General features: G+C 65.8%; 33 protein-coding genes, 1 tRNA gene and 5 pseudogenes (2 of these 39 cut by a window edge). 14 read left to right on the top strand and 25 right to left on the bottom strand.

The annotated features are described in order from the left end of the window. Together ACZ1JS_RS01725 and ACZ1JS_RS01720 are read right to left on the bottom strand one after the other, a co-directional pair. A protein-coding gene (locus tag ACZ1JS_RS01725; protein ID WP_465167434.1) for a hypothetical protein crosses the window boundary here: on the bottom strand, nt 1–89 show its 5' portion. 136 nt of this gene lie to the left of the window's left edge; 89 of the gene's 225 nt are visible here — the first part of the coding sequence; it begins with the start codon at nt 87–89; its stop codon lies beyond the left edge, outside the window. Nucleotides 90–204: 115 nt separating this feature from the next. Beyond that, complete coding sequence (locus ACZ1JS_RS01720; protein WP_465168608.1) at nt 205–1,260, bottom strand: ornithine cyclodeaminase; 1,056 nt, start codon at nt 1,258–1,260, stop codon at nt 205–207. 165 nt (nt 1,261–1,425) lie between these two features. Here ACZ1JS_RS01720 and ACZ1JS_RS01715 point away from each other — a divergent pair, with 165 nt between their 5' ends. Both ACZ1JS_RS01715 and ACZ1JS_RS01710 read left to right on the top strand, forming a co-directional pair. Next, on the top strand, nt 1,426–1,866 hold the full coding sequence (locus tag ACZ1JS_RS01715; RefSeq protein WP_465167433.1) for an Lrp/AsnC family transcriptional regulator: 441 nt from the start codon (nt 1,426–1,428) through the stop codon (nt 1,864–1,866). An 80-nt stretch (nt 1,867–1,946) separates the two neighbouring features. Beyond that, a complete protein-coding gene (locus ACZ1JS_RS01710) occupies nt 1,947–3,332 on the top strand; it encodes a serine hydrolase domain-containing protein (RefSeq protein WP_465167432.1) in 1,386 nt (461 codons plus the stop codon). A gap of 123 nt (nt 3,333–3,455) precedes the next feature. Here the strand turns inward: ACZ1JS_RS01710 and ACZ1JS_RS01705 are convergent, their stop codons facing one another. Beyond that, nucleotides 3,456–4,067 carry an FMN-binding negative transcriptional regulator gene (locus tag ACZ1JS_RS01705; protein ID WP_465167431.1) on the bottom strand — a complete coding sequence of 204 codons (612 nt, stop codon included), beginning with the start codon at nt 4,065–4,067 and terminating at the stop codon, nt 3,456–3,458. 131 nt (nt 4,068–4,198) lie between these two features. Between ACZ1JS_RS01705 and ACZ1JS_RS01700 the strand changes: the two genes are divergently transcribed. The 4 genes from ACZ1JS_RS01700 to ACZ1JS_RS01685 are packed head-to-tail and all read left to right on the top strand — an operon-like array spanning nt 4,199 to nt 8,487. Next, nucleotides 4,199–5,590 carry an APC family permease gene (locus ACZ1JS_RS01700; protein WP_465167430.1) on the top strand — a complete coding sequence of 464 codons (1,392 nt, stop codon included), beginning with the start codon at nt 4,199–4,201 and terminating at the stop codon, nt 5,588–5,590. Continuing rightward, on the top strand, nt 5,583–6,863 hold the full coding sequence (locus tag ACZ1JS_RS01695; RefSeq protein ID WP_465167429.1) for a peptide MFS transporter: 1,281 nt from the start codon (nt 5,583–5,585) through the stop codon (nt 6,861–6,863). The genes ACZ1JS_RS01700 and ACZ1JS_RS01695 overlap by 8 nt, the downstream gene beginning before the upstream one ends. Nucleotides 6,864–6,865: 2 nt before the next feature. After that, complete coding sequence (locus ACZ1JS_RS01690; protein ID WP_465167428.1) at nt 6,866–7,459, top strand: MSMEG_1061 family FMN-dependent PPOX-type flavoprotein; 594 nt, start codon at nt 6,866–6,868, stop codon at nt 7,457–7,459. Beyond that, entirely contained in the window at nt 7,456–8,487 is a 1,032-nt protein-coding gene (locus ACZ1JS_RS01685; protein WP_465167427.1) for a histone deacetylase family protein, read from the top strand. Before ACZ1JS_RS01690 ends, ACZ1JS_RS01685 begins: the two co-directional genes overlap by 4 nt. Here ACZ1JS_RS01685 and ACZ1JS_RS01680 read toward each other — a convergent pair. Further along, entirely contained in the window at nt 8,484–9,863 is a 1,380-nt protein-coding gene (locus ACZ1JS_RS01680; protein WP_465167426.1) for an amidase family protein, read from the bottom strand. The genes ACZ1JS_RS01685 and ACZ1JS_RS01680 overlap by 4 nt on opposite strands. A 132-nt stretch (nt 9,864–9,995) precedes the next feature. On the opposite strand from ACZ1JS_RS01680, the gene ACZ1JS_RS01675 reads away from it, so the two are divergent. The 3 genes from ACZ1JS_RS01675 to ACZ1JS_RS01665 are packed head-to-tail and all read left to right on the top strand — an operon-like array spanning nt 9,996 to nt 14,006. Further along, a complete protein-coding gene (locus ACZ1JS_RS01675) occupies nt 9,996–12,095 on the top strand; it encodes a penicillin acylase family protein (RefSeq protein WP_465167425.1) in 2,100 nt (699 codons plus the stop codon). Continuing rightward, on the top strand, nt 12,092–13,084 hold the full coding sequence (dgcA, locus tag ACZ1JS_RS01670; protein WP_465167424.1) for an N-acetyl-D-Glu racemase DgcA: 993 nt from the start codon (nt 12,092–12,094) through the stop codon (nt 13,082–13,084). Before ACZ1JS_RS01675 ends, dgcA begins: the two co-directional genes overlap by 4 nt. Before the next feature lie 25 nt (nt 13,085–13,109). Continuing rightward, nucleotides 13,110–14,006, top strand: coding sequence for a beta-keto acid cleavage family enzyme (locus ACZ1JS_RS01665; protein ID WP_465167423.1), 897 nt, complete (start codon nt 13,110–13,112; stop codon nt 14,004–14,006). Nucleotides 14,007–14,013: 7 nt separating this feature from the next. Here ACZ1JS_RS01665 and ACZ1JS_RS01660 read toward each other — a convergent pair whose 3' ends face one another. Genes ACZ1JS_RS01660 through ACZ1JS_RS01640 form a run of 5 tightly spaced genes read right to left on the bottom strand, consistent with a single transcriptional unit; the run spans nt 14,014 to nt 21,540 of the window. Continuing rightward, entirely contained in the window at nt 14,014–14,673 is a 660-nt protein-coding gene (locus tag ACZ1JS_RS01660; RefSeq protein WP_465167422.1) for a TetR/AcrR family transcriptional regulator, read from the bottom strand. 19 nt (nt 14,674–14,692) lie between these two features. After that, nucleotides 14,693–16,006 carry an alpha/beta hydrolase gene (locus ACZ1JS_RS01655; protein WP_465167421.1) on the bottom strand — a complete coding sequence of 438 codons (1,314 nt, stop codon included), beginning with the start codon at nt 16,004–16,006 and terminating at the stop codon, nt 14,693–14,695. Then, nucleotides 16,003–17,136, bottom strand: coding sequence for a Gfo/Idh/MocA family protein (locus ACZ1JS_RS01650; protein WP_465167420.1), 1,134 nt, complete (start codon nt 17,134–17,136; stop codon nt 16,003–16,005). The genes ACZ1JS_RS01655 and ACZ1JS_RS01650 overlap by 4 nt, the downstream gene beginning before the upstream one ends. After that, nucleotides 17,133–19,421: a CocE/NonD family hydrolase gene (locus ACZ1JS_RS01645; RefSeq protein WP_465167419.1), complete on the bottom strand. Its 2,289-nt coding sequence runs from the start codon at nt 19,419–19,421 to the stop codon at nt 17,133–17,135. The genes ACZ1JS_RS01650 and ACZ1JS_RS01645 overlap by 4 nt, the downstream gene beginning before the upstream one ends. A 40-nt stretch (nt 19,422–19,461) precedes the next feature. Then, a complete protein-coding gene (locus ACZ1JS_RS01640) occupies nt 19,462–21,540 on the bottom strand; it encodes a TonB-dependent siderophore receptor (protein ID WP_465167418.1) in 2,079 nt (692 codons plus the stop codon). An 887-nt stretch (nt 21,541–22,427) separates the two neighbouring features. Here ACZ1JS_RS01640 and ACZ1JS_RS01635 point away from each other — a divergent pair. Further along, complete coding sequence (locus ACZ1JS_RS01635) at nt 22,428–22,745, top strand: 2Fe-2S iron-sulfur cluster-binding protein (protein ID WP_465168607.1); 318 nt, start codon at nt 22,428–22,430, stop codon at nt 22,743–22,745. A gap of 4 nt (nt 22,746–22,749) precedes the next feature. Further along, complete coding sequence (locus ACZ1JS_RS01630) at nt 22,750–23,988, top strand: NAD(P)/FAD-dependent oxidoreductase (protein ID WP_465168606.1); 1,239 nt, start codon at nt 22,750–22,752, stop codon at nt 23,986–23,988. Between the two features lie 192 nt (nt 23,989–24,180). Here the strand turns inward: ACZ1JS_RS01630 and ACZ1JS_RS01625 are convergent. From ACZ1JS_RS01625 to ACZ1JS_RS01600, 6 genes and pseudogenes are all read right to left on the bottom strand, one after another. Further along, nucleotides 24,181–24,390, bottom strand: a pseudogene (locus ACZ1JS_RS01625) (IS30 family transposase); the annotation flags it as partial. Nucleotides 24,391–24,466: 76 nt separating this feature from the next. Then, a complete protein-coding gene (locus ACZ1JS_RS01620) occupies nt 24,467–26,395 on the bottom strand; it encodes an AAA family ATPase (protein ID WP_465167417.1) in 1,929 nt (642 codons plus the stop codon). A gap of 283 nt (nt 26,396–26,678) precedes the next feature. Further along, complete coding sequence (rtcA, locus tag ACZ1JS_RS01615) at nt 26,679–27,692, bottom strand: RNA 3'-terminal phosphate cyclase (protein WP_465167416.1); 1,014 nt, start codon at nt 27,690–27,692, stop codon at nt 26,679–26,681. A 27-nt stretch (nt 27,693–27,719) separates the two neighbouring features. Beyond that, complete coding sequence (locus tag ACZ1JS_RS01610; protein ID WP_465167415.1) at nt 27,720–28,946, bottom strand: RtcB family protein; 1,227 nt, start codon at nt 28,944–28,946, stop codon at nt 27,720–27,722. Nucleotides 28,947–29,358: 412 nt separating this feature from the next. Continuing rightward, a complete protein-coding gene (locus tag ACZ1JS_RS01605; protein WP_465167414.1) occupies nt 29,359–30,894 on the bottom strand; it encodes a vWA domain-containing protein in 1,536 nt (511 codons plus the stop codon). Between the two features lie 21 nt (nt 30,895–30,915). Next, a tRNA-Pro gene (locus ACZ1JS_RS01600) sits at nt 30,916–30,993 on the bottom strand. Nucleotides 30,994–31,244: 251 nt separating this feature from the next. Here ACZ1JS_RS01600 and rtcR point away from each other — a divergent pair. After that, nucleotides 31,245–32,831, top strand: a complete 1,587-nt coding sequence (rtcR, locus tag ACZ1JS_RS01595; protein ID WP_465167413.1) for an RNA repair transcriptional activator RtcR — start codon at nt 31,245–31,247, stop codon at nt 32,829–32,831. Here rtcR and ACZ1JS_RS01590 read toward each other — a convergent pair. The 4 genes from ACZ1JS_RS01590 to ACZ1JS_RS01575 are packed head-to-tail and all read right to left on the bottom strand — an operon-like array spanning nt 32,828 to nt 34,659. Then, nucleotides 32,828–33,319 (bottom strand): hypothetical protein, encoded by a 492-nt coding sequence (locus ACZ1JS_RS01590; protein WP_465167412.1) that lies wholly within the window; start codon nt 33,317–33,319, stop codon nt 32,828–32,830. The two genes, rtcR and ACZ1JS_RS01590, sit on opposite strands and share 4 nt — an antisense overlap. Before the next feature lie 32 nt (nt 33,320–33,351). Further along, a complete protein-coding gene (locus ACZ1JS_RS01585; protein ID WP_465167411.1) occupies nt 33,352–33,753 on the bottom strand; it encodes a thiol-disulfide oxidoreductase DCC family protein in 402 nt (133 codons plus the stop codon). Then, a complete protein-coding gene (locus tag ACZ1JS_RS01580; protein ID WP_465167410.1) occupies nt 33,746–34,222 on the bottom strand; it encodes a DUF4166 domain-containing protein in 477 nt (158 codons plus the stop codon). Before ACZ1JS_RS01580 ends, ACZ1JS_RS01585 begins: the two co-directional genes overlap by 8 nt. A gap of 53 nt (nt 34,223–34,275) precedes the next feature. Continuing rightward, the gene (locus tag ACZ1JS_RS01575; protein ID WP_465167409.1) at nt 34,276–34,659 is read right to left on the bottom strand and encodes a DUF2269 family protein; all 384 of its coding nucleotides are present in this window, start codon (nt 34,657–34,659) and stop codon (nt 34,276–34,278) included. Nucleotides 34,660–35,236: 577 nt separating this feature from the next. Here ACZ1JS_RS01575 and ACZ1JS_RS01570 point away from each other — a divergent pair. Further along, nucleotides 35,237–35,393 (top strand): annotated as a pseudogene (locus ACZ1JS_RS01570) (transposase); the annotation flags it as partial. Between the two features lie 144 nt (nt 35,394–35,537). On the opposite strand, the gene ACZ1JS_RS01565 reads toward ACZ1JS_RS01570, so the two are convergent. Both ACZ1JS_RS01565 and ACZ1JS_RS01560 read right to left on the bottom strand, forming a co-directional pair. Then, nucleotides 35,538–51,695 carry a CARDB domain-containing protein gene (locus ACZ1JS_RS01565; protein ID WP_465167408.1) on the bottom strand — a complete coding sequence of 5,386 codons (16,158 nt, stop codon included), beginning with the start codon at nt 51,693–51,695 and terminating at the stop codon, nt 35,538–35,540. 149 nt (nt 51,696–51,844) lie between these two features. After that, nucleotides 51,845–52,213, bottom strand: a pseudogene (locus tag ACZ1JS_RS01560) (integrase core domain-containing protein); the annotation flags it as partial. Nucleotides 52,214–52,367: 154 nt separating this feature from the next. Here ACZ1JS_RS01560 and ACZ1JS_RS01555 point away from each other — a divergent pair. Continuing rightward, a pseudogene (locus ACZ1JS_RS01555) lies at nt 52,368–53,664 on the top strand (IS110 family RNA-guided transposase). A 214-nt stretch (nt 53,665–53,878) separates the two neighbouring features. Here the strand turns inward: ACZ1JS_RS01555 and ACZ1JS_RS01550 are convergent. From ACZ1JS_RS01550 to ACZ1JS_RS01535, 4 genes and pseudogenes are all read right to left on the bottom strand, one after another. Then, nucleotides 53,879–54,687, bottom strand: a pseudogene (locus tag ACZ1JS_RS01550) (IS3 family transposase); the annotation flags it as partial. A 62-nt stretch (nt 54,688–54,749) separates the two neighbouring features. Beyond that, the gene (locus ACZ1JS_RS01545; RefSeq protein ID WP_465167407.1) at nt 54,750–55,019 is read right to left on the bottom strand and encodes a hypothetical protein; all 270 of its coding nucleotides are present in this window, start codon (nt 55,017–55,019) and stop codon (nt 54,750–54,752) included. 242 nt (nt 55,020–55,261) lie between these two features. Continuing rightward, on the bottom strand, nt 55,262–56,359 hold the full coding sequence (locus ACZ1JS_RS01540) for a Ca2+-dependent phosphoinositide-specific phospholipase C (protein WP_465167406.1): 1,098 nt from the start codon (nt 56,357–56,359) through the stop codon (nt 55,262–55,264). Further along, nucleotides 56,359–57,671 carry the 3' portion of a TonB-dependent receptor gene (locus tag ACZ1JS_RS01535; protein WP_465167405.1) on the bottom strand. The gene runs 1,321 nt beyond the window's last position, so the window shows 1,313 of its 2,634 coding nt (coding positions 1,322–2,634); its start codon lies off the right edge, out of view; the stop codon is at nt 56,359–56,361. The genes ACZ1JS_RS01540 and ACZ1JS_RS01535 overlap by 1 nt, the downstream gene beginning before the upstream one ends.

Here is a 57,671-nt window from a genome sequence, read left to right as displayed (position 1 = left end):
GCGCGATCGCTGACCCCGCTTTCGGGGTGCTGCCTGCTGAGCGAGAGCGATGATAGGTCGTTCATCAGATGCTCGCCCGTGTCGGACATTGGCAATCCTCACGATGCGCGGTGCATCGAGAGCGATTTACCAGCCCCTGATGCCACGACATTAGCAGGACGAAGGAAGTGGGATCGCGGCATTACTGAGCGCATGGCGCTGCAGCTAGGTCGCTACTGCGGTTTCTGACATGGTGGCCAGCGGACGTTTGGCGCGCAGCAACATGCCGAAAAGGTCGCGGGGGTCGTCAGGGTCGGCGATCAGATCGAGCAGCGTCTTGAAATCGGTGCCGACGACGCGCTCATGCACATAGGCAAGAGCCGAGAAGTCCTCGATCGCGAAGCCCACGCTGTCGAACAACGTAATCTGGCGATCATCACGCCGGCCAGGAGCATCACCCACGATCACCTGCCACAATTCGGTCACCGGGTAATCGGGCTCCATCTGCTGTATCTCACCCTCGATCCGTGTCTGAGGCGTAAACTCCACGAAGGTATCGGCGCGGCGCAGGATGTCGCGGTGCAACTCGGTCTTGCCGGGACAATCGCCACCGATCGCATTCACATGCACCCCCGCGCCGACCATGTTGTCGGTCAGGATCGTCGCGAGTTGCTTGTCCGCGGTCGCGGTCGTGACGATCTGCGCGCCCTCGATCGCGATCTCGGCAGAGCTGCACGCGGTCAGCGAAAGCCCACTGCCCGCCAGGTTCCGCATCGCCTTTTCGGTGGCGGCGGGATCGACGTCGTAGAGGCGAACCTCCTCGATCCCGATGACCGCCTTCATCGCCAGCGCCTGAAACTCCGATTGGGCTCCATTGCCGATCAGCGCCATGGTCGTGGCAATCCGCGGGGCAAGATGCCGCGCGGCCATCGCTGAAGTGGCCGCGGTACGCAGCGCGGTTAGAAGTGTCATTTCCGCCAGAAGCAGCGGGTAACCGGTCGCAACGTCCGCCAGCAGACCGAAGGCCGCGACAGTTTGCAGCCCGTCGCGCGCATTGCGCGGATGGCCGTTGACGTATTTGAAAGCATAGGCGGTCCCGTCCGATGCCGGCATCAGTTCGATCACGCCATCGACAGAATGCGCCGCCAGCCGCGGCGTCTTGTCGAAGACCGGCCAACGCCGGTAATCCGCCTCGATCCGGTCGGTTAGTTCGCGCAGGACAGTTTCGATGCCGACGGCATGGACCAGCCGCATCATGTTGGCGACGTCGACGAAAGGCACCAGCGCCTTGTCGGAAGGGGGAAGCACGGGCACGATCGGATCCTCCGCATGGTTGCTGGCCCCTGACTATGGCGCCACAGCATCAGCCGACATCGCATTCGCGCATCATTTCGCGGGGCATTTCGCGCACAATGCGCGGTACGATCGATCATTGTGGAGGGTAATATGACGGAGGTGGCGAAATATGTTCCGGACACGCTCGATCGGGCAATCATTGGACATCTGCGCAGCGACGGCCGCGCCGCCTTGGCGACGGTCGCCACCGCGTTGGGCGTCACGCGCGGAACGGTCCAGAACCGGATCGCGCGACTGCTCGCGACCGGAACGGTGCTGGGCTTCACCGTGCGCATGCGCGAGGATTACGATGCAGGGACGATCCGCGCGATCATGCTGATCGAGGTGAGGGGAAAGTCGACGACCCAGGTGATCCGCAAGCTGCGCGGACTCCCCGACATCCACGCGCTTCACACTACCAACGGCGCCTGGGACCTGATCGCCGAATTGCGGGCCGATGATCTGGTGGCGTTCGATCGGTTGTTGCGCGAAGTGCGAATGATCGACGGGATCGAAAACAGTGAAACCAGCATCCTGCTCAGCAGCGTCTGACCAACCGCAGCCGACGACGCAAAAGTTGATTATTATTGCGATGATGTTATCGTTGATCTAGGAGTTGATGGAGCATCAGAATGCGGATGTCGCGACGTGGCGTGCTGGCATCGGCTATTGCCGGCGCAACCGCCGCTTCCTTGCCCAGTCGCGCGGACGCGTTGACGTCACGTCTCGAGGAAATCCGGCAGGCGCATGATGCGCCCGGTCTGGCGGTAGCGGTGGTGCGAGATGGCCAGCCGATCGTGCTCGCGCATGTGGGGCGGGCCAGCATCGGTCTGGATGTCCCCGTCACCTCGCGGACGCTGTTCCACCTCGGGTCGGTCGGCAAGCACATCACGGCGGTCGCTGCCCTGCGTCTGGTCGAGGCAGGCAAGCTTTCCTTGGACGCGCCGATCGGCCGATATGCGCCGCGATTGCCTCCCGCTCTCGCCGATCGCCCCTTCCATTCGCTGCTGACCCACACCAGCGGCTTTCCCGATTACAGCGCGGCGGTCGAATGGGACCGGCCGTTCGACCGTGACACCTTCTATCGCCTGATGGCGGCCTATCCGCCGGAATTCGCTGCGGGGACCGCATGGAACTATTCGAACGCGGCCTATGTCCTGATCGGCTATGTCATCGAGGATCTCGCGGGCAAGGACTATGCCCGCATCGTTGCCGAGGATCTGTTCGCCCCCGCCGGCGTCCGCGATGGCCGCGTCGATGACGCCGCCCTGCCCGTCCGGCGGCGTGCCGAACCATATGAATGGCGCGATGGCCTGCACGTTCACGCGACGCGGATGAGCACCACGGTGTCGTCGGTCGCGGCGGGCGGCATACTCATGCCGACGTCCGATGTCGCACGATGGACCGGCGCGCTTCACGGCGGCGCGTTGCTGTCGCACGATGCGCTGGCACAGATGACACGACCGGTCCGATTGAAAACGGGACGTGAGATTCCTTACGGCTTCGGTTGGATGCTCGACCACATGCCCGGCGGCCAGCCGATCCACTATCACGGCGGCAGCGTCCCCGGTTTCCGTACCGTGCACATCCATTTGCCCCGACAGGGATTGAGCGTGATGGCCATGACGAACGGCGACACGCTCGCCGCGACGATCGCAGGATGGGAGGCGGCCGAACGGCATGCCCCGGATGCAACGCCGCTGTCGTTGCCGCTGCTGACGGACACCGCCCCCGCACTGACGCGTCAGGCGCAAGCGATCGTCACGGGAGCCCCCCTCGATCCAGCCGCCTTCGCGCCCGAGATGCGCCTGCACCTCGATGCCGGGCGCGACCATGTCGTGCCACGCTTCACGCCAGCGCAAACCGCCACGCTGCACGATCTCGCGCTGGTGCAGGACGAGCCCGCCGGGGACGGTACCAGACGGCGACGCTATCGAGCCGCCTTTCCCGGCTATGTCCGCCATCTGACCGTCCACTATCTCGATAATCGTCGCATCGGTTTCATGCGGATCCAGTAGTCAACATTCGACGACGTCGAACGCCAGCCCGCCGTGCCCGTTCACCATTCCCTCCAGCATGTAGGTCGCGCCCGGGAATAGGGTCGGCGGCGGTGGCGACAACGCCGACATGGCAGTCGGGCATCATGCCTGCTCGTCCGTGGCGTGACGCATCCATTCCGCGAGCGGATGATCGCCGAGACCGGCAATTATCTCGCGGCGCACGTCCAAGCGCTCGTCCTGCCCCAGCTTCATGCGCGGTACGGCCGCCGTGATCCGCGCGCGGAAGGCGATGACCTGCGCTCGCAGCGCCGCGTAGCGGTATCCCAGTTCGCCGACCGTCCAAGGCCGTTTGCGCCCCGCCTCCATATGCGCCACCGTCCGCTCCAGCACCGTGTCGATGCCATCGGGCCAGAGCGCGACGTCGGCATCCAGCGTCGCGGTGCAGAAATTCCACGTCGGTGCCCAGTTGCGATCGCCAAGCCACGCGGGGGAAATGTAGGAATTCGGACCGGTGAAGAGGAACCGCGCCTCGCCGTCCTGCTCCAACGATGCGACGAGCGGATGTCGCCGCGGCAGATGACCGATGAGAGTCCCGCCCAAAATGCTGTCACCGGCATCGTCGCCGCGATCAAGGAGAACCGGCATGAAGGCAGGCGCAGCACCGCCGCGGGCCGGGACGATCCAAGCCATCGGATGATCTGCCAATAGCCTGGTCAACTGCTCCCTCGTCGCCCCCGCGAAGGCATCCGCCATGCCGTTTCCTTCCGTGTCATGAGGTTCTCGTCCGGTAGGTCGCTGTCGACATGCCGGCGCGAACCGGAATTAGACATTACCATGATAATGTGCAATCCTGCGATGTGCCGGTGGTCTCAGGAGGAGGGAAGGTGACGCGACCGATTGCGCGCGCAATGCCGGCGACGGTACTGAACCGTGCCATCACCGGCGTCGGCTTCTTCGTCCTCGCCTTTGGCAGCATCGTCGGGTCGGGCTGGGTTGTTGCCATGGGCGAATGGCTCGGTAGCGCCGGACCGGGCGGCGCGATCCTCGCCTTCCTGCTGGGGGGCGTGGTAATGGCACTGATCGCTGGCGCCTATGCCGAACTGATGGCGCGCCTGCCACGGTCGGGTGGCGAATTCTGCTTCGTCTGGAATGGCATCGGGCCGCGCACGGGGATGATCGTCGGCTGGTTCATCCTGCTGCATCTCGTCAGCTTCACCGCGTTCGAGGCGTTCGCGCTGTGCTGGTTCCTGGAGGCACTGATCCCGCCGCTCGCCGACGCGCCGGTGCTGTACCACGCGGCAGGCACCCCGGTCACGGTCGCGACGCTGGGCATCGGCGTAGCCGGCGTGGTCGTAATCACTTGGTTCAACTGTCGCGGTGCGGACGTGGCGGTTCAGTTGCAGCGCGTCATCACCTTCGGGTTCATCGCAATTTCGATCGCGTTGATCTTGATCGGGCTGGCGCTGGGGCACGCGCGCAACCTTACGCCGATGTTCGCATCGGCACGGCCGAACGATGCGCTGCCGGGCTTCTTCTGGACCTTCGCGACATCGCTACTGTTCCTGTCCGGGTTTCAGGCGACCGTCAACGCGGTCGAGGAACGCGGCCATGCCACCTCGATGCCCACGATCGCGCGCTCCCTGGTCGGCGCCGTGCTGGCGGCGGCGGCTTTTTACGCGCTGATCCTGCTGGCCGCCGCGCTGCTGCGCCCCTGGCCGCTGCTCGTCGCCGCCCCCCTGCCCGCCGCAGCCGCCTATGGCGACGCGCTTCCCGGTGCGGCGACGCTGGTGCTGGCCGCAGCGACCATTTCGCTGGCGAAGACGTGGAACGCGCTGCACTTCAGCGCGGCGCGACTGGTAATGGCACTCGCGCGCGATCGCGTGCTGCCTGCCGTGCTGGAGCGCGTCGACCCCACATCGGGTGTCCCGCGCCTTGCCATTCTGGGCGTCGCGGCGGGTACGCTGGCATGGCTCGGCATGGGGCGCGGCGCGATCATGCCGATCATCAACATGTGCACGATCTGCGTCACGATCATCATGATCCTGTCGCTGATCGCCTTGTGGCGGTTGCGCGACCGGCAAGAGGCGGCGCCCGAGTTCGTCCTGCCCGGCGGGCGTGTCCTACTGGCGGCGGCGATCGCGGCCGCCGCACTGGCCGCGGGCATCGCAGCGATCGCGCCGTTCGCGCGCGGCGGCGTGCCGGTGGAGATCGTCCTTCTGATCGGCTGGGCCCTCGCGGGAGGCGGGTTCGTTATGATGCGGGGCCGGCATGTCTGAGCTACGACGGCGCACCCTGTTCGGCCATCCCGCTGGCCTGAGCGTCCTGTTCCTCACCGAAACCGCGGCGTATTTTTCCGCATTCGGCATGCAGGCGCTGCTCGTGCTCTACATGGTCGAATCGCTTGGATTCGACCGTGCGACGGCATCAACGGTCTTCGGCCTGTTCGTCGGCGGCGCGAATCTGACGCCGCTCCTGGGCGGCTGGGTGGCCGACCGCTTCATCGGCCAGCATCGCGCGGTGTTATTGGGGGCGGCGCTGATGGCGGCAGGGCATGGCGCGATGCTTTGGAACGCCGGGCTGTTTCCTGGGCTGGCGCTGGTCGCGCTGGGCAATGGCTTCTTCATCACATCGCTCATCACCCGGATCGGAGCGCTTTACGCGGTCGACGATCCACGACGCGACCGCGCCTTCATGATCTACTATCTCGGGATCAACGTCGGCAGCTTCCTCGCGCCCTTATGCTGCGGCTGGCTGGCCCAGCGCTACGGCTGGCACGTCGGGTTCGGCGCCGCGGCGGTGGTGATGGCGGCAGGGCTGATCTTCTACCTTTGTTTCCAGCATCTGGTTCCTCGCGGACACGCCGCCAAGGTGCCCGACGAATCATCGGCCGTCGGCACCGCGCACGACATGACGGCATTGGCCGCGATCCTCGCGCTCGTGGTGCTGTTCCGGCTGGGCTATGAGCAGACCGGCAACAGCGTCGCCCTTTGGATCGATCGCGACGTCGATCGGGCGCTCGGCACATTCCTGGTCCCGACGCCCTGGTTCCAATCGCTCAACCCCTTGTTCATTTTCCTGTTCTCGCCCCTTCTCGCCTTTTACTGGCGACGACGCGACGAACGCGGGCGGCCGATCGATCCGATCCGCAAGATGGCGACCGGTGCCGGCTTTGCCGCGATAGCCTTCGCGATGCTCGTCGCGGGCGCGGCAACGGGCGGCGTCACGCCTATCGGTTATGTCATCGCCTTCTTCCTATGCATCACCATCGCCGAGCTTCACGTCTTTCCAATCGGCCTTGCGATGGTGGCGCGCTTCTCGTCCGCCGGGAACCGGTCGACGATGATGGGGCTGTGGTATCTCGTGAAGTTTGTCGCGGGTACCACGGCCGGACTTCTGGCCGCGGCGAGCACGCGGATCAGCGCCATTTCCTTCTTCATGCTCAACGTCGCGCTCGCGCTGGTGGTCGGCGCGCTCATGCTGGCGCTGCACCGGCGGCTGACAGCCCGACCGGGCAGCGCATTCGACAAACCAATCGGACTATCATCATGACAATGATCGAAGAACAACATGCCGTCAGGACGGTGGAACGGCTACGCGCCTTGTACGACGACCCCGGCGAATTACCGATCAGGAAGGTCCTCGACCGGCTCGACGAGCATTGCCGCCGCTTCATCGCGGCATCCCCGTTCCTGGTGCTGGCCACGCATGACGGCGCCGGGAACAGCGATGCCTCGCCACGCGGAGACGCGCCGGGGTTCGTCGCGGTGATCGACGACCGACACCTGTTTCTTGCAGACAAGCCGGGCAACGACCGCATCGACAGTCTGTCGAATATCCTGCGCGCGCCAGGCGTGGGAATGTTGTTCCTGATCCCCGGGGTGCGCGAGACGCTGCGGGTCAACGGAACCGCGCGCATCACCTGTTCCTCCGATCTGCTGGCGCCTTATGCCGAGAACGGCAAGCCGGCGCGCACCGGCCTCATCATCGAGGTAAGAGAAGCGTTCCTGCACTGCGCACGCGCGTTGTTGAAGGCGAAGCTGTGGAACGTGGACAGCTGGCCGCCGAAAGGAACCGTCGCGTCCCCCGGCAGGATCTGGGCCGACCATATCGCGATCAACAAGGAACTGGCGGGGACAGACAAATGAGGTGTTTCTATGCGCCCGCACAAGCGCGCCACGCACCGGTCTCGGAGCTCAACCGCGGCGTGCTCGGACCGCCGTTCGAAGCCGCTTCGCGGCCTGCCACGGTACTGGCAGCGCTCGCCGCTGCGGGATTCGCGCCGGCAGAGGAGCCGGAAGCGTTCGACGATCGCCTGATCGAACGCGTTCACGACGCGGACTTTCTCCGCTTCCTGCGCACCGCGCACCAAGCGTGGCGCGATCTGGGCCGCGATGGTGATGCGTTGCCGATGTGCTGGCGCGGGACGACGATGTTCAACCCGCATGGCGACGCCTCGCTCGATGCGTGGCTTGGCCATTATGCGTTCGACAACATGACACCGATCACGGCCCATAGCTGGATCGCGGCGCGCGCATCGGCGGATACCGCGCTTGCCGGCGCGCAGGTGCTGGCGGGCGGAGCGACCTCCGCATTCTCGCTCTGCCGCCCGCCCGGCCATCACGCCGGGGTGGCGGCCTATGGCGGATACAGCTTTCTGAACACGGCTGCGATCGCGGCGCAGTATTTGCGCGACCACGGCGCGGCACGGGTCGCGGTGTTCGATCCCGATTATCATCACGGCAACGGAACGCAGCAGATCTTCTACGACCGTGACGACGTGCTGTACGTGTCGATCCATGCGGATCCGCGCACCGACTTCCCCTTCTTCAGCGGCTTCGCCGACGAGACGGGGAACGGTCCCGGCGAAGGTCGCAACCGCAACCTCCCCCTTCCCCGCGGCACCGACTGGGCAGCGTGGAGCGACGCATTGCGCGATGCCGAAGCGACGATCGCCGCCTTCGGGCCGGACGCGCTGGTGGTGTCGCTCGGCGTCGATCCGCTGGACGGCGATCCGCTGTGCGCCTTCCGCTTCGCCAGCGACGATTTCCGCCGGTTGGGAGCCCGGATCGCGCGACTAGGATTACCGACGTTGTTCGTGCTCGAAGGCGGCTACCAGCTCGACCTGATAGGCGATAACGTGGCGCGAGCCCTGCGCGGCTTCATGGGCGACTAGATCGGGGCGCGGCGGCCATCGTTCCACGGCGCCGCCCGCTCGATCTGGGCAGCGAGGCGCAGCAGCGTCTCGTCGCTGCCGATACCGCCCGACAGCATGGAGCCAATCGGCAGGCCATCCGGCGACAGCCCCAGCGGCAAGGAGATGGACGCCGCGCCGGTGACGTTCTGAAGCGGGGTGTACGCAATATAGTCGAACATCTCCGCGAGCAGTTCGTCGAACGCCCTGGTCCCGGCCAATGTCCCGAGCGGCGGCGGCGGCGAGGCGACGACCGGACCAAGCAGCACGTCATATTCGGCAAAGAACTGCTCGGAGGCCGCCACCACGCGTCCGATCGCGGCGTAACAATCCACCAGTTGCGCGACGTCGAGCGCCTCGGCGCGGGCAGCGAGGCCGATCGCCCATGGCTCGAAGCCGTTCTCGGGCAAGGCGCCCGCAGCGTCACGATAATGGTCGACGCCGTCGCGCGCGAGGAACTGCCAGAGCGTGCGGAACAGGTCGGCGGCGGCGCACAGGTCGGCCGGCAGGCGATCGATCTCCTGGACGTCATGACCGAGATCGCGACAGAGCCGCATCGTCGTGTCGATCGCGGCGGAAACCTCCGGCGCAGGCGGTCTCCCGTTCATTCCGCGGTCGCATCGGATGATGCGAAGCGGCCCCGCTTTGGCCTGTAGCGCGAACGGGTGCGGTCGCAGCCAGCGCGCGAACCAGGCGACGTCGCGCACCGATCGCGCCAGCATCGCGTCCCCGACCAGAATGTCTTCCAGCAGATGGAAGCCCCGCGCGCGGACGTTCGCCCCGCGCGAGGGCTTCAACCCGATCACGCCGCAACAGGCGGCAGGAATGCGGATCGATCCACCCCCATCGGCTGCATGGGCGACGGGCACCATCCCCGCCGCAACCGCCGCCGCTGCGCCCCCGCTCGATCCGCCTGCGGAATGGCCGCTGTGCCACGGGTTCGCGGTCGCCCCCGTCAGAACCGATTCGGTGGTCGGCAACAGGCTGAATTCCGGCACCGCGCTCTTGCCCAGAAGAATCAGCCCGGCCGCGTCGAGCCGGTCCGCCAACGCGAACTGCCGACGCGCAGGCGGCGCATCGGCGAGCATGCGCGACCCGCAGGCAGCCGGAAGGCCGATATAGGGCAGGCTGTCCTTCGCCAGCCATCCGACCCCGGCCATCGCGCTGCCCGTCGTCCCCGACATTGCCCGAGCCCGCGCCTGCTCGAAACAGCGATGGCTGAGCGCCCCAAGGGCAGGATCGACCGCCTCGATCCGATCGATCTGCACGTCCGTCAGCTCGGCTGCCGTCAGGTGCCGCTCCGCAATCAAAGCTGCCTGCGCATGCGCGTCCAAGAACAGGATGTCATCCGTCGTCACGCCCTCAGCCCCTTTACTAATAACGTCATGGTGATAATGTTTATTGCTGGAGGTGGCGGCTGGTCAATGCCGGCGTGCGTTCACCGTCGGAATTGGGGGGACAGGATGCGACGGGCGGCAAGGGCTGCGGTAATGATGGTGGCGGTTCTCCCATGTGCGGGCGCAGCGTCGCGCGTGCCGGTTGCGGCCGCTGACACCGCCGAGATCCGCTGGGACGATTGGGACGTCGCGCACATCTCCGCACCCGACGACGTCGCGGCGATGCGCGCGTTCGGATGGGCGCAGATGGAGGCGCGCGGCGACCTGCTGCTGACGCTCTATGGTCGTGCCCGCGGGCGGGCCGCGGAATATTGGGGAGAAGACGGGGTCGCTTCGGATACGCGGCTGGCGCAGATCGGCATCCCCGATGCGGGCCGCGCATGGGAGACACGACTGACACCGGGCGAGCGCGCGCGACTGGCCGCTTTCGTCGCAGGCGCAAACGCCTATGCCAGGCGGCATCCGGATCGGATCGCACCGCGTAATCGCGCCGTCCTGCCGCTACGCCTGTCCGACCCATTGATGCACGTTCTGAACGTCGTGGTGGGCAATTACGTCGCCGGTGGCCAGATCCAGGCGGCGGCATCGCTCCCCGCCGCGCCGGGTGAAACCGCCTCGAACGGGTCGAATGCCTATGCCATCGCCCCCGCCCGATCGAAAAGCGGCGAGGCGATGCTGCTGATCAACCCGCATCTGCCGTGGGACGATCTGTTCACCTGGTTCGAGACGCAGATCACCGTGCCTGGCAGCAGCAGCTATGGCGTGGCGCAGGTGGGTTCCCCCTTCCTCGCCATCGCGTTCGGCGCGCAGGGCGGCTGGACGCACACCGTGAACCAGTTCGATGGCGCGGATCTCTATCGCCTGACGCTCGACGGCGATCGCTACCTGCTCGACGGCGTCTGGCGCGACCTTCAACAAGAGACGCGGACGCTGCTCGTGCGCGGCGAGGACGGCCGCAGCACGCCGCGACGTATCACGATCGAACGCACGCTGCATGGACCGGTGCTGCGCCGCGACGGTAGAACGGGCTATGCGTTACGGATTGCGGGCCTCGATAGCTTCGGCCTGATCCAGCAATATTGGGATATGGCGAAAGCGCGCGACGTGGATGCGTTCGAACGGGCGACCAGCCGGCTCCAGATTCCGTTCTTCAACACGATCTACGCCAGTCGGCGCGGCGACATCTATTATCTCTACGGTGGGCGATTCCCGCTGCGTCGCCAGGGCGACCACGCCTTCTGGAGCGGAATCATCCCCGGGGACCGCTCCGCGTTCCTGTGGGACGGCGCCCTGCCCTATGCCCGCGTACCGCACTTCCGCAATCCACCCGGCGGATTCATTCAGAACGCCAACGATCCGCCGTGGCTGACGAGCTGGCCGCAAGTGCTGCGGCCTGGCGACTATCCCGTCGACATGGCGCCTGCGCCGTCGCTCGACTGGCGGGCGCACCAGTCGTTGCGACAGATCCGAGCGCATCCGCGCGTCGGCTTCGACGATCTGCTCGCGATCGAACGATCGACCCATATCGAGTCCGCTGACCGGCTTCTGCCCGATCTCCTGGCTGCGGCACGCCTGTCGACCGACCCGATCGTTCGCGACGCTGCCGCCGTTCTCGCGTCCTGGGATCGCGCCAGCGAGGCGGGCAGCAGAGGCGTGATCCTGTATCAGGTCTGGGCGCGCAAGCTGATCCTCGGCCGGGATCCGAAGCAGGTCTATGCGACCCAATGGTCCCCTGACCGCCCGCTGACGACACCCGCGGGCCTCGCCGATCCCGACCTCGCCGTGCGTTTGCTGGCAGAGGCGGCGGGAGAGATCCGCCAGCGCTACGGTCGGCTCGACGTCGCTTATGGCGAAGCGGTGCGGCTACGGCAGGGAGCGGTGAACCTGCCCTCCTCCGGTGGCGATGTCTATCTGGGCTCCTATCGCGCCAGCTGGTTCGGCGCGGGAGCGGATGGCGTGAACGTGACCCAGGGCGGGAACACCTTCACGGCCCTCGTCTCCTTCGGCCGCCGGCTGCGCGCGGTCGGGCTGCTCCCCTATGGCAACGGCGCGGATGCGCGGGCGAACGCCGCACAGCTGCGACTGTTTTCGCAGAACAAGCTGCGTCCGATCCGCTTCCATGCCGATGAGATCGCGCGCCACACGGTCAGGATCGAACGGATTGGTCGCGACGTCGTGCAGGGCACCGAATGATGACGTGTTTCACCGCGACCGTCGCGACCGAGCGCCGCCCGCTCGCCCGCCCCTTCGTCATCGCGCGCGGCACCATCGACGAAGTGGAGTTCGTGACGGTGACGCTCGCTGCGGCGGGGGCCGTCGGACGCGGGGAGAGCTGCCCGGTGCCGCATTTCGGGGAGTCGGTCGACAGCGTCGTCGCATTGGCGCGCGCATGGACGGAACGGCTCGAAAAGGGCGCGGAATGGACGACGCTTCACGACCATTGCCCGCCGGGGGCGGCGCGGAACGCGATCGACTGCGCATGGTGGGACTGGCGCGCCAAAGCGACAGGGCGCCCCGCCTGGACGTTGCTCGACCTGCCCGCACCGCAGACCATCGTCACCGCCTTCACGATCGGTATCGATGCGCCCGACGTGATGGGCGATCGCGCTGCCATCGCCGCCCGTTCGCATGGCTTGCTGAAGGTGAAGCTTGGTGCGTCCGGCGATCCCGCGCGCATCCGTGCGGTGCGCGCCGCCGCGCCGCTCGCAACGCTGATCGCGGACGCCAACGAGGGCTGGAGCGTCGAAGACTTCGCTGCTGCGATGCCGGTGTTGGCCGAATGCGGCTATGCGCTGATCGAACAGCCATTCCGTGCCGGACAGGACAGGCTGCTGGAAGGGGTCACGCGCCTGATACCCATCGCTGCCGACGAATCCTGTCATGTCGCCAGCGACGTCGCGCGGATCGCGCCCTTTTACGACATGATCAATGTGAAGCTGGACAAGACCGGCGGTCTCACCGAGGCGGTACGCCTGCTCGACACCGCACGCGCGGCGGGGCTCGATGCGATGGTCGGCTGCATGCTCGGCACGTCGCTGGCGATGGCGCCCGCGTTGCTACTGGCGAGCCGCTGTCGCTACGCCGACCTCGATGCGCCCCTGCTGATGGGATCCGACCGCGATCCCGCACTCCTTTATCGCGACGGCACGGTCGCGCCCCCTATCCCCGCGCTTTGGGGATGACATATCCTTGTCGAGGATTCTGCCGATGACGAAGACGATCATGACGTGCGCGCTGACCGGCGGACACGACGTCAATCCACGCTATCCGACCGCGCTCGACTATCCGATCACGCCGAGGAGGATCGCGGAAGATGCCATTGCGGTGGCCAAGCGGGGCGCGGCGATCGTCCACATCCATGCACGCGACCCGGAAACCGGCCGTCAGACGCGCAGCATCCCGATCTATCGCGAGATCTGCGACCGGATCCGCGACAGCGGCACGGATGTCGTCATCAACCTGACCTGCGGCCATGCCGCCTTCTTCCTGCCGGATCCCGAGGATGAGAGCCGCGCCGCACCGGGCAGCGACGTCGGCAGCGTCGACGAGCGGGTCGCGCACATCGAAGCGTGCCACCCGGAAATCTGCTCCCTCGACGTCACGACTGCCAATCAGGTCGATGGGGGGGTCGATTTCGTCTACCTGAACACGCCGCGCACGCTGGCCGCCATGGCGGAGCGGTTTCGCGCCGCCGGGGTCAAGCCGGAGATGGAAGTGTTTCAGGCAGGCGACATCCTGCTGGCGAACGACCTCGTCGCGCGCGGGCTGATCGACGGGCCACCGCTGTTCCAGTTCGTGCTGGGCGTCAAATGGGGCGCCCCCGCCACGCCGCAGACGATGGCCTATATGCGCGACCTGCTACCGTCCGAGGCGGTCTGGGCCGGGTTCGGCATCGCCGCGCTTCAGATGCCGATGGTCGCGCAGGCGGCGCTGCTGGGGGGCAATGTGCGCGTCGGGTTGGAGGACAATATCTACCTGCGTCGCGGCGAGTATGCGACCAACCTGCAACTGGTGGAGCGCGCCGGAAGCCTCCTAGACACGATGGGCCGGGAACTGGCGACACCGGCGGAGGCGCGCGCGATACTCGGTATCGCGCAACGCTAGCCGCATCTCAGGCCGGCGTCTTCGTGCGCGCCGGCTTGCGCGCCGCGACCGGTATCTCGGCCGGACGCGGTGCGCCGAGCACATTGGAGACGTAGTCGGCCACGATCCCGAACAGATCGAACGTCTTGAACGACGAGGGCGACGACATGACGATGCAGCCAAGGCCCTCGATGATCCCGTTGAGGCCGAGTGCGGCGGCAGGCACGTCGAGGTCCGCCCGCACCACGCCGTCCGCCTTCAGTCGTCCGATCTCCGCCTCCAGCATATCGAGGAACTTGCGATCGCGCTTGTGCTGGTTGCGCAGCAGGGTCGCATTGCCGACCGCGCGGCCGCGAAACGCTTCCAAGAGGCGGATCGCCTTCACATGGTCGCCCGTCAACGGCAGGTGCCGCCGGATGATGAAGTACAGACGTTCGGCGCCCTGCAATTCGGGGGGCGCGGCGGCGGCCTTGTCCATGATGAGGTCGAAAACGTGGTTCTTCGCGAAGAAGAGCAGATCTTCCTTGCTGCGGAAATAATGCTGGACGGCACCGGTGGTGACGCCCGCCCGGGCGCCGATATCGGTCAGCTTGGCATTTTCCAATCCGACGTCGAGGATCACCTCGCAGGCGGCCTGCGCAACCCGCATGCGCCGTTCGTCATGATCGACCTTCGGCCGCGGCATCATATTATCTCCGGCATATTTATCAATGTGCTGCTGTAGCAGCGTCGCCGGCGCGCTTGCCAGCGGAAACGTCTGATTTCTCGCAAGGGTCGGCGGTGTGCCATGGCCGCGTCATCTCCCGGATGGCGACGGCCAGGTCGTCGCGCCAGTTGACGAAGCTATGCCCCCCGACGAACTCGCGAAAGCAGATGCGATAGCCCCGCGCACGCAGCCTGTCGCGGAACCGGCGGTTCGGCTCCAGCATGTCCTCCGCATCCTCCATCGTCCCGGGCGCGATGTGAAAGCGCACGGGCACTGTCGTGGGGACGGCAAGATACTGACGCGCCATCCAGTCCTTGTGATGATCGCGACGATCGGGCGCAGACCAGAAGGCGGCGGACTGGGCGATGACGTTTCCGAATGTCTCGGGATATCGCAGCGCGATCGATGCCGCCGCCAGTCCGCCGCGGCTCGCCCCCGCGACGATCGTCCGTCGCGGATCGCGCGTAAGGTGAAAGCGCGCCTGCACGAGCGGCAAAAGCCGCTTGACGACGAAGCGTTCGAACGCAGGATCTGCATTCAACTCCGTCTCCCGTCGCTCGATCGGTCCGGAATCGAACATCACCGCACTGGTAGGCGGGATTTGCTTCGCCGCGATCATCCGGTCCAGCATCTCGGGAACCATGCCGGGGGTGCGATAGGACAGGCCATCGAACAGCAACAGCACACCGGGCGGCGCAGCATCGTGCCGGACCGGCGGCAGATAAACGAGCACGCGACGCGGCGGCTGCGATCGCGACGGACGCAGCGCCAGCGCGACGACCCGGCCCCGCAACCGTCCGCCATCATACCATTGCGGCGCGCGTGGCCCGGCGAACACATTGTCGTAGCTCAACCGCCGAAAATAGACGTCGGCGATCTTCCGCGGATTCAGCGGATCGAGCAACAGGTCGTGCCGGCGCTCCCCCTCCCACACCCGCTGGAACCGCAACCTCGGGAACGCGGTACGCGGGCCGAGCAGATGGTAGGACGCGCGCAACCCCGCAGGCAGGCGGTAGCGCAGAAACCAGACGTCGGTCCCCGGCAGGTGATGCATGGCGTCGCCGTCGGTCCAGGGATGCGTGTTGAACACGCCGAACACGCGCGGAGCCACTGCATCTGCGGAGCCACGCCACAGAAAGGTGACGTCCATGAGGTCGGGGCGGCCCGCGACCGGGTCGATCAGCGGCGTGCCCCGGCGGGTCACCTCCCGCCAGAAACCGGCCAGTTCCGCCGCGCGCAGCCGCGCGAGCCGGGGCGGAACCGGGACTTCGGCCGCGGCAGCAACGGCACAGCATAGCAGGGCGCCGACGATCATGCGCCCACTCGCGTCGAGAGGGACACCTCCTCTCCCCCCACGAAAGCCTCCCGGCGGTACGCGGCGGCGAGAACGCGCAGCGCACGCACGCCATCGGCACCGTCGATGGCCGGCGGCCGCCCGTCACGTATCGCGGCGATGCACTCCTCGATCTGACTGGCGAAGTGATCGGGGCACGGCCGCCCCTCCAACGGCACCTGCCGCATACCATCGCCCCGGTTCAGATACAGCGCGTTGGCGAAGTGGAAGATTCGCAGGCTACCGGCGGTGCCATGGACGGAGATCGACGCCGGCTCAGCCAGCCATGCACCCGCTGGCGCAAGGGTCCCGTCGGTCAGCCAGCTCATCCCCCCTGCGAACATTCCCTCATTGGGCAGAAAGGTCGAATAGGTGCCGGCATTGTAGATCAGGTGCCCCATCGCGCCGCCGTCGAACCGCATCGTCAGATGCTCCGACTGGAGCGGTGCGCCGGAAATCTGACCACTTCCCGTCACCTCGACCGGCGGACCGCCCATGAACCAGCAAAACACGTCGATCAGGTGCACGCCATGATCGACCAGCCCCATCCCCGCCCCTCCCGGGCCGCCATTCGGGTAGTGGATCGGGGCAAGCTGGCGATATCGGTCCGCGCCGTTGCCGCCGATCATCTGCTCGGTCATCACCTGCACCCGACCGATCGCGCCCGCGTCGATCAGCGCCTTCGCAGCGCGGACCGCGGGCAGGTGGCGATAGATCGACCCGTAATATAGCGGGACGCCATGCCGTGCACAGGCCGCGACCATGGCGGCGCCATCCTCCACCGTTACCGCCAGCGGCTTTTCGCACAGGATCGGGATTCCCGCCGCCGCCACGTCCTCGACGATCGCACGGTGGGTCGAGGCGGGAGTGAGAACCAGGACGAGGTCGACCCCGCCATGTGCCAGCAGCATCCGGTGATCGTCGAAAGACCGCACCCCAAGCGTCGCGCCCCATTGCGCGGCCACGCGCGGGTCGACATCGCATACGCTGACGATGCGAAGCTGGGGCAGTTGCCGATACGCCGCGATATGTTCGGCTGCGACCAGCCCCAGACCAATGATCCCCAGCCGGAACGGCGCGTCCATATCCTGTTCTCCGTCGATGTGCGTCATCGCATCGGCATCACGGGCAGCGTAACGTAGCTCGCCGCGCCCGGGGCGTGGTGCAGTCGCATGCGACCCACCTGCGTTCGCGTCGCATCCGCCTCCACCCCGCCGGTGTTCGAATTGGGGAAAGAGTAATTGTCCATCGCATTGGCTATGGCGATCCTGATGCGATGGCCCTTGCGGAAGGTGTTGGCGATCGACTTCAGACTGATCTCGTACCGCACGACGTCGGCCATCCTTCCCGATAGAAGGTGCTGCTCCGTGAAGTTGCGGCCGAATACGTGAAAATCGGGATCGTCGAGTTTGCGGAAGCGCGCGCGGATCGCCCCCAGGGTCAGCCGGGTCGACCGGTTCTGCGCGTCGACGTCCGACAGATGCGCCCACCAGTCGGTATCTTTGACGTCGGTGGAGGCATAGAGGACCAGCTTCACGTCGCCCGCGATCGTGAGATCCTCCGTCAGCGGTGCGCTGGTATAGGTGACGACATCGCCGCGATCTTCGATGTCCTTCATGTCATAGGGAAAGGTCTGGACGTCGGCGTAATCGCCCATCAGGTCGAAGCTGTACCAGTTGCGCGGCGGGTCGGCTGGGTCGTAGCGCCATGCGTCGGAACACTCGGACGCGGTCGGGGCTATTTCGTCCAGACGGCCCGCGCCGGAGTTCCGTGCGGCATCGCCGTCGCTATGGAGGTAGAACATGCGCGACCGCGCCTCGGCGGGCGGCCATTGCGCCGCCGTCCGCCATTCATTGGCACCGAGCACGAAGTAATCGACGCGCGGTTCCGTGACGCCGTTCGCAACCCCCTTCAGATAATGGTCGTACCAGCGCTGCTTGGTCAGCCAGATATCGTCGCGCAGCGCGTCCGCCCCGAAGGAATAGCCGTTGAGCGCGCGGTCGTGATTGTAGCTGTGCTTCCACGGCCCGATGATCAGGCGGTTGGGCCGTGTGCCGTGACGCTGCATCATCTCCCACGTGCTGCGGGTGCCGGGGAAATCGTCATCGAACCAGCCGCTGATTTCCAGCGCGGCGAAGTCGCGCGGTCCGGTGTCGCGGAACCAGTCCTGCCGGCGCCAGTAATCGTCGTTCAGCCAATGCCCGACCGTATCGCGCCACGCCGGCAGTTCCGCTCCGGTGGCGTAGACGTCCAGGTCGCGGATCGGACGATGGCGCAGGACGTCCGACCAGGTTCGCCCCGGCAGCAGCTTGCGGCCATGCATCCAGAACAGGTAGAATGGCGTGCCCTGAATGAACGTGCCGCCCAGGTACGGCTGATCCCCGAACGCGGTGCCCAGCGTGCTTTCGGACACGATGCACTTCAGCGCCGGATTGCCTGCCATGGCCGCCGTCCATTGCGTGAAGCCGTGATAGGACAGGCCCTGCATGCAGATGCCACCGTTCGACCAGGTTTGCCGCGTGACCCAGTCGAGCGCGTCCGCGCCATCGTCCGGTTCCTGGACCTGAAGGCGCAGAATGCCCTCGGACCGCGACGGAAGGTCCCAGAGCGCGGTGCCGCGCGCGGCCTGAACGACGACGGCATAGCCTTTCACCACATATTGTTCGTATCGGTCGATAAGGGTGGTGATCCCATAGGGATTGCGGACCAGGATCGTCGGGAACGGGCCCGGCGCATCCGGAAGATACACACGGGTCGCGAGGCGGGTGCCGTCACGCGCCGGCACCATCTGCAGGTCGAGAGCATGATAGCCGTAGCTCGGCTGCGACATACCCGGCGCCTGCCACAGGCCGACCGTCGTGAACGCCTCATAGCCGCGCCGAACCAGCGCATAATCGTCGTTGACGTCGATCGCCGCGACAAGGGCGCCGTCTTCGCCGATCAACAGATCCATCGGATCGGTGGCATCCTGCTGGAACCAGCGCGTCACCGTCACGTCGCGCGCGCCCATGCGGCGGGTGATCGTCCGGCCGCGAACCCACAGGCCCGGCGCGCCTGACCATGCCGCACGATCCAGTCCGCGCCAGTCGACCGCGGCGATGCGCGGCAGCGTGGCGACCAGATCGGCGAGTGCTCCGGTCAGACGGAAGGCCGCGCCACGCGTCGGCAGGTCGGTGACGGTGGTACGGACCCATTCCCCCCACCTCGCCGCCTGCACGTCGCGCCGCCGCAGCGCATAGCCGTCCTGCGAGACGTCGAGCTGAACCATTGGCACGCCACGGCGATACCCATCGTAATGCCGGACGACCTCCTCGGGCGCGGCGACCGCCGCCGGTGCGCCCTGTCCGGGCGCGACGACGGCGGTTCCCGCCAGCAACAGGGCGAGGACGGCGCTCATCGGCAGCCGGCCTCGCCCACCGCCCCGCCCGCCGGCATATTCAATAATTCGCCTTGAGGGTAACGAACGCGCTGCGCGGCGGCCCATACCAGTTGCTGAACATGAGGTCGTTGACCTCGGCATAATAGGTGTTGTCGAACAGGTTGTTGACGTTGATCGACAGGTTGAGGTGATCGGTGATGTCATAACCGGCGCGCAGGTCGGCTACGAAGTAACTCGGCTGGACGACGCCGGTACCCCGCTGCTCGCTGTTCAGCGTAACGCCGGCACCGACGTTCAGCCCTTCCAGCTTGCCACCTGCTGGAAAGCTGTAATCCGTGAACAATTTGACCGAATGCTTCGGAATGACCGGCGTGAACTGCCGCCCCTGCAACGCAGGATCGGTGTCGGACAGGATCTTGTTGACGTTGAAATTATACCCGCCGTTGATCGTCCATCTCGGCAATATACGGCCGTTCAGCTCGATCTCGAAGCCCTTGCCCTCCACCAGGCCCGAGGCGATCGAGACGCTGGGATTGGTCAGGTCTCCCACCGCACGGTTGCTTTGGCGGATGCGATAGACGGCGGCGGTCAGCAGGAAGCGGTTGCCGAAGACGTTAGTTTTGACGCCAGCCTCAATCTGCGTTCCACTGACGGGGCCGAGCGGCTTGCCATTGCGATCGAAGGCCGATTGCGGTTCGAAGACGTCCGCATAGCTGCTGTACAGCGTCCAGCCCGGCACGACGTCATAGGTCAGCCCGACATAGGGGGTCAGCTTGCCCTTGATCGAATAGACCCCGTTGGGCGTCAGGTCGAAGTCCTGCGTCTCGTACGTCACCCAGCCGACGCGACCGCCCAGAACGAGTGTAAGGTCGGTGACTGGCTGCACCCGCGTCTGGCCGTAGACCCCATATTGCCTTTTGACCTCCCGACCCTGATAGAAATTCTCCGTATCGGGACCGATCGGGAAGACCGGCATGGGCGGCGGCACCGGATTGAAGATGTCGATCGTCAGCGGTGGGTTCTGCGCATAGGCGTAGTTGGAATCGAACCTCCAGTCGGATCGCTGATAGTCGGCACCGAGAATGATCCCGCCGGGATGGCCGAACATCTCATATTCGCCAGTCAGGCTGACGTCCGCGGACAAGGAGTCCGCCCTATGTCGCCCGCGATAGGTTTCGAGATTGAGGGCCTCGGCATTGGTGCTCGTCACCGGACCACGGGTGAAGAGGTAGAATTCGTGGCGACGCAGATCGTTATACTGTACCGTTGCCCGCATCTTCCAAGCGTCGGCGAACTTGTGGTTGAGCTGCGCATACCCCTGGGAAAGCTCGGTCTGCGCTCTGTTGCCGCGACCTCCGATGAAGGTGTCGCGCGGGAGCGCGAGCAGGCCCACACCCTCGCCACCCGGCAACCCGACCCCCTGCGTGGTCGTGAAGGCGTCGAAATATCCGCCAAGGCTCACGGTCGTGCGGCTCCCCAGATCCGCATCCACCGCAGCAAAGACGCCCCGCCGATCCTTCTCGAAATCCCGGATGAAGTCGCCCGCTTCCTGGGCCATGACGCCGATCCGGGTGCGGACGCCCCCGTCCGCCGTCAGCGGTGTCGTCACATCCAATTCGCCGCGAAGGAAATCCCACGACCCACCGCTGATCGACGCCTTCACCGCCGGGTCCCGTCCTGGCCGCTTGCGCACCAGATTGACGCTTCCGCCGGGGCTACCCGATCCGCTGAACAGCGCTGACGGCCCGCGCAGGAACTCGACGCGATCGAACAGGAACAAGTCGGGCAGCGAATATGGCGCTGAGGCGAAGCCCTGCTGCGGCGTCCCGTCGATGAGAAAGCTCGAGATCTGGAAACCGCGCGCGAAGAAGCGCGGATAGGTTGCGACGCTGCGGACGACCGTCACGCCCGCCGTCTGCTTCATCAGTTCGTCCAGCGTCAGCAGACGCTGCTTCTGAATGCGCTCGGAATCGATGAGCGTGATCGAGCTGGGGGTTTCGCGGATCGTCGCCAGAGCCTTGTCGTTGGCGAAATTCTCCGATCCGCGTCCCAGCACGAGAATGTCAGAGACCGCCACCTTCTCCTGATTGTCGAGCGGTGCGTCCTGCGCACTGGCGGCGTTCGCTAACATCAGCATCAGCGCCGCACCGGATGCGGATACGGCCCATGTCGATCTGCTCCTCATATCCCCCTCGCTCATTAGATTCCCGACCTCGCCGACGCGTCGTTCCATCACACTCCAGCAAGCCCCACGCGGTTGAGTGCATTATCACCGTAACATTGTCAACGTATCGTGCCGAGCCTTCATGTCGTGCGATCGGGGCAACCGTCGCGCTCATTTCGATCAGATGACCGCCATGCACCTCCGGCACCGGTACAATGCGACCCATGGCCGCAGCGGCACCGACAGATGCAGTGATCGAGGAAAGGCGGCGCCTTCCTCGGCGTCCCTACCGTGACCTCCGCTTGCCCATCGTCGATCAGCGAGTTCGATGCTGTCTCCGATCTTCCTCGGGACGCAGGACGACGCCCCGTCGCGCCTGGGCGGCGCGGGAGCCAATATTACATGCCCGCCATGCCTTGATCGCATGCTATTATCACCGTAATGTTTGATTGTAATTTTGAGGGGGACGACGATGCCGTCGCGGTGCTCGCGATGAGGAGATCGCATGCGAATGCGCGCGACGGACTAACCCGTGTGGTTGCAGTCCCGTGGCTGGCTGCCAAGAGCTTCGTACTCCCTACGGTGTCGATCGCTCATGGCGCCGGCCGGACAGGAGTGCGCCCCTCTGACCCACAGGTGAAGCCGAAGCGGTTGGGGGTTTCCTCCCGCTCGCCCCCCGGAAGCAAACCCCCAACCAGTCAACCTAAATGACGCTCATGCGCTCGTCGTAATTGCCGCTGGGTATCCGACCAATCACGGCGGCGAAAAACCACAATGCAATAACTATCAACCCGGACCACCCGGTGGCGGCTGCTCAGCGCCTGATCCGGTATCCGTTTCCATTCTTGGGGGAACTCGCAGTGCCTGAAATTTTCGTTACCGATCGAGTAGGTGAGAGCCGGACTTTCCGGGCCGAAGAAGGCCTTTCGTTAATGGAGGCACTCCGCGAGAACGGCATGGACGAACTGATGGCGCTGTGCGGTGGATGTTGTTCCTGTGCAACCTGCCATGTCTATGTGTCGTCCGATCATGCCAAGGCGCTGCCGCCGATGTCGGAAGACGAGAACGACCTGCTGGATAGCAGCGACGCCCGGCAGGCCAATAGCCGATTGTCTTGCCAGATTACCTTGAACGCGTCGCTCGATGGACTTCACGTCGTCATCGCTCCGGAAGATTGAGACCATGCAGCACTACGATGTCGTTATCGTCGGGGCCGGTCATGCCGGTGCCCAACTCGCCATCTCGTTGCGTCAGGCAGGCTTTGCGGGCAGCATCGCGATGATCGGCGATGAACCCTATCCCCCCTATGAACGCCCGCCACTGTCGAAGGAGTTTTTGGCGCAGGAGAAACCATTTGCACGGATCTTGATCCGGCCTGAACATTTCTGGCGGGACCGGGAGATAAACTGGATCGGTCATACCCGCGTTGACACTGTCGATCCCGCCAACCATCTGGTCACGACCGATGCGGGTGAGGCGATCGGCTATGGGAAGCTGGTCTGGGCCGCTGGCGGAAAGGCCCGGCGCTTGGCGCTTGCCGGAGCAGATGCGTGTAATGCCCATGTCGTACGCCAGCGCCGTGACGTCGACGCGATCATGGCGTTGTTGCCGCAGACGGCCCATGTGACGGTGATCGGCGGTGGCTATATCGGGCTGGAAGCGGCGGCGGTCCTTCGCAAGTTCAACAAGGCTGTCACGCTGCTGGAAGCCGGCACGCGAGTTCTGAATCGCGTCGCGGGCGAAGCGCTGTCTCGCTTCTACGAAGCAGAGCATCGTCGTCATGGCGTCGATCTGCGCCTGAATGTCGCGATCGAAGGCCTTCAGACCCAAGGCGAGCGCATTGTCAGCGTGCGCCTGGCCGACGGCGTAGAGATCGCTACCGACATGGTCATCATGGGCATCGGTATCGTACCTGAAATCGCCCCACTTCAGGCTGTGGGGGCAGAGATGGACAACGGCGTGGTCGTCGACGAATATTGCCGGACATCGCTTGCCGACATTTTCGCGATTGGCGATTGCGCTGCGCACTTGAATTTCTTCTCCGGTGCGTTGCCCATACGCCTGGAGTCGGTGCAGAACGCCAATGATCAGGCCAAGACCGTAGCCGCCTGCATCATGGGGGAAGATCGAACCTATCGCGCGCTGCCGTGGTTCTGGTCCAACCAATATGACCTCAAACTGCAGACTGTCGGGCTTTCGGCAGGACATGACGAGGTCATCGTCCGCGGCGACCCGGCGCAGCGCAGTTTTTCGGTCCTTTATCTGCGTGATGGTCGTTTGATCGCTGCGGATGCCGTCAACAGCGTCCGAGACTATGTTCAAGCGAAGCCGCTCATCCTGGCGGGTGATCGGATCGATCCCGTATCGGCCGGTGATATGACGATACCGCTCAAGCAGGCTGTTTTGGCGTGTACAGCATAAGCCGTTTTCAATCGGCGAACGCACCCTGTTCGGGGATCATGGCGGTCCTGCCGGTCCTGTCCTGCGTGGTGGTGTAGCTTTGACGGCATAGCCGCATCGATCGCCGGCTAGGCCGGCATAGGTCAGGCCGCCATGCTTGGCAGAGCAACGGCGAGATCATCGGTCATCGCCGCGCCCCGATCCCGGATGAGCGAGCGAGCGGCGCAACTCCCCGGGCACGGTGGCGATGGTACGGGTAATGCTATCCCGCACAGCCTCGGCACCATGCCCAGCCAGCGCTGGTCCGTTCTCGGTACGCGACTTGGCATGGTGACCATCCATATGAAGCAGATCGAGCAGCATCGTGAAGCGCGTCCTCCGTTCGATTAGCGTCCCGATCGCCGAGCTGCCGACCCCGAGGATGGCCACGCACTGGTCGCACGAAAAGGCTTCGCTTTGAAACGTCTGTGGCCGCCAGCGACGGCCATGCGCCTGCCATTCAAAAACCCAGCCTGACCGACACGCCGGGCCGAACCGCGACCTCGGCCTGCAACCGCGCGACGAGGTCCGCCGCCCCGGTGGCGGGCCAGTGCCGTAGCTGCCGGGCGACGACAGCGAAGTCACCGGGCGTCAGCCCCTCTACCGCGCGAAGGCACGTCGGTGCCGCCTCCCCGAAAAAACGCAGGAAGGCGGCGGCGGCACGCTCTGCCCCGAGCGGTTTCAGCCGCAGCTTGAAGACGAACCGCCGCAATGTCGCCGGGTCCAGCCCCGCCTCATGGTTCGTCGCCGCGACGACCGGCAACGGATGCAGGTCGAGCCACGTCAGCAGTTCGTTGACCTGTCCCACTTCCCAACTGGTTCGCGCCGTACTGCGGTCGAACAGCAGCGAGTCCGCTTCGTCGAACAACAGCACCGCCTCCCGCCGCCGGGCCTCGGCAAAGGCGTCGGCGATCTGCGCCTCGGTCTCGCCGACCCATTTGGACAGCAGGTCGGATGCACGCTTGACCAGCAGCGGCCGGTCGAGTGCCCGTGCCAGATGATGCGCGAAGGCGGTCTTGCCGGTGCCCGGCGGACCCGTCAGTAGCAGCGACACGTCGCTTGCCCCGCCATCTGCCATGGCCGCGAATAGGCGATCGACCGGCCGATCGGTTTCAAACAGGTCGAGGTCGAACGCCGCCGGGCCGGGCGGTGGCAGCGTGCCACCGCGTAGCGCACGCACCAGCGCCTCGGCTGCGACGGTGCCGCCATCCGTCTCACCCGCCAGCTTACCCGCACGCGCGGCCATGCGCAGGACGGTCGCCGCTTCCGGCGCGGCGTCGAGCAGGGTGGAATAGCCCGGACCGGGCGTCACCCGCTCCTCCTGCGCCACCCGATCGAGCATCGCCGCCGCGGCCGCACGCGACGGCAGGTCGAGCCGTAGTACGAAGCTCATCCGCCGCAGGATCGCCGCATCGACATTGCCGATCGCGTTGGTCGTCCAGATCACCGGCACCGGGTTGGCCTCCAGCAGCCGGTTGACGAAGACCTTGCTGCCCTCGCGACGACTGAACCAGTCGCCGCCCGCGGACGGGCTGGCATCGCCGATCAGGTCCTCCATCTCGTCGAACAGCAGCACCGCTGGTCCCCGCCCGCCGAGCAGACGTTGTGCCAAGGCCAGCGCCGCGACGCGTTCCCAACGGCGGGGTTCCTCGCCGTCCTCGTCCGCCTCGCCGACGCCGTGCAGCACCGCGCCTGCCGCCGCCGCCAGCGTACGTGCCAGTTCGGTCTTGCCGGTGCCGGGCGGGCCGTAAATCAGGATGTTGACCCCCGCCGCCGCCTCGCCCAGCGCACCGCGCAGCAGGCGGACGAGGAAGTCGATCGGCTCGACATGCGCAAAGGCGTCGAGCCCCAGCGTGGCCGCCTGCCGGATGCCCACCAAAGTATCGAGCATTGCCTCTTCGCTCGCCGGAGCCCGGTCGAGAAGACGTTGCAAGGTCCAGCGGATCTCGACATCCGCCTCGCCTGCATGATTGGCGTTGAAGCAGGCCAATCCGAGCCGCGTGACCGCGCCTCGCCGCGCTGCTCGTTCGGCATCCTCCGCGCTGGCCCCGGCCATCTCGCCGAGGAGTTGCGGCAGGTCATGCCCGTGACGGCTGAGCAATCGCGCCAAGGCACCGACGCGCGGCAGTCGGTCGCACGCGACCATCAGCCGCAGCAGCGCCGCATCGATCGGCGACAATCCCAGCAACCGCGCCAGCGTACCCGCGAGTTCGAGCGCCTCCGCCCGCACCGATTCCCCACGCGGGGCAGCCAGACCGGTAAGCAGTCCTTCCCAGTTCCATTCGCCTTCTATGTCGGGCAGCAACCAGGGCCGATGCGGCTCCGCCCATTCCAACACCGCCTTGGCGAGCGGTGCCATGGCGGGCAACGCGACCGCCGTCCGGAGCATCAGGCCCCGGACTATATCCAATTCGTCCATGTGGTATCCACGCGTCTCTCAGGCCGACGGCGCAAGCGCGCGTCGACGTCATTCCTGTCGAAGGGGTGAGGTGCGGCGGGGGCGGATGCCGGCCCGCCGCCAACGTCGTGGGACGTTTACGCGAAAGGCCGGAGACCGCCGACCCGTGCACCGCAATAGGCGGCAAGGTCGAACACAGCATGTCTCCGTATGGCCCGCCAGTTGGTTCGGGCTCGCAAGGTTGATAGCAGAAAGTCGTTACGCTCGCAATCCATCATCCGATCGTCACGGCATGCGCCCCTCCCGCCTGCTGCTCGAACCGGGTACGCCGCCCGGTAAAACGCTCGATCACCATCGCCGACGTGCGGGCATGCTCGCTCGGCTTGACGGTGGTGAACATGCCGCCGCCCGCCAGAGCCATCGGCAACAGCAACTGGTCGGCGAGATACGGCCCGGCGAAGGCGTCACACGCCAGATAGCCGCGCATCCGACCTACTGCCGTCTTCGCGACCCGCTCCGCCGTCACGCCCAGTTGCGCGAAACCACTGACGATCTCGGTAACGTGCTCGAACTGCGCCTCCAGCAAGAGGATATTACCGGGCCCCTGATCGACCGGCAATTCCCGCATGAAGCATTCGCGCTCCGACCAGTCGAACGCCTTGCGGACAACGGCGATTTCCCGTTCGGCAATCGACATGGGCAATCCGGCGAACAAGGCGCAGGCCGACACGCCCAACGCTCTGCCGCGCGCCTTGCACTCGATCGGCTGGAGCGGACCGGGGGTGATATCCACCTCGATCCGCCCGCCGCCGCGCGGGTAGAAGCCATGCCGGACCAGCCGCGCCTCGACCTGCCCGCCCATCCGCCGCACGATCGGAAGGAAGCAGCGCTCGATGAACTCGAACGGCGGGGCCAACATGTTGTGGGTCCCGCCCTCCAGCACCAGCCGCGACGGACCGTCGGCGAGCAGCAGCGGCATCAGCACCGTCTGCAACACCAGACCCGTCGACCCCGCCGTTCCGACCGAAAAGCGATAGTCGCCGGCCGTCACCCGGCCGGGACGAAAGGTCAGGTCGGACGACCCGACGACCAGCCCCTCGCACGTCGCGCTGCCGATCGCACACGCGGCCTCGATCGCGGTGACATGCTGACGCATTAACCCCGGCTTCGACCGCTTCGCGCGGACATTCGTGATACGGACAGGCTCCCCGGTGACGAGCGACAGGGCGCACGCATTGCGCACGACCTGTCCCCCGCCCTCTCCTTCTGCTCCATCAATCTCGATCATGATCGTCACTCTGATCGGTGGTATGCGTCACCCTTTGACGCACACCACCTGTTTCAACGTATGGACGATCTCCACCAGATCGGCCTGCGCGGCCATTACGGCTTCGATCGGCTTATAGGCCTTGGGCGTTTCGTCGATCACGCCCTCGTCCTTGCGGCATTCGACGCCGGCGGTGTCGGCGATATGCTCGTCGAGCGTCACCAGCTTCTTGGCCGCCGTCCGGCTCATCACCCGACCCGCGCCGTGGCTGCAGCTATCGAACGAGTCCGGGTTGCCCAAGCCCCGGACGATGAACGACTTGGCGCCCATCGATCCGGGGATGATCCCCATCACGCCCTTGGCCGCACGCACCGCCCCCTTGCGGGTCACCAGCACATTCTCGCCGAAGTGGTTTTCGCGCGTGACGTAGTTGTGGTGGCAGTTGACCGCCTCCAACTCCGCCTCGAACGGCTTGGCGATGACGCTGCGCAGGGCGGCGATGACGTTGGTCATCATCATCCGCCGGTTGAGCGCCGCATAATCCTGCGCCCAGCCGACCGCCTCGACATAATCGTCGAAATGGTCGGTCCCTTCCGGAAAGTACGCCAGATCCTCATCGGGCAGGTTCAGGTGCCATTTGCGCATGTCCTGCTTGGCCAGCTCGATGAAGAAACTGCCGATCGCATTGCCGACGCCGCGCGACCCCGAGTGCAGCATCACCCACACCCGCGCCTCTTCGTCGAGGCACAGTTCGATGAAGTGGTTGCCGGTGCCCAGCGTCCCCAGATGCACGAGGTTGTTCGTGTTCTTGAGCCGTGGGTGCTTCTCGCAGATCCGGTCGAAGCGCTGGACCAGCGTCGCCCAGGCCGAGACGATCGCAGGCGGCGGGCTGCCCCAGCTGCCATTGTCGCGCTTGCCCCGGCCGACGCTGCGGCCATGCGGCACCGCCTGCTCGATCGCCGAGCGGACGCCCTCCAGATGGTCGGGCAGATCGCTCGCCATCAGCGAGGTCCGCGCCGCCATCATGCCGCAGCCGATATCGACCCCGACCGCCGCCGGAATGACCGCGCCCTTGGTCGGGATCACCGAACCCACCGTCGCGCCGATACCGACATGGACGTCGGGCATGGCGGCGACATGCTTAAAGATGAACGGCATCTGCGCCGCCCGCGCCAATTGCGCCCGCGCGCCGTCCTCAACCGGCACGCCACGCGTCCAGGCCTTGATCGGCACGCCGCCGGGGACTTCGCTATATTCGTACGTCGTTGCGGTCATCATGACCTCCTGTAGATTTCGGTGCCGGCGACGAGGATTGGCGAGACGTTTCCGGGTTGCCCCGGGGCGGAGTCGAACCGCCTGAACCGATGTAGTCCCGCCGGCATTCGCCAGCTTGAATTGGGTCACGGCGACGAGGATTGACCGGACGTCTCCTGCTCTACCGCTGAGCTACCCGGCCGATGCCGAGGCGGGAGTCGAACCCGCGACACGGGGATTAGCAGTCCATGTAGTCCGGTCGGCATTCGCCGTTTTCAATTGGGCCGTGGCGACGAGAAGTGGCGAGACGTTGAGCGACCTTGAGCTACACTCCCATGGCGGGATTTGAACCCGCATCTCCCGGTTGCCCGGGCGCTCTACTCTCCGGTCTGTCCTGGGATGTAGTCCCGCCGGCATTCGCCACGGCCTTCCTTCAAACCTCCGTTTCGTTGATCATTTCGACCCAGTCGCGCGTCTGCCCCAGAGCGAAGCGTGCGATCGTGTCGAACACGGCGTCGGAGAACCCTCCGACATTCAATATCTCCGGCCGCCCGGTTGCCTGGGTGGTGCCGTGCGGCTGGATGTCGACACAGACGAGCCGAGCGTTCGGGTTGCGGCGTTTCAGCTGCTCCCACTCGCGCATCGTCGCCGTCGCACCGTGCCGCGTCGCATCGACCCAGGACTCATTGTCGGAGACGATGATGACCAGATCGACGCTCGCCCGCTCACGGTTCAGCCGGGCGAGCGGGGCCGACACCGTGGTGCCGCCCCCACCCACCGCCGCCAGCCGCGCCGCATTGACGGCGAGACGTGCATGGGGATCGAGCGCGAGGTCGACGACATCGACTTCGAACGGCATCACCCGTGCCCGACGGTTAGTGCGCAGCATCGCCGAGGCGACCAGCGCCGCCACATCGACGCACCGCACCGTCGTCGTCGCGCCCTTACGGTAACCGGTGACCGGCGACTGCATCGAGCCCGAGACGTCCGGACACACAACCACATTGCCCGCGACCACCGGCACTTTCGCCAGCGACGATTCAAGCGCCGTCTCCAGTGCTGCCTGCACCGCCAGCGGTACCCCATCTCCTGCTGATCGCAACGCGACCAGCAGTTGATAAGGCAGGACGCCCGGTGCCGGCTCAGCAAGCCGCGCCGCAACCGCCTCGGTCACCCCCGCTACACCGAACGCGCCATTGCGCGCCAACGTGTTAAGATTGATCCTCAACGCCTGCCACCCCATTCGCGTCGCCAGTTCTCCCCACTGCTCCGCGCTCAGCGGATAGGCGGTGAGCCATTCGAACGGCACCGGCGGCAGCGGCAACGCCGTGGCGCGCTTCCACGCCTCGAAGGCGGCGATCTCGGCCGGCAGCGCGGCGAGGTCGTACGGCTTGCCGATCAGCCAGCCGTAGAAGGCGCGTCGCGTCGCATCGGCCGGCTTGGGGTGAACCATGCGAACGATGTCGGCGAGGCTGGGGTCGTTACCCGTCGCCGCCGCCATCAGATCGCGCATCGACGCCCGCTCCAGCCATTGCGTCACCAGCCGCTTCGGTCGCGAGCCTAGCGACGTCCGCCCGACCTGTCCCGAACGCAGGATCTGCACATAGCTGCGCAGCATCCGCCCGGTGTCGATGACGCGGCCGAAAACCGGCACAGCCAGATCCGGGTCGGCAACCGTCAGATAAGCGGCGAGAAGCGCCGGCATATCCTTCATCGTTCCCGATCGGCGGGCGTAGACCGCAGCCCTTGCGACGAACGTCGGATCACAAGCCCGCGCCGCCGCCAGCGCCTCGTCAAGATGTTGGTCGGCGCCGGCATAGAAGCTGTCAGCCAGCGTGCCTGTCACGGCAAGCTGCGCAAGCTTGGCTTCCGGGCCGTAGGCATAGGCCGCCGCGCGCTCCCGGTTTACAGCGTCGACACGCGGCAGCAGCCTCGCCACGGCGCTTGCGAACAATCCCTTGTTGGCCATCGTCCAACTCCCTTCGAACACTGGTCAGGGCGACAGGATTCGAACCTGCGACATCCTGCTCCCAAAGCAGGCGCTCTACGCAGCCTGAGCTATGCCCTGTTTGCTTCGGGGGCGGCCGGCCCATTCCGACCGCCCCTGCCGCGCATCGGATCACTCGATACCATGTGATCCGATGCCACTAGCTTTGCGAAAGCCGTGCCAGTTCGACGCGACGAAGATCATAAGATCATAAAATCATGTAATTACAGCTTGTAAGACGATTTCCGCGATGAAGCGTCGAAGCGGAGGCATTACGCTTACGCTTGAACTAAACGATCGACGTGGATCGCCATTTATCTTACCGTATCAGAATGCGCCCTACTGTCGTTTTAGGTTTTCTCGGCTCTACCCTTGATGCGAGCAAGTTCGGCCCGTCGCGCTGGTCCAAGTGGCGACCGACGGTTGGCCTGACGATGCACGACGACCTGCGGGTCGACCGGCTGATCCTGCTGCACGGCACCCAGCATCAGCGGCTCGCGCACTATGTGGCGGAGGATATCGCCTCGGTGTCGCCGGAAACGCAGGTCGAGCCGCACATTCTCGATTTCGCCGACCCGTGGGACTTCGAGGAGGTGTACGGTAAGTTGCTCGACTTCGCGCGAGCCTATCCTTTCGATCCGGAAGCGGAGGATTACCTCGTCCACATTACCACCGGGACGCATGTTGCGCAGATCTGCCTCTTCCTGTTGAGCGAAGCCCATTATCTTCCTGGTCGCCTGCTTCAGACGCAGCCCAGCCGAAGCGGCGGCAGCGCAGCGGGACGCTGGAATGCGATCGACCTCGACCTATCGCGATACGACAGCATCGCCACGCGCTTCGCTGCGGACAGCGCAGAAAGCACCAGCTTCCTCAAATCGGGCATCGACACCCGCAACGCCGCCTTCAACGCCATGATCGACGAGATCGAACAGGTCGCGATCCGCAGCCGCGCGCCGCTGCTGCTGATGGGGCCGACCGGCGCAGGCAAGAGTCAGCTTGCGCGGCGCATCTACGAACTCAAGCGGGTCAAGCGTCAGGTGAAGGGGCCACTGGTCGAGGTGAATTGCGCGACGCTGAAGGGCGATGGCGCGATGTCGGCGCTGTTCGGCCACCGCAAGGGCGCCTTCACCGGCGCTGCCGCGGATCGTGCCGGGCTGCTGCGCACGGCGGACACCGGCGTGCTGTTCCTCGACGAGATCGGCGAACTCGGCCTTGACGAACAGGCGATGATTCTGCGTGCGATCGAGGACAAACGGTTCCTGCCGGTGGGCGCCGACCGCGAAGTCGAAAGCGACTTCCAACTGATTGCCGGTACCAATCGCGATCTTGCCGCCTGCGTGGCGGCGGGGACGTTCCGCGACGACCTGTATGCGCGACTCAATCTCTGGACCTTCGCGCTGCCCGGCCTTGCCGAGCGCCGCGAGGATATCGCGCCCAATCTCGACTATGAACTCGATCGCCATGCCGAGCGTGAGGGCGACCGCATCACCTTCAACAAGGAGGCACGCGACCGCTATCTCGGCTTCGCAACCAGTGCCGAGGCCCGCTGGCCCGGCAACTTCCGCGACCTCGCCGCCAGCGTGACACGGATGGCGACGTTTAGTCCGGCCGGGCGGATCAATCTCGACTGCGTCACCGCCGAGATCGCGCGCCTGCAGAGGCTGTGGCGAGGCGCAACGCCGGAAGCGGACGCGCTGGCGGCCCTGATGAACGCCGAGCGACTCGACGCGCTCGATCCCTTCGATCGTGTCCAGCTGGCGCACGTAGTCGAAACCTGCCGCGCCAGCCGCTCACTGTCCGACGCCGGCCGCACCCTGTTCGCCGCCTCACGCCGCCAGCGCACCTCCACCAACGACGCCGATCGCCTGCGCAAATATCTCGCGCGGTTCGATCTCAGCTGGGCGGACATCGCGGGTTAGCCGATCAGCACCGCTGCCGGCTGCATCACCGCAGCGCGCGTACCCGTCGCGCGGATCGCCAGACCCAGCCCAACCATGGCGGGCACGATCCACGTGGCGAAGTGCCCGCTCCCCGCCTCGCCGAACAGCCGGGCGATACCTTCCCGGGAGCCCAGCAAGGCCATCGTCGTCGCGCAGAAGCCCCAGCCCCCGCGCTCTATCCGCCGGTCATTCGCCAGGCCGGCGAGCGTCATCATCGCGGCGCAAAGCAGCGCCGCCGCCGACGCCCACCCTGCGAAGGGCAGCATTTTTGCCGCGGCCAGCGCTAGCGACCCCGCCGCCGTGATTGCCAGCGTCGCAAAGCGCGTATCGTCAGCTCGACCGGCCGCGCGCCATCCGCGCGCCGCCATGCCCACCGCCAGAGCGGCGCCGACCAAAGCCACGAAGCCGACATGATCGAATTGCAAGGCTGGCAGCACGCCGATGGCCACCGCGACGGCCGCTACCATGGGGGGCATCGACCGGCCGGGCAGGTGTGCGGCTATGATAAAACCCTAGCGGCATCCTCCGGCGCTGGAAGCCAGCACGTCGACCGCCTGCCGAACAAGCGATAGCGGTTACGGGCGATCCATCGGTAAGCCCGGTCGCGCAACCAGTTCGGCATCAAGCGGGCCACGCCCGCGACACGCCACGGCCACCCCAGGCCGGTATAGATTGCGATCACCGCGTCGCTGTCCCGCAGGACGTGTTCGCCATCGACGACCAGGATCGTGTCGGGATCGGTCGGGTCGATTCCGTGCCGACGGAACAGCGCCGCACCGGCTACACCCTGCATCGCCGCCAGTCGGAAACGGTGCCGGCGATCGTGGCGGAGGATGAACTGGGCATTGGCTGAGCACAGGACGCATTGCGCGTCGAACAGGATGATGGGGCCGTCAGTCATCGATCCGCTCCATCCGGCCGGTGTAGCGGATGATCCGGCCGAAGGGCCAGAGGTCGACGGGCACGTCGAAGACATAGCACCCGTCGTTTCCATGTTCGCGGGCGTGACAATGCGGGCGCAGGGTGGAAGGCAGCGGGACGCTGAGGAACCTGAAGCCGATCAGGTCCAACCGGAGTGCGCCGTCCTCCACCGACACGCGGAAGATGTTGGTCGCCATGCCCATCCGTTCGATCATCAACCCGTCGCGCTCGACGAGCGTGCTTTGGTAGCGACGTCCGGCGAAATCGCGGTGCCAGTGCTCGGCGCCACCGCGCCGCTCGAATTGCACCGTCACTGGAATGGCGGTCCCCGGCGCGGGGAGACGCATCATCAGGCAGAGCAGCCGGGCTAGCGGGTTCGGGTGCGTCTCGACCTGCGCTACGCCGCGCCAGCGCTGGTCGATCCGACTATCATGCGCATCGCGCAGCACGGGTGATAGGTCATTGATCGTGCTGCCGAGGAGACGACGGAACAGGACATGGGTCACCACACGAACTCCGGTTTGGTCACCATCAGCCAGAAGATGACGATCACCCCGATAAACGCCGGCCAGCCGAGCAGGAACCACATCCGCGACAGCTGGGAATAGCGCGCCGGTAGCGGCATGTCGGACGGGGTGGCGTCAGCGATGCGGCGCATCTGGATCTGGATGCCGACCACCGGCAACCAGCAGGCTCCGACCATCAGATAGAGCGCGATCGATGTCGCTAGCCAGCCGGTCGTCAGCTGAAAGCCCGCGAGTTGCGCGAGCCACACCCCGGTCACCGGCTGAACGATGACAGCGGGGGTCGTGAACAGCCAGTCGGCGAGGACGACGTTGCGATTGACCACCCGCCGCGCGCCCGCGTCGCCGGAGCGGTTCGCCATCCAGCCGTGAAAGGCGGTGCCTAGCCCGGTGCCGCACAACAAGGTCGAGCTGACGATACCGTCTCGCTCCGCCCGGTCATTGCGACCGCGCGTCGACGGGCGACCGGCTGTTCCTTCGTCAGAAGGCTGACCATCGTCACAACGGTTATAGGATTTGCGCTTGCGCGCGCCAAACGCAGCTTTCGCCGCCACCAATAGACGGCGCGGCGGCGGGTGACGTTCTCGATCGCTGGCATCAGGGACTGGCTCCATCGACTGGCGTCAGTTGACGCCACTGCGATGGTCGAAGTCCCGCTAAGTTACCGAAAACCGCAGATTTGGGTCCCCTTAGCTGGGGCAATCAGTGACTGTCTGGGGCGGCAGGACCGCCACGCCAGAATGTCCACCATCTAAGCGCTTGATTTATTCACAGAACGTCTGGGGCTCGTCGACCATTATAGCCGCACACCTGTCGCATGAAAAGGCGTCCCATCCGAAAACCTAACATGAAAACGGACGTAACGATCTGGCCCCCTGTTTTGCCTAGACAAAATTCAGCCTAAGAAGGAACTCGGAGCTATGCCCCGACCGTAGGCCGATGTCCGTATCCGAGATCATCGCCGATAGCGTTCGGTCGTTGCCGTCACTGGGGTGCCGCCGAGAAGCTAAGAATCCTCGAGGAGACGCTCAATGGTCGCCTGAGCATATCGGTCGTAGCGCGCCGCAATGACGTGGCACCGAACCTGCCTTACCGCTAGCGACGATCAATGCCGGAAGGCGGGAGCGTCGCGGTCGCCGGCGACCATGACGTGCGCACCCTTCCCTAGCGCGAGGACGCTATCATCGAAGGCGACCAGCCCAGTCGCCCCCGATCGATAGTCGGCCGTTTCGCATTCTAATCACTCAAGCGCGTAAACGTAATAGGTAACGTCATCTTCGGTCCGCGTCCCTTCCAAAACAAGACGCTGGACCCGCTTGCCTACTTCCGAGGCGATCGACACCTGGCCCCCGCCGACAAGGTCGAGCACGCGGTTCCGACCGAATGTAATGAAGCCGTCTCCGTTGGAGTCGTAGATCGGTCGCGTGGTAAGCAACTCGTCGTCGCGGCCGAAATCGGTGATGCGGTCGAGGCCGGTAGCTTCCAACGTATCGAAGACGAAGATGTCCGCCCCCGCACCACCGGTCATCGTGTCGTTGCCGCTGCCGCCGACCATCCGGTCGCTGCCGTTTCCGCCGGTCAGCACGTCGTTGTCCGCGCCGCCGAACAACCTGTCGTCGCCCGCTCCGCCGACGAGCCGGTCGTCGCCGCCCAGACCGAAGACGTCCCAGCCCGCGTCTGACGGCGCCTCGAACACGTCGCCACTATCGCTAAGTGTCTCCTCCGGCCCAGTCGCTTCGTCAACGTCGGTGATCGCGATCGTGAGCGCCTCCTCGAACGACAACCCGTCGTCGTCGGTCACGCGCACGACCACCTGATGCGAGGCCGCCGTCTCGTAGTCGAGTGCCGCACCGGCGGCGATGACCAGGCGGCCGTCTTCAATGCCGAAGCGCCCGCCCGCATCATCCACCAAGAGGAAGGTGAGCGTGCCGCCATCAGGATCGGTCGCCGAGAGCGTGCCGATGACCGCTCCCGCGGCAGCATCCTCCGCCACACTGGCCGAAGACAGCGCGATATCGGTCGGCGCCTGGCCCTCGGGCTCGGGTTCGGCCGCGACCGCCAGCGTGAAGCGCTGCTGCGCGCTCGCCCCCGCGGTGTCGGTGGCGACGACGACGATCTCCCATTCCCCGCTGTCGCCGTCCGCGGGCATGCCCGAGAAGGTACGGGTCGCGGAGTCGAAGGCGAGCCATGCTGGCAGCGCTGCGCCGTTGGCGAGACGTGCGACATGGATCAATGTGTCGCCCGCATCCGCGTCGGTGAACAGCCCCGCCGCCAACGTCAGCGCGAACGCCTGCCCGGCACGGACGTCCTGATCGGCGATGTTGCCTGCCGTGGCCGGCGCATTGTCGACCAGGATCGCCGCGGTCGACGGGACGAACAGCGCATCACTGGCAAGCGCGTTGCCGGCCTTGTCGGTCAGCGTCGCGCCGCCGAGCGTCAGCTTCGACGCGATGACGATGCCATCGACGTCGAAGTCGCCGGCCTTCACGACATGACGGAAGACGAGCGTGTCCGTGCCGGTGCCCGCCGCATAGCCCGCCGTGATGGCGCGGTCGCCGATTGTCAGCGCGATCCCGGGTGCGCCCTGGCCAGCGACCAGCACCGCTTCGGTGAAGCGGACCGCGATCTCGATCGTGTCGCCGGTGCCGTAGCGGCCTGCTGCAGGCGGGGTCAGCGCCGCGACCGCAGGCACGAGCACGTCCGGGCGCACCGCCTCGGCCGCGACCTGTTGCACGAGGTCCGGGGTGGCCGGTGCCGCCTCTAGGTTGCCGACATGGTCGCGGGCGCGAGTGTAGAAGGCATAGCGATGCCCCGGCTCGCCGTCGAACACCGCCTCGCTCGCCTCGGTCGCGCCGAGCCACAGGCGATAGGCGCCGCCATTATCAGAGACGTAGACGTCGAAATTGCGGATCGCCGCTCCCTCGTCGGTCCCGCCCCAGCGCACAGTGAAGCGCGCGTCCTTTCTCTCGGCGTTTTCTGGCACGACCTCGACCGCGCTTTCCGGCGCGTCGGCGTCGAGCGTGTTGAAGATGACGGGGGTGTCGATCGGCTCCTGCGTCGAGAAGACGATCGTCGCGCCCGCCTCCACGACCGTGCCGGTCGCGACGTCGCGGTCGGGGCGGACGGTGTAGTTGACGAAGCCCTCGCCGGTTCCCTTGTCCACGTTGGGCGGCAGGAAGCCGACGCGCGGATCCTCGGGGATCTCACCCGTTTCCGGGTCGATCGTCGTCAGCGTCCAGAACGCCTCACCCGTCGCCACGTCGATCCCGGCGATGACGTCGAGCAGGAAGCCGTGGCTGGCGACGAAGTCGAGCCGGTCGGTGTAGAAGGACGCGTTGTCGGGCACGTCGATGACGATGTCACCCCAGCCGAAGTCGCCTAGGCGGAAGGTGCGCGGGTCGAGATCGCCGTCGAGCGGCAGCGTGATCGTTACCTGCTGCGCCGGGGCGGTGGCGGTGTCGACGTTCTCGAACCGCACAGTGTAGGGCAGCGCCTCGGTGGCGGCGACCCAGTGATCGTCGCCATGGCCCTTGGGACCGAGGATGTCGTTGGGGTCGCGCGGGGCTACGACGGGGATGTCCTTCTGGACGACGGGATCGTCATCATCATAGCCGCCGGTCCAGGCATCCAAGACAGTCTTCGCTGCCTGGGTTAGCTGAAGCGCATTCCCCAGCGCCTCGAAGTTCTTTCCGTAATAAGAAGGCAGATACTTGGTGAGGTTCGCTGGCGTAACGAGCATTCCGGCGAGATCGATCGCCATATCGGCGGCTTTAAAGATCCGACGGGAGTTCGCGTTCCAGCCGAGATCGGCGAAATCGCCGTAGAGCGCCGCCCCTTCCCTTTCTTGAAGAGCGTTTCCAAGGTTGTAGCTGTTTGCGCCGATCCCGTAGAGCGACTTCACGACGAGGGCCGTACCGATGCCGATCGCGAGCGGGCCACCGACCGCGACTGCGCCGGTGAGAAGTGCTGCGCCCCCAACGACGCCCAGCACGCCGGTCAGGATGCCGGTGCTGGAGTTTAGGACGTCGGGTGCCTTCGTCGACCCGGGCAGCCAGCGGATCAGCCCTTCGGGGTCGATGAAATTGACAGGATCGTTAACGACATAAGCATTGACATTCACGCCGCCAGCGACGCCGAGTGGATCCGTTTGAGTGAAGCGGCCGTGCTGCGCATCGTAATAGCGCGCGCGCATCTGCAGCAGTCCGCTGCCATCGCCCTGCACGCCGAATTGTCCGACGTAGCCGAACGGGTCGCTTGCCCCCGCCGCCGACAGCGTCTCGCCGAACGGCAAGTAGGACGCGCGGCTGCCATAGGCCCCGTCCGCGTTCGTCAGCCCCGTGGTCGAGCCGATCGCATCGAAGTCGTAATAGCGCGCACCGCCCGCCCCAGAGGTCGCTTCCAGCCCCAGCCCGTGGACGTAGCGCGCGCTCGATGCGCCATACGCACCGACCACGTTGCCCAGACCCAGCGGGTCGAACTGGAACTCGGTCCGCTCGCCGTTGAGGGTGCTCGCGATGCGGTTGCCGAGCGCGTCGTACTCGTAGCGCCACTCGTCGTCGCCCGTCTTCACCGAGACCAGCCGGTTCTCGCTGTCGTAGGCGTAGGTCGTCACCGCCTCGCCCACGGTCCTGGACAGCATGTTGCCGTCCTTGTCGTAGGTGAAGTTCGTGCCGCCGGCGGTGACGTATTGGTTGAGGTCGTTGGCGGCATATTGCTCGCTCACGCCGTCGTCGGTCACCGTCGTACGATTGCCCGCCGCGTCGTAGCGATATTCGATGTGGCGCCCGCCGGGCAGCGTCACGCCGGTGAGCTGGCCGATCGCGTCATATTCGTAGTCGGTCGTGCCATCGAGCGTGGTCACGCTCGTGCGGCGGCCCATGTCGTCGTAGGTGTAGTCGAAGCGCGAGTTGACGCTGTCGTCGGCACGGTGGTTGACGAGGCTGACGAGCTGCCCCGCCGCATCGTAATCGTAGGTCGTATAGGTGCCGTTGCCGTTGTCGCCGCGCGACAGCCGCCCGATTGCATCGTAGTTGTAGGCGGCGATGCGCGCGTCGTTCTCGTCGGTCAGTTCGGCGAGGCGACCCTTCGCGTCGTAGCCGTAATGCACCTCGCGCCCGTCCTGGTCAGTCATTGAGGCACGGCGCCCCGCGGCGTCATATTCGTAGGCGAGGAAGCGGCCATCGCCGTCCGTCACCTTGGCGAGGCGGCCCGCCGCGTCATAGGCGTAGGTGGTGCCGCTGTCGGCATCCTCGGCGAGGATCAGGCGGCCCCCGGCATCGTAGCCGAAGCTCGCCGTGCTGCCGTCGGCGAAGGTCTTGCCCGTCAGGCGCCCCGCCTCGTCGAAGGCGAAGGTGGTGGCCTGCCCGCGGCGGTTAGTCGCCTCCGCAAGACGTCCCTTCGCGTCATAGGCATAGGCCTCGAACGAGCCATCCGCGTAGGTAATTCGCGTCAGGTTGCCGCGATCGTCATAGTCATAGCCGATCGGATTGCCGTTGCCGTCCGCGACCGCCGTCAGACGACCCGACAGCGCGTCGTGGTCGAACCGCACGGTGTTGCCGAGCGCGTCGAGCACTTCGACCAGACGCCCGGCGTCATCGTGTTCGAAGCTCCCGGTCGTCCCGTCCGGATTGACGATTCCCACCAGCCGGCCATCGGCGTCGTGACGCATCTGGATGACGCGGCCGAGCGCATCCTCGACCTGTGCGACGAGGCCGTTATCGTCGGTTAGCACGCGGGTCGCCCGGCTTTGTGCGTCGGTGATCGTCACGCCGCCGCGATCGTCATAGGCGTAGGTGACACGCTCCGCGCCGCCCGCCAGGCTCTCGCCGGCAAGGCGACCGCGTTCGTCATATTCGAACACGCGCGTCGCGCCGTCCAAGCCGGTCACGCGATAGACGCTGCCGCGTGCCGGACCCTCGGTGATATAGTCGAAGCGCGTCGTGCCCGCCGGGGTGGTGACGCGGTTCAGATACTCGCCGGTCGCGTCATAGCCGTAGCTGTCGATGCGCCCGCTCTCGTCGGTGACCGACGTCAGGCGTCCGCGCGCGTCATAGGCGAAGTCGAGCGTCGCGCCGTCACTGCCTGCGACCTTCGTCAGCAGCCCCTTGGCATAGGTCGCGCTCAGCGTGTTGCCGTTGGCGTCGACCAGCGTCGTGAAGCGCCCGTCGCTACCGAATTCGATGCGGGTACCGTCCGGCATCGCCAGCTCGAACCGGCCGCCGTCGACCGCCAGCGTCGCGCCGTCGCGGTCCACGAAGCCGCCCTTGCCGTCGTGCTCGAAGCGCATCGCGGCGTCGCCCATGCGGACGACGACGTCGCCGTCCGCCTGCCGCATCGCCGCGATGTCCCAGGCGAACTCGCGGCTGCGGCCGAGCACGCCCGGCACCGCGGCGTCGAGCAGGCTGCCGTTCACCGTCGCCTCGTTCAGCGCCATGCCGAACAGCCGCGCGACGTCGCCGGTGCGCCCTTCCAGCAGGTCGAGGCGGCTGGCATATTCGGCCAGCGCGGCGCCATATTCCCCGGCCGTGTCGCCGAGCGTGGCGGTCAGGTTAGACAGCACCTGTGCCCAAGCGGCGTCGGCCATACTGACCGAGCGCGCGTCGGCGAGCAAAGTGGCCCAGTCCATCGGCGTGTCGGCGTCGAGCGCGGAGACACCGAGCCGGATCGTTCCCGCCCCGGTGAAGTCGGCGGTAATGGTGAGCTGGAAGCTGCCCTCCGCCCCCGGCGGCAGCACGCCCGCCGGCCCGGCGGCATTGATGCCGAGGAGCTGCATCGACGTGCCGCCGAAGTCGGCGTCGCCCGGCAGCTTCAGCTTGGCGTTGCCCGACACCTGCAGCAGCGGGGCGGCGACGTCGGTCTCGCCCTCGTTGCGGTAATAGACGCGGACGGTGCCGGTCTGTCCGGGGCGGAGCGCCGGCGGCGTCTCGATGCCGTAGACCACCTGACCCTCGGGCTTGGAATTGACGGTGAAGCCGTCCTCCAACACCGCGACCGACGCGCCATCGCCGAGCTTCACGTCATAGGCGCCGGTGGAAAGCCCGCGCAGGTCGAAGGTCGCCCAGACCTCGGTCGCGCTCTTCCACAGGACCGCGCTCGCCGCGCGCTCGGTGCCGGCCGCGTCGACCAGCGCCGCCGCGGTCGCGGTGGTGAGCTGCGCGCCCTCGATCTTGATCGTCACGTGCCCGCGGTTGCTGCCGCTATCGGTGGCGATGTCGGTAATCTCGAAGCCCAACACGTCGGCGGTGACGGCGTAGTCGGTCGTGAAGCCGACGTCATTGTACGCCATGACGTAATAGGTGCCTGCGCGCGTATTGGGCACGATGATCGCCTGATCGGGGGCGTCCGCGGTGTCGAAGCGGAAATCGGCACCCGACCGGCTCGGCAGTTCACCGTAGCTGACGAAGAGCTCACTGCGACCGAAGTCCGACGCGCTGTCGAAGGCGACACGCAGTGTCTCGCCCGCGTCGACCTCGACCTTGTAATAAACCGTCTGGCGATGCTCCAGCCGCCCGGTGTCGGGCGTGCCGAGGATCAGCTCCTCGACGCTGATTTTCACCGAATCGACACTAGCGGAGACGTTGTTGGTCTCGTCCGTCTCCGGCATCTGGTTGCGCACGTCGGTGCGCACGATGATGTGATAGTCGCCGCTTAGCACGCCCGGAAGCTGGCCGGTGACGGTGTTAGTGTAGGAGGCGCCGGTCGCTAGCGATCCGCTGCCGGTGGCGCGCGCGAACAGGAGGTCGCTCGCGTCCCATTTGTCGTCGCGCGAAAGATAGACGTTGTCCTGCCACTGGCCGATCGCGGTGGAGCCGCTCTGGTTCGAGACGTGGTAGGTGATCGCGATCGCGGCCCCGGGCAGCCCCTCACCCGGCACGGTGACGACGCCGGCGACCAAGTCAACCGGCGCGGGCAGGCTGATGTCGATGCGCCGCGCGCTGACGCTGACGTTGTTCGCCTCACCGCCGCGCTCGTAGATGGCGTTGCCGCTGTCAGCGACGCTAAGCACGTAATAGCGCCCGCCAAGCCCCGCCGCGACCTTGAAGGTCTGCGTCCCATCGACCGTCGCGCCGGTCGCCAGCACCGTCGTCATGTCGACATGACCAAGGTAGATGTCGCTGGTCCGGTCGAGCACGGTGTCGCGCGACAGGTAGAAGGCCTGATACCCGCGCGCCGGCGCGTCGGCCGCACCCTTGTTGGCGAGGCTCCAGTCGATCGTGAGCAATTGCCCCGCGACCGCCTTTTCCGGCCCGGAGACGCTGGTGACGAGGAGGTCCGGGGTCGCCCCTGCGGCGATGTCGATCGTTGCGGCGGCGGCGCGGGCGTTGTTGTCCTCTGCCGTCTCGGCGACGCTGCCGCCCGCGTCGGATTGGACGAAGACAGTGTAGCGGCCGGCGAGCTCGACCGGCAGCTTAACCGCCACCTTCTCGATGTAGGAGGCATCCTTCTCGAGCCCGGACGCGCGATACACGCTGCCCACGACAACGTCGTCGGTATTGCCGAGCACGTCGTCGCCGGAGAGCACGATCCGGTCGGTCCATCCTCCCAGCGTGACGCGTGCGTCGGCGGCGTTGGTGATGGTGTAGTGAATCTCGGTCAGCCCCCCCGACGTCGCCGTCGCGTCAGCATCCACTTTGGTCACGCGCAAGTCCGGCCGCTGCACCGGAGCCACGTCGATCGTGGTCGCCCCGCCGATCCCGAGATGAACCTGCCGATAGTTGTTGCCCTCGGCCGTTTCCTCGAACACCTGACGGCTGCCATCGGTGACGACGAACAGGCGATAGGCGCCCGCCACGTCCTGCGGCAGCACCAGCTGCTGCTTGCCGACGTAGCTCTCGCCCGGGTTCAGCACGCCGGCGTGCCCGAAGGTGGCGATCACGCGGTCGTCGCCGTTCCCCAGCACCTCGTCGCGCGACAGGACGACATAGTCCTGCCAGTCGGTGACGATGCTGTCCCCCGTCCCCTGGTTGCGGACCGACCATTCGAGCAGCAGCGGCGTTCCCGCCCGCGCCTCGCCCGATACCGCCGCGGCGGTGACGACGAGGTCCGCGGGGCGCGAGACGATATCGAAGCCGGCGGAGGCGGCGACGTTGTTGTCGCGGTTCAGCTCGAACACCGCCCTCTCGCCGTCAGCGACGCCGATGACATGCCATGTCCCCTCGATCCCGACCGGCAGGATCAGCGACACCTTGCCGCCATAGGCGTCGCCCGGCTGGACGGTCGACCAGCGCCCGACCTGCGTCAGCAGCGTGTCGGTGCCGTCGAGGACGGTATCGCGCGACAGGTAGAAACGGTCGTACCAGCCGCCCGCATTGGGGGCGGTGGCGCCGGCGTTCAGCACCGAATAGTCGAGCGTGACCGCATGCCCCGCGACCGCCTCGCCGTTAAACGTGAGCTTTTCCATCTCCAGATCGGGCGGCGGGGTCAGCCGCACGCGCGTCGGCGCGCTGTCGAACGACAGGTTATTCGAATCGTAGACGTCGTTGAGCCAGGACGAGGGCGTGATGCGGACGAAGAAGTAATAGTCGCCCGAAATCCCTTCCGGCAGCGTCACGTTGATCGCGGCCGTGACCGCGTCCTCGCCGCCCGGCGCGGGCTTGTCGCCGGCGAGTTCGTAATAGCGCCCGGCCAGCGACGTGCCGCTGACGCGGTAGCTGTTCCCGGCGGCGTCCTTGGCGACGTACGAATAATTGCGATAGACGTCGTGCAGGATGAAGTAGCTGATGTCGCGTGAGGTCGTCTGGAGCAGGCGGTCGCCGGCATCCAGCGTCGCGTCGGTCGACATGAAGACCTGTTCGACCCATTCGGGCGCGGCCCCCATTGTCGTGCGCGTGACGACCCGGATCGTGTTCTCGTCCGACCGGCCGCCGAAGGTGCCATTGAAATGAGTGAGGATATCACGAACCGAGCCATGGCCGCTCGACGACGACCAAAAGGTGTAGCCGCCCAGTTGCGCGGCCTCGCCGTCCGCCACCACGCCGTCACCGACGTTCACGACCTTCACCGTGATCGGCAGGCGCTGGCCCGAGAAACCCTGGTCGGGCGCGGCGACGCTCGCGACTTTAAGGTCGGGCCGCTCGCTTAGCGGAATTGGATCGATCGTCAGCGCGCTGCTGGCCGCGACGTTGTCGTCCTCATGCGTCAACTCCGGCAACTGGCCGTAGCGATCGGTTTGGACGAGGATGCGGTACTTGCCTTGAAGGTTCGCCGGGAGCCGCACGGTCGAGCTCCCCTGGTAGGCTTCGCCCGGCGCCAGATAGGCTGGGTTCATGACGTCGCCGAGCTGGATGTCGCCGGCACCGACCTTATCGTCTTCTGACAGCCAGATGCCGTCGTACCAATAAGCCGCCGACGTCGGCGCATCGCCCGTATTGGTGACGGTCCAGCGCACCTCCACCTCGCGCCCAGCGAAGGCGCTTTCCGCGGTGGTGACATCGGACACGATGAGATTGGGCACCTGAGCCGCCGCCACCTCGATCGCCGCGGAGACGCCGGTATTGTCCTCCTCGCCCGACACGCCCTCGGCGATGCGGCCGCCCGCATCAGTCATTACGACGAAACGGTAAGCACCCTCCACCGCCAGCGGCAACGTGACGGCGTGGACGCGACCTACGGTGCCGTTCGCTGCGATCGACGCGTCGGTTGACAGCGAAGCGAGCAGATGGTCGAGTCCGGGCGTATTCGGATCGTCGAGGTAGACGTTGTCGACCCACCCCCCGGCGAATGCGGCGTTCTCGCGATTGGCGACGGTCCATTCGAGGTCGACGGTGCGACCCGCCTCCAGCTCGGTCACGCCAACCGCGACCTGCGTCACGGCGAAGTCGGCGACCACGTCATTCAGGCTTATGATCAGCGTATTCTCGACGCTGGTGCCCGCGGTGTCGGTCGCGCGCACGCGCAGGCGATGGCTGGTCGCGGCCTCGTAGTCGAGGCTCGCGCCATCGGCGACCTCGATCCGGTCCCCGACGAGCCTGAACCGGCCGCCGGCATCGTCGACCAGCGTGAAGGTATAGGTGCCGGTCGCGTCGGTGCCCGTTGCGGCAAGGGTGCCGACGAGACGGCCGCCGGGCGCATTCTCGTCCACTTTCGCGCTGGTGATCTGCACGGTGACTCCGGCCGCCGGCGGGGTGACTTGCGGCGAGAAATTCTCCGCCGTCAGGTTGGCCGGATCGACATCGCGCAACCGTACCAGCGACTGCCACATGCCGCCCGTTCCGCGAGCGTCCCAGTCCATCTGGACCAGCGTGTCTTCGCCATCGGCGAGCAGCCGCAGATGCCCGGTCGCGAACGGGTTCTGCTCCGTCACGAAGCCGGCGAGGTAGGCGAAGATACTGGAAAGGTCGAGCACGTCGCCGCCCGCGCCAGTCGTGAAATCGGTGACGATGTCGGTGCGAAGGTTGGTCGCCGAATAGCGCGCGTCGTAGCCGTACAGCCCGTAGGTGTCGCGGCCTTCGCCGCCCGTCAGCGTGTCGACGCCGCCTAGACCGCCCGAATAACCGACCATGTCGAAACGGTCGTTGCCACCGCCGCCGTTTAAGACGTTGGTGCCGGAATAATCATAGAAGTAATCGTCGCCCGCCCCCCCTGTAAGTCGGTCGTCCCCCTCCACGCCATCGAGATAGTCGGCCCCTTCGCCACCATCGAGCACGTCGTTGCCCGCATCGCCGATCAGCGTGTCGTTGCCGCCGAGGCCGCTGATCGTGTCGGAGTCGAAGGTGCCGGTGAGGTAATTGTTGCTGGCGTCGCCCACGATCGTCGCACCGACGCCATCGAACGACCAGCCAGGGTTGATATTCGCGGCCGTCAGCGACGAAGGCGCTACCTTCTCCAGCCGGACCAGCGTGCGCCACACCCCATTGCTACTGCCATCGACGTTCGCTTCCAACAGCGTGTCTGCGCCGACCGCCCGCATGCGCAGGTGGCCGCTGACGAACGGGTTGGTGCCGTAGCTATAGTTAAGAAGATAATTGTGGATGTCGGTCAGTGACAGCATGTCGCCGTCCTTGCCGGTCGCGAAGTCGCTGATGGTGTCCGCCGCCAGCGTCGTCGGATTGTACCTCAGATCATAGGTCGAGATCTGATAGGTGTCGCGCCCCTCCCCACCAGTGAAGCGGTCCGAACCGCCGCGCTCGCCGCCTTCGGCTACCGCCGAGAAGGTGTCGGCGCCCGCCCCGCCGTCGAAGGTGTTGAGGCCAATGACGTCGTAGAAGGTATCGGCCCCGTCGCCTCCGCTAAGCCGGTCGTCGCCCTCGCCGCCCCATAGCACATCGATCCCGTCGCCACCCTCAAGGGTATCGTTCCCGGCATCGCCGTAGAGAAGGTCGTTGCCTCCGAGCCCCTGAATGAGGTCGGCGTTGGCGGTGCCGCTCAGCGTGTTGCCGCCAGCATCGCCGACAAGCGTGATGCCGCGGCCGTCCGGCGACCAGTTGGGCGAGAAATTATTGTGGTCGAGCGTTCCCGGCGCGATGTCCTGCAACCGCACTAGAGTGGCCCAACCGGCGGTGCCGGTGCCGTCCCAGTCGACCTGAACCAGCGTGTCGGCCCCGTCCGCGGTCAGGCGCACATGGCCTGACAGGAAGGGATTGTCGCCGGCGCGGAAGTTGGTGAATTGCGCAACGGCATTGGCCAGGTCGAGGATGTCGCCGCTGGCGCCGGCCGCAAAATCAGTGATGATGTCCGTTTTGACCGACGCGAGCGAATAGCGCGCGGTCGAGGCGTCGACGCGGTAGGTGTCGCGCCCCGCGCCGCCGGTTATCGTATCTACGCCGGCCGGCTCGCCGCTGTTGCTGAACCCGACGCCGCCGAACGTGTCGTCACCGGCGCCGCCCTTCAGGACATTAGCGCCCTGATAGTCCCAAAGCGTGTCGTTGCCGTCGCCGCCGTCGATAGTGTCGTCGCCCGCGCCGCCCTCGATAACGTCGGCACCCGCACCGCCCTCCAGCATGTCGTTGCCGCCGTAGCCATAGAGGTAGTCGTTGCCGCCCATGCCCTGCAGCGTGTCAGTTCCCGCCGTGCCGTACAGAAATTCAGAGGCGTCGGTCCCCACTACCGTCTTGCCACGGCCGTCCGGCGACCATCCTTGCGTAAAATTGTCATAGTTCAGCGCAGTGGGCGCAAGGCCCTGCAACCGCACCATCGTCGACCAGCCGGCGCTGCCGGTTCCGTCCCAGTCGACTTGAACGAGGGTGTCGTCGCCGTCCGCAACCAAGCGAACATGACCGGTGAGGAAGGGATTGTCGCCGTAGGTGTAGTTCGCAAGGTAAGATGCGGTATAAGCGAGGTCGAGCATGTCGCCGTCCACGCCCGCCTTGAAATCGGTGATTACGTCCGCCCGGGCCGACGTGGGCGAATAGCGCGCGTCGTAAGAATAGAGCCGATAGGTATCACGCCCCGCGCCGCCGGTTAGCGTATCGACGCCCGGTGCATAGCCGCCGCTGTAGCCGACATAGTTGAACGTGTCGTCGCCGGCTCCGCCGCCGAGTACGTTCGTTCCCTGATATTCGACGAGCGCGTCGTTGCCGTCGCCGCCGTCGAGCGTGTCGTTGCCGGATCCGCCATCGAGATAGTCGGCGCCCGCGCCACCTTCCAGCTTGTCGTTGCCGCTTTGACCGTAGAGGTAGTCATTGCCGCCCAGCCCGCGTAGGACGTCGTCGTTCACCGATCCGTTGAGGTTATCGGCGTTCTCGGTCCCCTCCAGCGTGACGCCGCGACCGTCGGGCGACCAGCCTTGCGAGAAATTGTTGGCGTCGAGCGCCGTGGGTGCGACGCCCTTCAGCCGCAGGATCGTAGCCCAGCCCGCGATGCCGGTGCCGTCCCAGTCGATTTGTACCAGCGTATCGTCGCCGTCCGCGCCCAGCCGCAGGTGGCCGCTGAGGAAGGGATTGGCGGCGGCGATGTAGTTCGCCAGATAGCTGACGACGTTCGCTAGGTCGATGCGGTCGCCGCCCGCGCCGGCCAAGAAGTCTGTGACGATGTCCACCTTTAGCGTGCCGATGGAATAGCGAAGGTCGTAGGCGTTGACCGCATAAGTATCTCGCCCGGCACCGCCGGTGAGCGTGTCGACCCCGGCGGTTGATGATCCGCCGTAACCGACATTGTAAAAGACGTCGTCCCCGGCGCCCCCGCTCTGCGCGTTCGCCCCTTGGTAGTCGTAAAAATAATCGCCGTCGTCGCCGCCCTCCAAAGTGTCGTCGCCCCGCCCGCCGTCGAGATTGTCGGCGCCGGCGCCGCCCTCCAGCTTGTCGTTGCCATCGAGGCCGTACAGACCGTCGCTGCCGCCAAGCCCCTGGATCAGGTCGTCGTTGCCGGTGCCGGAAAGGTATTCGCCGCTCGCGGTGCCCACTATCGTCACCCCGGTTCCATCGGGCGACCAATCGGGGGTGAAGTTCTGGTAGGTCAGCGCGGTCGGCTCGACCCCCTGCAGCCGCACGACGGTCGCCCAGCCGGCCGTGCCGGTGCCGTCCCAGTCCACCTGAACAAGCGTGTCCGCCCCGTCCGATTGCAGGCGGACGTGATTGCTCAGGAACGGGTTCTCACCGACGCGATACCCGGTGAGATAAGTGACAACGCCGCTCAGATCGAGCAGGTCGCCGCCGGCGCCCGCCTTGAAATCGGTCACCGTGTCGGCGGTCTGCGTCGCCGGCGAGTAACGCACGTCGTAGGAATGGAGCCGGAAGGTATCGCGCCCGTCCCCGCCGGTCATCACATTGCGATAGGCGCCGGTATAGCCGTAGATACTGCGGCCGAAGACGTCGTCGCCCGCGCCGCCGATCAACGTGTTGTTGCCGCCCGAATCGTAGATCTGGTCGTTGCCCTCGCCGCCGTCCAGCATGTCGTCGCCGCGCCCACCCTCGAGGTAGTCGGCGCCCGCCCCGCCCTCGACCTTGTCGTCGCCGTCCTGCCCGTACAGATAGTCGCTGCCGCCAAGCCCCAGGATGACGTCGTCGTTCGCAGTACCAACCAGCGAATTGGCAGTGTCGTCGCCGACGATCGTCGCGCCAGTGCCATCCACCGACCAGTCGGGAGCAAAATTCGCCGCCACCAACGCTGTGGATGCTACGCCGCGCAGCCGCGCCAGCGTTGTCCAGCTGCCCGAGGTCCCGCTGCCGTCCCAGTCGACCTGGACCAGCGTGTCGCCATTCTGATCGACGACGCGCAGGTGGCCGCTGACGAAGGGGTTCTTGCCTGCTTCGTAATTAGTAAGATAGCCGACGACGCTGCCCAACAACAGGATGTCACCGCCCGCCCCGGCGGTGAAATCGGTGATGACGTCCGCCCGGACCAGCGTCGGCGCATAGCGCGCTGTATAGGCATGGATGTCGTAGGTGTCGCGACCTTCACCGCCGGTCAGCGTGTCTGATCCAGTCGTTCCGGTATCTCCGCCGAAGCCCAGATAGTAGAATGTGTCATCGCCCGCCCCGCCGTGAACGATGTTCTTCCCCTGGTAGTCGTAGAGGAAGTCGTTCCCTTCGCCGCCCATTAGCGTGTCATCGCCGACCCCGCCGTCGAGACTGTCGTTGCCCGCGCCGCCCTCCAGCAGGTCGTCGCCAGCCTCACCCAGCAGCCGATCGTTGCCGTCGCTGCCGTCGAGCACGTCATCACCGCCGCGGCCCGAAATCTGGTCGTCGCCGCCCAAGCCATCAATCGTATCCCCCGCCGCGGTGCCGATCAAGATATCGCCATTCTCGGTTCCCTCCTGCGGGTCGCCGTCCTCGAACGGCGAGAAGGCGGGGAAGAAATTGTCTGCCGTCAACTGCGCAGGTGCGATCCCGGCAAGACGCAGGATGGCGACGGCGCCGGCGTCCTCGTTGGCGGGATCCGGCGTGATCATCACCAGCGTGTCCTCGCCGTCCGCGATCAGCTGAATGTAGCCGGTCGCGAACGGATCGCTGTCCGCCTCATACCCTTGCGCCTGCCAGGCGAGGAAAGACGCTAGGTCAATAACGTCGCCCTCCGCGCCCGCTGCGAAGTCGGTCACCACGTCGGGATCAGATTCGTATGCTTCCTGCCGATCCGCGTCGACGTAGATCCGATAGGTGTCGCGTCCCGCGCCGCCCGTCATCGTGGCGACGCTGTCAGGCGACCAGTAATCAGTGAAACCGATGTATTCGAACGTGTCGTTGCCGGCGCCGCCATCGATCACGTTGTCGCCGGTGTAATCGACGAAAATATCGTCGCCGTCGCCCCCGCTCAGCCGATCATCGCCGATCCCGCCGTCGAGACGATCGTTGCCGGCCCCGCCGTCGAGCCCGTCGTCACCCACGTCACCGCGCAACGTGTCATCGCCGCCGAGCCCCGACAGCGTGTCGTCGTCGCCGGCGCCCGCCAGCAGATCGGCGGTGTCGGTGCCGGTCAGCGTCAGACCGACGCCGTCTTGCGAGAAGGAGGGATAGAAATTCGCCGCAACGAAGCTGTCGGGCGAGACGCCGATGAGGCGTACCAGCGACTGCCAGCGCGCAGCTTCGCCGCCCGCGTCGATGTCGAGCTGAAGCAGCGTATCCTGGCCGTCGGCCACCAGGCGAAGGTGGCCAGAGGCGAAGGGATTATCCCAGCGCTCGTAATCCTGCAGCGTGGAGCCGGAAAGGCCGGATATGTCGAGGACGTCGCCGCCGACGCCGGTCGTGAAATCGGTAATGATGTCGAGGCTGACTACCGTTTCGGTTTCGTCCGCGTCGTAGTGATATATAACGAAACGGTCGCGTCCGTCCCCGCCGGTCACGATATCCACGTTGCCCGAGACGCCGCGGCCGTATCCGATGCCATAAATATAGTCGTCGCCAGCGCCGCCGTTAATCGTGTTGCTGCCGCTGTAGTCGCCCAGATAATCGGCGCCTTCGCCGCCGTTCAGCACGTCGTCTCCGCCGTCGCCGAAGAGATCGTCGGTGCCGCCGCCGCCGCTAAGCACGTCGTCCTCGGCAGAACCGCGTAGGACGTCGTAGCCGTCACCACCCTCGATCGTCACCCCCGCGCCGGTGGGGGAGAAGGCAGGCTGGAAATTCACGTGGGTCACCGTGGTGGCGTCGACGTTCTCCAGCAGCGCCAGCACCGTCCATTCGCCCGCGTCCCCGGCGCCGTCCCAATCATATTCGACAAGTGTGTGCTCGCCATCCTGCACGAGCCGCACGTACCCCTTAGCGAAGGGATTAGTGCCAGCTTCATAGCCACTCGCAGTGGAGAGCAGACTGTGAATATCGAGTATGTCGCCATAAGTGCCACTCTCGAACCCGCGCAGCACTTGGACCAGAACGTTCTCGCGAGCGTAGCGCGCCGCATAGCCATCGAGGGAGATTGACTCGCTTTCGCCCTCGAGCAAATCCCGCCCATCATCTTCGGTGGCGGAAGCCAGTTCGGCATCACCATACGCCGCCTGCTCACGCGAATACTCACCGCCCATCGCCGTCATGTAATACCCCCCGGAAATCGGACGCGCTGATCGCCCTCCGATGAACGTCCCCAGCAAAATTTAACCTGTTACTTAGATTTCTTGAATACAGTAACGTCCAGATACGTGCGAATACTCCAAACATAGTACATGCTAACGGAAGTGAGGCCCTAGGTGTTCAGTCCCGGCATCTGGTGGATCGGGTCGACGATGAATCGGTCTGGCTCTGACGTCCAGATCTTGGTGATGTATTCGTAGGGTGTGAGCCCGCTAAGCGTCTTGAGCCGGCGGGCAAAGTTGTAGGCGGCCATGAAGTCGGCGAGGTGCGTCCGAAGCTGGTCGTGGTTCTCGTAGTGGAAGCGTTTGACGGTCGCCTCCTTGATGGTCCGGTTCATCCGTTCGACCTGCCCGTTGGTCCACGGATGGTTCGGCTTGGTGAGCCGGTGCTCGATGTCGTTGGCCTCGCAGATCATGTCGAAGCGCATCTGGCGGGACCAGGCGGTGTTGCGGTTGCGGAGCTGCTCGGCGAACTGGATGCCGTAGCACATTGGGAAGCGCTGGTTCGGGAGCCGCTATGGCCCTGATGAAGACAAGGCCGCGTAGCGGCCGCAGACTTCATCAGGGCAAGCCATGGCCGGTCAGCAGGTATCTAAAGTGAGGTTGTCGAGACAACACTTTGGAGGCCGACCGACCATGACCAAGCTCACCTCTACGCCTGCCGGCGCCGTGCTGGTAGCCATCGACATGTCCAAGAGCCGACAGGAGGTTCTCATCGAGCGACCGGAAGGCGGCCGGCGCCGGCGGATGACCGTCATGGCGACCAGGCAGGACTATGACGGCTTTGCCGAGCAACTCGCTGCTATCGGGCGCCCTATCATCGTCGGGTTCGAGGCGACGGGTAATTACCATCGTACGCTGGCGCACCGGCTGCTGACGGCAGGGTTCGAGCTGCGCCTCATCTCGTCGGTCGCGCTCGCCAGAACGCGCGAGGCGCTGCACAACGGCTGGGACAAGAACGACTCCAAGGACGCGCAGGTCATCCTGCACATGCTGCGGATCGGTGCGACGCAGCGCTACGTCGACCCGCTGGTGGCCGGAATCAACGACCTGCAGGAGCTCTCGAAGACTCACGAGACGATCTCAAGGATGAAGACGCAGACCTGGCATCGGATCCTGACCCACTACCTGCCGCTGTACTTCCCCGAGATCGCCCGCTTCGCAGGCAACAGCCGGTCCGACTGGTTCCTGGCGCTCATCGAGCGGTTTCCGACGCCGGCCACCATCACGGCGCTGGACCGCGAGGCGTTCTCGGCCGCGGCATGGCCGCTCATCGGCCGCAAGGTCTCCAAGGCACGCCTCATCAACGACATCTACGAGACGGCGTCCGCCTCGACGGCACTGCCGGTGCCGGAGAACTCAGCCGCCATCACCATGTTCCGCATGGTCATCGCGCAGGGCCGCAGCCTCATCCACCAGCGAGACGAGATCGAGCGGCTGGCCCATGCGCGGCTCGCCGATGACGTCGACTACCAGCTGCTGCGCAACATTCCGGGCATCGGTCCGATCAACGCGCTGACCATCCTGGCCGAGGCCGGTGATCTGCGGCGCTTCAACCATCATCGTCAGTTCCTGAAGTTCTGCGGTCTCGATCTCGCAACGTGTCAGTCAGGCACGTTCCGTGGCCGCACGAAGCTGTCCAAGTACGGCAATGCGCGCCTGCGCCGGACCTTCTGGATGGCTGCCCAGGTCGCCGCGCGTCAGCGCGACAACAGCTTCCGCGACAAGCTCGGACGATATGTTGCCGGGCACGCGGACGATGCCGACCGTCGCCGCAAGGCGATGACGGCGCTCACCGCCAAGATGGCGCGCGTGGCTCACGCCGTCATCAAGACGGGGACAGAGTACCGGCCGTTCCTCGAACGGTCGGATGCCAGGTGGAAGGACCCCTCTCTGCAAGTGCCGTGAGGGCGCTCGTCGAGCGACCCTGTAGATAATGTTCGGGCCTTCCACCTGGGTGCGTATCTCGTTTTAAGGATGGTGAGGACCACGGCCGCCTCGGCGCTGCTGGATCCTGTGTTTGCTATGGCAGGGAGCGATCCCGTTGACGGTGGGAGCCATCTGGCTCAGATTGCATGCCGCGCCGACGGTTGTCGGCGCATGGATATCTGCTGGCCAAAACCCGCCGCTGCTTCCCGACATAGGACGTTGTCGCTGACGATCATCTTCGGCCTGCCACGTTCGGCGATCAGATCGGCCAGCTCGCGCACGACGCGCCGGCCCGAGATCGACGTGTCCACCACCGCCCGGAGGCATTCGCGCGTCACGTCGTCGACGATGTTGAGCACACGGAACCGCCGGCCGGTGACGAGCTGGTCGTGCACGAAGTCCAGGCTCCAGCGCTGGTTCGGCAGCGCCAGCACCGGCGCGGGTGCCCGGCTGCCTGTAGCACGCCTTCGTCCTTTACGACGACGCACCGTCAGGCCCTCCTCGCGGTAGAGCCGCTGGGTCTTCTTGCGGTTGATCGTGATACCGTCCCGGCACAGCAGGATGTGCAGCCGTCGATAGCCGAACCGCCGACGCTGCTGCGCCAGCTCACGCAGCCTTGACCGCAGATCGCCATCATCTGCCCGGCACGAGCGATACCGCATGCTCGTGCGATCCGCTCCGACAACCGCGCATGCCCGCCGCTCGCTCATCCCCAACGTCGCCTGGAGATGCGCGACCGCTTGTCGCTTCGCGGCGGGCATCACCACTTTTTTGACAGCAGGTCTTTCAACCCCGCGTTGTCGAGCATCGTGTCCGCCAGTAGCCGTTTGAGCCGGGCGTTCTCCTCTTCGAGCGACCGCAGGCGCTTTGCATCGGACACCTCCAGGCCGCCGAACTTCGCCTTCCACGCATAGTAGGTCGCGCTCGACATGCCGTGCTTGCGGCACAGCTCCGTCACCACCGCACCCGCCTCGGCCTCCTTCAGAATGCCGATGATCTGCTCTTCAGAAAACTGCTTCCGCTTCATTCCGTCCGTCCCTTCGAAGGGCCGGTCTCTAGTTCCATCTGGATGAAGAAACGGGGGTCACGTCACATGGTCTTGGTGAACGCGCGAAGCCGGCGTGGGTCGATGCAGATCATGGGCAGCCCACGGGCGGCAAGCTCGGCACAGAGCCAGCGCGCTAGGCCGCCGATCTCCAAGCCGACCTTCTCGGGATGCACGTCGCGCTCCAGCAGCCAGTCAGCGATAGCGTTAGGCTCGGACGGTGCGGTGCCCTCAAACTCGATCGTTCCATCCTCGGAGATCACACAGATCGCCACCTCGGCCAGCGAGACGTCGAGCCCAACATACTGCAACATGGCATCACTCCGCGTCTGCCGGCCCCATGCCGGCCCAGATCACGGTGCGCGTCGAAGAGTGTGAACCGCAATCACCCCATCTATCGACTGACGGCGAAGCAGGCCGATCAGGATCGCGGACGGCGTGCTCGACCGGTTCATCGTCGACGCGTCGACCCTGTTCGTCATCGCGCGGTCGGCCAACGATACGGCCGACCCCGCCCGCGCCCGGCGATAACCACCGGGCGTTCACTCGCTGCATCTTACCGCGCGGGCAACGCGCAGGACGGGCACGTCACCGGATTGGCTCGCTCCATCATGCCCCCCGGCAAGGTCACCTCGAAGGTGAAGCCCGGCCGGGTCGACGCGCCCGGATAATAATCGGTGCTGACCGCCTGCGCCCCGCTGGCCGCGGCGGCATCGGCGCGGCGATGGTCGTTGGCACGGGCGTCGATCGTCGGCATGTCGCTGCGCGTCCGCACGATTTGCCCCGCCTTCACCCAGCCGCGGATCCGGGCGCCATCGACCAGCGGGTCCTGCACGATCTGCATCACGCCTTCGGGCGTGCCGGGGTCGTACCAACCGAAGATCGGCCGCCCGCGCAGCGACGGGTGGCCGGCGCGATACGCTTCGCCGACCTCCGACCGGACGTCGAGTACGAAATAGATCCGCCCGCGCGTCTTCGCCAGCGAAGGCCAGCCCCGCGTCCGCACCGCCTGCGCCAGCGACGGCGCGTCGCCGCGCACTTCGTCGGGGGTGATGACCCGACCGTGTTTCAGCACCGACCGGATTTCGGCGTCGAGTGCGTCGAGCAACGGCGCGGTCAGCGGCAGGGGATCGGTGATCCCCGCCCGACCCGACGGACGATCGGCGGCGTTGATGGTGATCATGATCGGCAGATGCCGGGGATGCGCGCGCGACCACGCATCGATCTCGCCAAGGCACCGGCGAAAGGTGATGCATCCCGACAGGTAATCGACATCGGGAATGTGAAACACCTTGAACCCCGGCTGCAGCATCGCCGCACGGTCGAAACCGGTCGTCTCGCCCGCTTCCTTCGCGATCCGCTCGCCCATCGGGTCGGCATACCGCCCGCCCGCCGGATCGGCGAAGATATCCAGTTCCAGCTGCCGCACCCCCCGGTCAAGCTGCGCGGTGAGCGGCAGATGATCGTAATCCAGCGCATCCGCCTCGCTTGGGTTGCGCGCCCGGATCGAAGCGAGGACGGAGGGCGGGATGCGGCGTTTGAAGCTGTTGTGTGATCCAATCACCTGCACGTCGTTCATCCGCTGTGCCACCGGTGCGCGCGGGGCGGCACCGGTGAGCACGATAGCGCCTACGATCAGCGCCAGAGCGCGCATCAGAACGCCGCCCGCACGCCGAACAGGACGGTGCGGCCGTAATAGTTGATTTCGCCGAAACGCAGCTTGCTGTCGTTGAACGTATATTGGCGCGCACCGGCCAGGTTGATGCCTTCGAGGCTGAAGGTCACCTGATCGGTCGCACGCACCGACAAATTGCCGTCGAGCGACCCGAACGCATCGACATAAGTGGGTGCCTGCACCGTGCTGCCGGTGCTCGACAGATACCGGTCGCGCCATACATAGGACAGCCGTACCGACAACGGCCCCTGATCGTAGAAGCCGACAAGGTTGAAGCTGTTCTTCGACAGCCCGATCAGCTGGTCGCGGATCGACCGCGAACCGGCGGTATAGTCGGCTTTGACCGACGTATGGGTGTACGACCCCTGCACGCCGAACCCGTCGAACGGCGCCGGCAGGAAGGTGAGGACCTGATTATACGCCATCTCCATGCCGTACACCTTGGCATTGCCGCCATTGACCTGCGTCGACAGGCGGACGACGCCACGGCCGGGAATGGTGATCTCGGTATTCTGCTGGGTGATGTAATCGTCCATCGCCTTGTAGAACACTGCGCCCGACAACATGCCGGCGGGTGCGAAATACCATTCGAGCGACCCGTCGAACTGGGTGGCGAGGAACGGCACCAGCTGCGGATTGCCGCCGCTGGCGGTCGGGGCGTCGGTCGACACGGTGATGCGCGGCGCGCTGTCGGTGACGTTCGGGCGGGTCAGCACGCGGCTGGCGGCCAGACGCCCGACCAGCGTCTTGGTCAGGTCGGCGCGCAGGTTGAAGCTGGGCAGCCAGTTGCTGAACGTCTTGGGGAAGCTGGCCGGGGTCGCGGTGTTGCCGCTGGTCAGCGTGCCGCTGGCGATCTGATCGGTATGGACATAGCGGACGCCGGCATTGCCGCTGATCGCGACCGTGCCCGCGTCGAAGCCGTAATCGGCGCGGAGATAGCCGGCCGCGATCTTTTCGCTGGTAAGGAACGACGACCGACGATCACCAAGCGTTAGCGGTGCGTTGGCGACGGCGGGCGTGAAGAACGCGTTCACATAGGCCGCGGTCACCGGCACCAGCCAGTTGCGCGGGGCGGTGCCGTCGACACCTTTAAGGAAATCGTCGAACGGCATCGCTTCATAGGCATTGGCGCCAAGGCTGGTCAGCGGGGTGTTCGCGGTCGGGGTCACGTTGAAATCGCGGCGGAAATAATTACGCTCGCGCCAGTGATATTCGCCGCCCGCCGCGATCTTGGTCAGGAAGCCATCCATGTCATAGCCGAGATCGGCACGCGAATAGACGTCGCGATCCT

The sequence above is a fragment of the Sphingomonas sp. BL-S-05 genome, from assembly GCF_055521695.1.
The sequence above is the reverse complement of the archived record's forward strand: the minus strand, read 5'-3'. Positions and strand labels throughout refer to the sequence as shown.

Excerpts from the sequence above, each read along its gene's own strand:
- ACZ1JS_RS01715 (WP_465167433.1), top strand. The coding sequence starts at position 1,426 with ATGACGGAGGTGGCGAAATATGTTCCGGACACGCTCGATCGGGCAATC.
- ACZ1JS_RS01710 (WP_465167432.1), top strand. The coding sequence starts at position 1,947 with ATGCGGATGTCGCGACGTGGCGTGCTGGCATCGGCTATTGCCGGCGCA.
- ACZ1JS_RS01705 (WP_465167431.1), bottom strand. The coding sequence starts at position 4,067 with ATGGCGGATGCCTTCGCGGGGGCGACGAGGGAGCAGTTGACCAGGCTA.
- ACZ1JS_RS01695 (WP_465167429.1), top strand. The coding sequence starts at position 5,583 with ATGTCTGAGCTACGACGGCGCACCCTGTTCGGCCATCCCGCTGGCCTG.
- ACZ1JS_RS01690 (WP_465167428.1), top strand. The coding sequence starts at position 6,866 with ATGATCGAAGAACAACATGCCGTCAGGACGGTGGAACGGCTACGCGCC.
- ACZ1JS_RS01685 (WP_465167427.1), top strand. The coding sequence starts at position 7,456 with ATGAGGTGTTTCTATGCGCCCGCACAAGCGCGCCACGCACCGGTCTCG.
- ACZ1JS_RS01675 (WP_465167425.1), top strand. The coding sequence starts at position 9,996 with ATGATGGTGGCGGTTCTCCCATGTGCGGGCGCAGCGTCGCGCGTGCCG.
- dgcA (WP_465167424.1), top strand. The coding sequence starts at position 12,092 with ATGATGACGTGTTTCACCGCGACCGTCGCGACCGAGCGCCGCCCGCTC.
- ACZ1JS_RS01665 (WP_465167423.1), top strand. The coding sequence starts at position 13,110 with ATGACGAAGACGATCATGACGTGCGCGCTGACCGGCGGACACGACGTC.
- ACZ1JS_RS01660 (WP_465167422.1), bottom strand. The coding sequence starts at position 14,673 with ATGATGCCGCGGCCGAAGGTCGATCATGACGAACGGCGCATGCGGGTT.
- ACZ1JS_RS01655 (WP_465167421.1), bottom strand. The coding sequence starts at position 16,006 with ATGATCGTCGGCGCCCTGCTATGCTGTGCCGTTGCTGCCGCGGCCGAA.
- ACZ1JS_RS01650 (WP_465167420.1), bottom strand. The coding sequence starts at position 17,136 with ATGACGCACATCGACGGAGAACAGGATATGGACGCGCCGTTCCGGCTG.
- ACZ1JS_RS01645 (WP_465167419.1), bottom strand. The coding sequence starts at position 19,421 with ATGAGCGCCGTCCTCGCCCTGTTGCTGGCGGGAACCGCCGTCGTCGCG.
- ACZ1JS_RS01640 (WP_465167418.1), bottom strand. The coding sequence starts at position 21,540 with ATGCTGATGTTAGCGAACGCCGCCAGTGCGCAGGACGCACCGCTCGAC.
- ACZ1JS_RS01630 (WP_465168606.1), top strand. The coding sequence starts at position 22,750 with ATGCAGCACTACGATGTCGTTATCGTCGGGGCCGGTCATGCCGGTGCC.
- ACZ1JS_RS01620 (WP_465167417.1), bottom strand. The coding sequence starts at position 26,395 with ATGCTCCGGACGGCGGTCGCGTTGCCCGCCATGGCACCGCTCGCCAAG.
- rtcA (WP_465167416.1), bottom strand. The coding sequence starts at position 27,692 with ATGATCGAGATTGATGGAGCAGAAGGAGAGGGCGGGGGACAGGTCGTG.
- ACZ1JS_RS01610 (WP_465167415.1), bottom strand. The coding sequence starts at position 28,946 with ATGACCGCAACGACGTACGAATATAGCGAAGTCCCCGGCGGCGTGCCG.
- ACZ1JS_RS01605 (WP_465167414.1), bottom strand. The coding sequence starts at position 30,894 with ATGGCCAACAAGGGATTGTTCGCAAGCGCCGTGGCGAGGCTGCTGCCG.
- rtcR (WP_465167413.1), top strand. The coding sequence starts at position 31,245 with ATGCGCCCTACTGTCGTTTTAGGTTTTCTCGGCTCTACCCTTGATGCG.
- ACZ1JS_RS01590 (WP_465167412.1), bottom strand. The coding sequence starts at position 33,319 with ATGGTAGCGGCCGTCGCGGTGGCCATCGGCGTGCTGCCAGCCTTGCAA.
- ACZ1JS_RS01585 (WP_465167411.1), bottom strand. The coding sequence starts at position 33,753 with ATGACTGACGGCCCCATCATCCTGTTCGACGCGCAATGCGTCCTGTGC.
- ACZ1JS_RS01575 (WP_465167409.1), bottom strand. The coding sequence starts at position 34,659 with ATGGCGAACCGCTCCGGCGACGCGGGCGCGCGGCGGGTGGTCAATCGC.
- ACZ1JS_RS01565 (WP_465167408.1), bottom strand. The coding sequence starts at position 51,695 with ATGACGGCGATGGGCGGTGAGTATTCGCGTGAGCAGGCGGCGTATGGT.
- ACZ1JS_RS01545 (WP_465167407.1), bottom strand. The coding sequence starts at position 55,019 with ATGTTGCAGTATGTTGGGCTCGACGTCTCGCTGGCCGAGGTGGCGATC.
- ACZ1JS_RS01540 (WP_465167406.1), bottom strand. The coding sequence starts at position 56,359 with ATGCGCGCTCTGGCGCTGATCGTAGGCGCTATCGTGCTCACCGGTGCC.